Origin of the sequence: Glutamicibacter sp. 363 (assembly GCF_052379505.1) — a bacterium.
Classification (GTDB): Bacteria; Actinomycetota; Actinomycetes; order Actinomycetales; family Micrococcaceae; genus Glutamicibacter.
In genome coordinates, this window is record NZ_JBQSYR010000010.1 from 1 (window position 1) to 56,315 (window position 56,315).

The 56,315-nt window shown below is 61.9% G+C and carries 54 protein-coding genes and 2 tRNA genes (1 of these 56 running past the window's edge); 34 read left to right on the plus strand and 22 right to left on the minus strand.

The window, feature by feature from the left end; all coding sequences use genetic code 11:
- The 3 genes from ACT3UA_RS07455 to ACT3UA_RS07465 all read right to left on the minus strand — a co-directional run.
- On the minus strand, window positions 1-490 hold a 490-nt coding region (locus ACT3UA_RS07455; protein WP_444615818.1), incomplete at its 3' end, for a hypothetical protein.
- A gap of 856 nt (window positions 491-1,346) precedes the next feature.
- On the minus strand, window positions 1,347-3,062 hold the full coding sequence (locus ACT3UA_RS07460) for an AMP-binding protein (RefSeq protein WP_444615820.1): 1,716 nt from the start codon (window positions 3,060-3,062) through the stop codon (window positions 1,347-1,349).
- A 219-nt stretch (window positions 3,063-3,281) separates the two neighbouring features.
- Window positions 3,282-4,331: a thermonuclease family protein gene (locus ACT3UA_RS07465; RefSeq protein WP_444615822.1), complete on the minus strand. Its 1,050-nt coding sequence runs from the start codon at window positions 4,329-4,331 to the stop codon at window positions 3,282-3,284.
- 236 nt (window positions 4,332-4,567) lie between these two features.
- On the opposite strand from ACT3UA_RS07465, the gene ACT3UA_RS07470 reads away from it, so the two are divergent.
- The 3 genes from ACT3UA_RS07470 to ACT3UA_RS07480 all read left to right on the plus strand — a co-directional run bounded on the left by ACT3UA_RS07470 (window position 4,568) and on the right by ACT3UA_RS07480 (window position 7,121).
- Window positions 4,568-5,437, plus strand: coding sequence for a VOC family protein (locus tag ACT3UA_RS07470; RefSeq protein WP_444615824.1), 870 nt, complete (start codon window positions 4,568-4,570; stop codon window positions 5,435-5,437).
- A gap of 129 nt (window positions 5,438-5,566) precedes the next feature.
- The gene (locus ACT3UA_RS07475; RefSeq protein ID WP_444615826.1) at window positions 5,567-6,826 is read left to right on the plus strand and encodes a hypothetical protein; all 1,260 of its coding nucleotides are present in this window, start codon (window positions 5,567-5,569) and stop codon (window positions 6,824-6,826) included.
- A 46-nt stretch (window positions 6,827-6,872) separates the two neighbouring features.
- A complete protein-coding gene (locus ACT3UA_RS07480; protein WP_444615828.1) occupies window positions 6,873-7,121 on the plus strand; it encodes a hypothetical protein in 249 nt (82 codons plus the stop codon).
- 9 nt (window positions 7,122-7,130) lie between these two features.
- On the opposite strand, the gene ACT3UA_RS07485 is transcribed toward ACT3UA_RS07480, so the two are convergent.
- Together ACT3UA_RS07485 and ACT3UA_RS07490 are read right to left on the minus strand one after the other, a co-directional pair.
- A complete protein-coding gene (locus ACT3UA_RS07485; protein ID WP_444615830.1) occupies window positions 7,131-7,922 on the minus strand; it encodes an acyltransferase in 792 nt (263 codons plus the stop codon).
- 100 nt (window positions 7,923-8,022) lie between these two features.
- The gene (locus tag ACT3UA_RS07490; protein ID WP_444615832.1) at window positions 8,023-8,412 is read right to left on the minus strand and encodes a MerR family transcriptional regulator; all 390 of its coding nucleotides are present in this window, start codon (window positions 8,410-8,412) and stop codon (window positions 8,023-8,025) included.
- Between the two features lie 190 nt (window positions 8,413-8,602).
- Here ACT3UA_RS07490 and ACT3UA_RS07495 point away from each other — a divergent pair, with 190 nt between their 5' ends.
- The 13 genes from ACT3UA_RS07495 to ACT3UA_RS07555 all read left to right on the plus strand — a co-directional run bounded on the left by ACT3UA_RS07495 (window position 8,603) and on the right by ACT3UA_RS07555 (window position 20,829).
- Window positions 8,603-10,126: a SulP family inorganic anion transporter gene (locus ACT3UA_RS07495; RefSeq protein ID WP_096287856.1), complete on the plus strand. Its 1,524-nt coding sequence runs from the start codon at window positions 8,603-8,605 to the stop codon at window positions 10,124-10,126.
- 70 nt (window positions 10,127-10,196) lie between these two features.
- Complete coding sequence (locus ACT3UA_RS07500; RefSeq protein ID WP_096287854.1) at window positions 10,197-11,816, plus strand: HNH endonuclease signature motif containing protein; 1,620 nt, start codon at window positions 10,197-10,199, stop codon at window positions 11,814-11,816.
- A 225-nt stretch (window positions 11,817-12,041) separates the two neighbouring features.
- Window positions 12,042-12,452 carry a 30S ribosomal protein S16 gene (rpsP, locus tag ACT3UA_RS07505; RefSeq protein ID WP_096287852.1) on the plus strand — a complete coding sequence of 137 codons (411 nt, stop codon included), beginning with the start codon at window positions 12,042-12,044 and terminating at the stop codon, window positions 12,450-12,452.
- Window positions 12,453-12,454: 2 nt separating this feature from the next.
- On the plus strand, window positions 12,455-12,694 hold the full coding sequence (locus ACT3UA_RS07510; protein ID WP_096287850.1) for an RNA-binding protein: 240 nt from the start codon (window positions 12,455-12,457) through the stop codon (window positions 12,692-12,694).
- Window positions 12,695-12,849: 155 nt separating this feature from the next.
- Window positions 12,850-13,380: a ribosome maturation factor RimM gene (gene rimM, locus ACT3UA_RS07515; RefSeq protein WP_096287848.1), complete on the plus strand. Its 531-nt coding sequence runs from the start codon at window positions 12,850-12,852 to the stop codon at window positions 13,378-13,380.
- Window positions 13,381-13,385: 5 nt separating this feature from the next.
- Window positions 13,386-14,195 carry a tRNA (guanosine(37)-N1)-methyltransferase TrmD gene (gene trmD / locus ACT3UA_RS07520; protein ID WP_096287886.1) on the plus strand — a complete coding sequence of 270 codons (810 nt, stop codon included), beginning with the start codon at window positions 13,386-13,388 and terminating at the stop codon, window positions 14,193-14,195.
- A 235-nt stretch (window positions 14,196-14,430) separates the two neighbouring features.
- Entirely contained in the window at window positions 14,431-14,790 is a 360-nt protein-coding gene (gene rplS, locus ACT3UA_RS07525) for a 50S ribosomal protein L19 (protein WP_096287846.1), read from the plus strand.
- Between the two features lie 13 nt (window positions 14,791-14,803).
- Window positions 14,804-15,451: a signal peptidase I gene (gene lepB, locus ACT3UA_RS07530; RefSeq protein WP_096287844.1), complete on the plus strand. Its 648-nt coding sequence runs from the start codon at window positions 14,804-14,806 to the stop codon at window positions 15,449-15,451.
- Window positions 15,452-15,851: 400 nt separating this feature from the next.
- A complete protein-coding gene (locus tag ACT3UA_RS07535; protein WP_444615837.1) occupies window positions 15,852-18,194 on the plus strand; it encodes an LPXTG cell wall anchor domain-containing protein in 2,343 nt (780 codons plus the stop codon).
- Between the two features lie 169 nt (window positions 18,195-18,363).
- Window positions 18,364-18,912 carry a hypothetical protein gene (locus ACT3UA_RS07540; RefSeq protein ID WP_444615839.1) on the plus strand — a complete coding sequence of 183 codons (549 nt, stop codon included), beginning with the start codon at window positions 18,364-18,366 and terminating at the stop codon, window positions 18,910-18,912.
- 157 nt (window positions 18,913-19,069) lie between these two features.
- Window positions 19,070-19,774 (plus strand): signal peptidase I, encoded by a 705-nt coding sequence (lepB, locus tag ACT3UA_RS07545; RefSeq protein WP_255248458.1) that lies wholly within the window; start codon window positions 19,070-19,072, stop codon window positions 19,772-19,774.
- Window positions 19,775-19,784: 10 nt separating this feature from the next.
- The gene (locus ACT3UA_RS07550) at window positions 19,785-20,492 is read left to right on the plus strand and encodes a ribonuclease HII (protein WP_444615841.1); all 708 of its coding nucleotides are present in this window, start codon (window positions 19,785-19,787) and stop codon (window positions 20,490-20,492) included.
- 16 nt (window positions 20,493-20,508) lie between these two features.
- Window positions 20,509-20,829 carry a DUF2469 domain-containing protein gene (locus ACT3UA_RS07555; RefSeq protein WP_096287037.1) on the plus strand — a complete coding sequence of 107 codons (321 nt, stop codon included), beginning with the start codon at window positions 20,509-20,511 and terminating at the stop codon, window positions 20,827-20,829.
- A 77-nt stretch (window positions 20,830-20,906) separates the two neighbouring features.
- Here ACT3UA_RS07555 and ACT3UA_RS07560 read toward each other — a convergent pair whose 3' ends face one another.
- The 3 genes from ACT3UA_RS07560 to ACT3UA_RS07570 form a co-directional block, all read right to left on the minus strand.
- Window positions 20,907-21,791, minus strand: coding sequence for a glycine betaine ABC transporter substrate-binding protein (locus ACT3UA_RS07560; RefSeq protein ID WP_444615843.1), 885 nt, complete (start codon window positions 21,789-21,791; stop codon window positions 20,907-20,909).
- 64 nt (window positions 21,792-21,855) lie between these two features.
- Complete coding sequence (locus ACT3UA_RS07565; RefSeq protein WP_096287035.1) at window positions 21,856-22,752, minus strand: ABC transporter permease; 897 nt, start codon at window positions 22,750-22,752, stop codon at window positions 21,856-21,858.
- On the minus strand, window positions 22,752-24,020 hold the full coding sequence (locus ACT3UA_RS07570; RefSeq protein WP_105552020.1) for a quaternary amine ABC transporter ATP-binding protein: 1,269 nt from the start codon (window positions 24,018-24,020) through the stop codon (window positions 22,752-22,754). The genes ACT3UA_RS07565 and ACT3UA_RS07570 overlap by 1 nt, the downstream gene beginning before the upstream one ends.
- Window positions 24,021-25,050: 1,030 nt before the next feature.
- Here ACT3UA_RS07570 and ACT3UA_RS07575 point away from each other — a divergent pair.
- The 5 genes from ACT3UA_RS07575 (at window position 25,051) to ACT3UA_RS07595 (ending at window position 29,866) form a co-directional block, all read left to right on the plus strand.
- Window positions 25,051-25,413 (plus strand): YraN family protein, encoded by a 363-nt coding sequence (locus tag ACT3UA_RS07575; protein ID WP_105552021.1) that lies wholly within the window; start codon window positions 25,051-25,053, stop codon window positions 25,411-25,413.
- Window positions 25,410-26,951, plus strand: a complete 1,542-nt coding sequence (locus ACT3UA_RS07580; RefSeq protein WP_105552022.1) for a YifB family Mg chelatase-like AAA ATPase — start codon at window positions 25,410-25,412, stop codon at window positions 26,949-26,951. Before ACT3UA_RS07575 ends, ACT3UA_RS07580 begins: the two co-directional genes overlap by 4 nt.
- 10 nt (window positions 26,952-26,961) lie before the next feature.
- Window positions 26,962-28,212, plus strand: coding sequence for a DNA-processing protein DprA (gene dprA, locus ACT3UA_RS07585; RefSeq protein WP_444615847.1), 1,251 nt, complete (start codon window positions 26,962-26,964; stop codon window positions 28,210-28,212).
- Window positions 28,213-28,217: 5 nt separating this feature from the next.
- Window positions 28,218-29,219, plus strand: a complete 1,002-nt coding sequence (locus ACT3UA_RS07590) for a tyrosine recombinase XerC (RefSeq protein ID WP_444615849.1) — start codon at window positions 28,218-28,220, stop codon at window positions 29,217-29,219.
- A gap of 143 nt (window positions 29,220-29,362) precedes the next feature.
- Complete coding sequence (locus ACT3UA_RS07595) at window positions 29,363-29,866, plus strand: DUF3145 domain-containing protein (RefSeq protein WP_096287023.1); 504 nt, start codon at window positions 29,363-29,365, stop codon at window positions 29,864-29,866.
- Window positions 29,867-29,995: 129 nt separating this feature from the next.
- Here ACT3UA_RS07595 and ACT3UA_RS07600 read toward each other — a convergent pair whose 3' ends face one another.
- From ACT3UA_RS07600 to aceE, 7 genes are all read right to left on the minus strand, one after another.
- Entirely contained in the window at window positions 29,996-30,571 is a 576-nt protein-coding gene (locus ACT3UA_RS07600; protein ID WP_096287021.1) for a dihydrofolate reductase family protein, read from the minus strand.
- Window positions 30,572-30,726: 155 nt separating this feature from the next.
- Window positions 30,727-31,968, minus strand: a complete 1,242-nt coding sequence (locus tag ACT3UA_RS07605; protein WP_096287061.1) for a beta-ketoacyl-[acyl-carrier-protein] synthase family protein — start codon at window positions 31,966-31,968, stop codon at window positions 30,727-30,729.
- A 117-nt stretch (window positions 31,969-32,085) separates the two neighbouring features.
- Window positions 32,086-32,331: an acyl carrier protein gene (locus tag ACT3UA_RS07610; RefSeq protein WP_096287019.1), complete on the minus strand. Its 246-nt coding sequence runs from the start codon at window positions 32,329-32,331 to the stop codon at window positions 32,086-32,088.
- Window positions 32,332-32,466: 135 nt separating this feature from the next.
- Complete coding sequence (locus ACT3UA_RS07615; protein WP_096287017.1) at window positions 32,467-33,528, minus strand: beta-ketoacyl-ACP synthase III; 1,062 nt, start codon at window positions 33,526-33,528, stop codon at window positions 32,467-32,469.
- A 23-nt stretch (window positions 33,529-33,551) separates the two neighbouring features.
- Complete coding sequence (locus ACT3UA_RS07620; RefSeq protein ID WP_096287015.1) at window positions 33,552-34,475, minus strand: ACP S-malonyltransferase; 924 nt, start codon at window positions 34,473-34,475, stop codon at window positions 33,552-33,554.
- Between the two features lie 175 nt (window positions 34,476-34,650).
- A complete protein-coding gene (locus ACT3UA_RS07625; RefSeq protein ID WP_444615853.1) occupies window positions 34,651-35,859 on the minus strand; it encodes a PucR family transcriptional regulator in 1,209 nt (402 codons plus the stop codon).
- Between the two features lie 144 nt (window positions 35,860-36,003).
- Entirely contained in the window at window positions 36,004-38,748 is a 2,745-nt protein-coding gene (aceE, locus tag ACT3UA_RS07630; protein WP_444615855.1) for a pyruvate dehydrogenase (acetyl-transferring), homodimeric type, read from the minus strand.
- Between the two features lie 404 nt (window positions 38,749-39,152).
- Here aceE and ACT3UA_RS07635 point away from each other — a divergent pair, with 404 nt between their 5' ends.
- The 5 genes from ACT3UA_RS07635 to ACT3UA_RS07655 all read left to right on the plus strand — a co-directional run bounded on the left by ACT3UA_RS07635 (window position 39,153) and on the right by ACT3UA_RS07655 (window position 42,036).
- Window positions 39,153-39,527, plus strand: coding sequence for a DUF3052 domain-containing protein (locus ACT3UA_RS07635; protein ID WP_096287059.1), 375 nt, complete (start codon window positions 39,153-39,155; stop codon window positions 39,525-39,527).
- Complete coding sequence (locus tag ACT3UA_RS07640) at window positions 39,527-39,979, plus strand: redoxin domain-containing protein (RefSeq protein WP_444615857.1); 453 nt, start codon at window positions 39,527-39,529, stop codon at window positions 39,977-39,979. The genes ACT3UA_RS07635 and ACT3UA_RS07640 overlap by 1 nt, the downstream gene beginning before the upstream one ends.
- Before the next feature lie 97 nt (window positions 39,980-40,076).
- A tRNA-Val gene (locus ACT3UA_RS07645) sits at window positions 40,077-40,152 on the plus strand.
- 667 nt (window positions 40,153-40,819) lie between these two features.
- Window positions 40,820-41,809 carry an LLM class flavin-dependent oxidoreductase gene (locus ACT3UA_RS07650; RefSeq protein ID WP_096287007.1) on the plus strand — a complete coding sequence of 330 codons (990 nt, stop codon included), beginning with the start codon at window positions 40,820-40,822 and terminating at the stop codon, window positions 41,807-41,809.
- A 151-nt stretch (window positions 41,810-41,960) separates the two neighbouring features.
- A tRNA-Val gene (locus ACT3UA_RS07655) sits at window positions 41,961-42,036 on the plus strand.
- 510 nt (window positions 42,037-42,546) lie between these two features.
- Here the strand turns inward: ACT3UA_RS07655 and ACT3UA_RS07660 are convergent.
- Window positions 42,547-44,160 carry a helix-turn-helix transcriptional regulator gene (locus tag ACT3UA_RS07660; RefSeq protein ID WP_444615860.1) on the minus strand — a complete coding sequence of 538 codons (1,614 nt, stop codon included), beginning with the start codon at window positions 44,158-44,160 and terminating at the stop codon, window positions 42,547-42,549.
- A 40-nt stretch (window positions 44,161-44,200) separates the two neighbouring features.
- Window positions 44,201-45,430, minus strand: a complete 1,230-nt coding sequence (locus ACT3UA_RS07665; RefSeq protein ID WP_444615862.1) for an NAD(P)-binding domain-containing protein — start codon at window positions 45,428-45,430, stop codon at window positions 44,201-44,203.
- Window positions 45,431-45,571: 141 nt separating this feature from the next.
- Here ACT3UA_RS07665 and ACT3UA_RS07670 point away from each other — a divergent pair, with 141 nt between their 5' ends.
- Entirely contained in the window at window positions 45,572-46,183 is a 612-nt protein-coding gene (locus tag ACT3UA_RS07670) for a class I SAM-dependent methyltransferase (protein WP_096287003.1), read from the plus strand.
- A 7-nt stretch (window positions 46,184-46,190) separates the two neighbouring features.
- Here the strand turns inward: ACT3UA_RS07670 and ACT3UA_RS07675 are convergent, their stop codons facing one another.
- Window positions 46,191-47,315, minus strand: a complete 1,125-nt coding sequence (locus tag ACT3UA_RS07675) for a methyltransferase (protein WP_444615864.1) — start codon at window positions 47,313-47,315, stop codon at window positions 46,191-46,193.
- 472 nt (window positions 47,316-47,787) lie between these two features.
- On the opposite strand from ACT3UA_RS07675, the gene ACT3UA_RS07680 reads away from it, so the two are divergent.
- From ACT3UA_RS07680 to ACT3UA_RS07690, 3 genes are all read left to right on the plus strand, one after another.
- On the plus strand, window positions 47,788-48,450 hold the full coding sequence (locus ACT3UA_RS07680) for a hypothetical protein (RefSeq protein ID WP_444615866.1): 663 nt from the start codon (window positions 47,788-47,790) through the stop codon (window positions 48,448-48,450).
- Window positions 48,437-48,733: a transcriptional regulator gene (locus ACT3UA_RS07685; RefSeq protein WP_096287053.1), complete on the plus strand. Its 297-nt coding sequence runs from the start codon at window positions 48,437-48,439 to the stop codon at window positions 48,731-48,733. The genes ACT3UA_RS07680 and ACT3UA_RS07685 overlap by 14 nt, the downstream gene beginning before the upstream one ends.
- Before the next feature lie 103 nt (window positions 48,734-48,836).
- The gene (locus ACT3UA_RS07690; protein ID WP_096286999.1) at window positions 48,837-49,031 is read left to right on the plus strand and encodes a CsbD family protein; all 195 of its coding nucleotides are present in this window, start codon (window positions 48,837-48,839) and stop codon (window positions 49,029-49,031) included.
- A gap of 84 nt (window positions 49,032-49,115) precedes the next feature.
- Here the strand turns inward: ACT3UA_RS07690 and ACT3UA_RS07695 are convergent, their stop codons facing one another.
- A complete protein-coding gene (locus ACT3UA_RS07695) occupies window positions 49,116-50,339 on the minus strand; it encodes a glycosyltransferase (RefSeq protein WP_444615868.1) in 1,224 nt (407 codons plus the stop codon).
- Between the two features lie 106 nt (window positions 50,340-50,445).
- On the opposite strand from ACT3UA_RS07695, the gene ACT3UA_RS07700 reads away from it, so the two are divergent.
- The 3 genes from ACT3UA_RS07700 to ACT3UA_RS07710 all read left to right on the plus strand — a co-directional run bounded on the left by ACT3UA_RS07700 (window position 50,446) and on the right by ACT3UA_RS07710 (window position 53,685).
- Window positions 50,446-51,120: a TetR/AcrR family transcriptional regulator gene (locus tag ACT3UA_RS07700; RefSeq protein WP_444615870.1), complete on the plus strand. Its 675-nt coding sequence runs from the start codon at window positions 50,446-50,448 to the stop codon at window positions 51,118-51,120.
- A 121-nt stretch (window positions 51,121-51,241) separates the two neighbouring features.
- Complete coding sequence (gene argE / locus ACT3UA_RS07705) at window positions 51,242-52,411, plus strand: acetylornithine deacetylase (RefSeq protein ID WP_176484199.1); 1,170 nt, start codon at window positions 51,242-51,244, stop codon at window positions 52,409-52,411.
- Complete coding sequence (locus ACT3UA_RS07710; RefSeq protein WP_096286993.1) at window positions 52,408-53,685, plus strand: MFS transporter; 1,278 nt, start codon at window positions 52,408-52,410, stop codon at window positions 53,683-53,685. The genes argE and ACT3UA_RS07710 overlap by 4 nt, the downstream gene beginning before the upstream one ends.
- A 77-nt stretch (window positions 53,686-53,762) precedes the next feature.
- Here the strand turns inward: ACT3UA_RS07710 and trhA are convergent, their stop codons facing one another.
- From trhA to ACT3UA_RS07725, 3 genes are all read right to left on the minus strand, one after another.
- Entirely contained in the window at window positions 53,763-54,455 is a 693-nt protein-coding gene (gene trhA / locus ACT3UA_RS07715; RefSeq protein ID WP_444615873.1) for a PAQR family membrane homeostasis protein TrhA, read from the minus strand.
- A 364-nt stretch (window positions 54,456-54,819) separates the two neighbouring features.
- Window positions 54,820-55,101 (minus strand): hypothetical protein, encoded by a 282-nt coding sequence (locus tag ACT3UA_RS07720; RefSeq protein WP_444615875.1) that lies wholly within the window; start codon window positions 55,099-55,101, stop codon window positions 54,820-54,822.
- Window positions 55,102-55,416: 315 nt separating this feature from the next.
- On the minus strand, window positions 55,417-55,677 hold the full coding sequence (locus ACT3UA_RS07725) for a GlsB/YeaQ/YmgE family stress response membrane protein (protein WP_096286986.1): 261 nt from the start codon (window positions 55,675-55,677) through the stop codon (window positions 55,417-55,419).
- Window positions 55,678-55,996: 319 nt separating this feature from the next.
- Between ACT3UA_RS07725 and ACT3UA_RS07730 the strand changes: the two genes are divergently transcribed.
- Window positions 55,997-56,315: the 5' portion of a gluconokinase gene (locus ACT3UA_RS07730; RefSeq protein ID WP_217990385.1), read on the plus strand. Its footprint extends 197 nt past the window's final position; only the first 319 of its 516 coding nucleotides appear in the window; its start codon is at window positions 55,997-55,999; the stop codon falls past the right edge of the window.

Below are 56,315 nucleotides of genomic sequence, written 5' to 3' on the forward strand. Positions count from 1 at the left end.
GGATTTCACTGCCGTAGTAAACGTAGCCAAGAGCGATACCTCCCGCTGGAATGCTCGAAGGATTGAATCCTTGACTGCTTCCAGAACCGATAATCTTACCTGTTTTGTCCTTCGCGACGCCAGTTGCTTCTACAGACGTAATGGTGTCGCTGGTGTTGTTGCGAACTGCAATAACTATCGTCGTATTTCCGTATTTTGGTTTCACTGGACCGGTCGCAACTACGTCAACTTTGTCAGCCGTTCCGGATCCAAATTTCGGCTTGGCCGTGCCAGCCAGCCAGCCTGCTTTAATTGCGTCGTTCGTTGTCCCAGGCGTGACGGGAGCCACTGGTTCAGATTCTGCTACGACTTCATTTGTCGAATTACTCCCTCCGCCAGTCTGAGCTGAACCCTGTGAAGCGCAACCGCCCAATGTGATTGCTAGCGCAATTCCGACCGTGAAAACAAATGGCTTTTTCATTCTTCCCCTAAAAGATTCAGTATCGATCATTATTAGACCATGGATATGAGTTTCTTTCATAAAACAAGCTACCTACAGAAGTCGCATAAATGAGATGTTTCGATTTTTGGAGCGATGGCTAATGGAAAAGTAGGACTTCAGTGTCCACTCCGAATAAGTGCGATACCTATATTGTTCCTAGATCGCTGAAGCGTTCGTCCAGAGGGTGCTGGATGACAATATGACCTGTACCTTACGGTTGCCTCCCAAATCGTCTTGTCAGACGGTGAGACTTGACCAGAATTCAAGGACCATCAGAACACCGACGGGGAGCGCGTGGGATATGTGGGCCACATGTTCGTGTTTCGGCCGGGTATTGAAGGGCGCCGCTTCCTCGAAATCCACCACGCTAGCCACAGAGCTGGTGGGGTCCTCCATATCCAAGTGTGGGCCGTTGTGTTGATGGGCCCTGAGCCTGGCAATGTGTTGGATATTGTGGATGGGCTCTGCGGTGCTGCGCCCATGAGATCCATTCAAAGTTTGGACGGGTCGTCGAAGCATGCTGCGGACAACGGAAATTGTTGACCTTCGGTTTGGAGAACCAGTCGATGAGGCAGAATGAATGCCTCTTATTCATCCTTGAACCGACCTGATTCTAAGGGTGATTTACGCGATCAAGGAGCACGTGTGAGTTATTCAGAATCAGAGGTTTCCATAAGTTTCAATTCCGGCGGCTCTGGCTAGCGGCGTTGGTAAAATTCGAAATTCACTGATCCAGAATCGATGCCCTACCGGAATGGGGTGGTGATCGCCCTCATTGAGGCAGTGAAATTGAAGGCACGAATGACTAGTGCAACTCGTGTCGATGGGCTCCACCGACACGAGTTCTCAGGTCGTTTTTGTAGGACTAATTTGTCTTTTTCCGAAGATTCGGAAAATCGATATCCCGGTACTCGAAACCTGGGCCGGAACCGGTGCGGTGCCGGTCCTCCTCGGCCCGGCGCAGCTCGACCCGGCGGATCTTGCCCGAGATCGTCTTGGGCAGGTCGGCGAATTCAATCCGGCGGATGCGCTTATAGGCCGCCAGATGCTCGCGGCAGAAGCCCAGAATGCTCTCCGCCAGTTCCGCGGAGGGCTCATAGCCCGCCGCCGGGACGATATACGCCTTGGGCACCGTCAAGCGCAGGTCATCGGGCGCCGGAACCACCGCCGCCTCGCCGACGCCGGGGTGCTCGATCAGCACCGATTCCAGCTCGAAGGGGCTGAGCTTGTAGTCACTGGACTTGAACACGTCATCGGCGCGGCCCACATAGGTGAGCACCCCGTGTTCATCGCGTTCGGCGATGTCTCCGGTGTGGTAAACCCCGTCCCGGAACACCTCGGCGGTCTTCGCCGCGTCCTCGAAATAACCCTTCATCAGCCCCAGGGGCCGCGGCGCGGTCACCAGGCAGATCTCGCCGAGATCGCCTTCCGTGCCGGTAGCCGGATCGCGGAGCACCACCTCGTATCCGGGCATCGGACGGCCCATAGCGCCGATGGTGATGCGCTCTCCGGGCGGGTTGGCGATCTGCACGGTGGTCTCGGTTTGCCCGAAGCCGTCGCGGATCACCTGCCCCCAGGCGCGCTGCACCTGATCGATGACCTCGGCGTTCAGCGGTTCCCCGGCGGAGACCAGCTTGGTCGGGGGAGTGTGAAGCAGCGACAGGTCCGCCTGGATCAGCAGCCGCCACACCGTGGGCGGCGCGCAGAAGCTGGTGACCTGCTCCTTGGCCATCTGGCCCATCAGCGCCGCGGCGTCGAATCGTTCATAGTTGTAGATGAAGACCGTGGCCTCGGCGATCCACGGGGTGAACAGGTTTGACCAGGCGTGTTTTGCCCAGCCCGGGGAGGCCACATTCAGATGCACATCTCCTGGCTCCAAGCCGATCCAGAACATCGTGCTCAGGTGCCCCACCGGGTAGGAGGTGTGGCTGTGCTCCACGAGTTTTGCCTTGGAGGTCGTTCCCGAGGTGAAGTAGCGCAGCAGGGTCTCATCGGCTCGGGTCGGCTCGCTCAATTCGAACTCGGCCTTGGCGGTGAGCGAGTCCTCGTAGCTGAGAATCCCGCCGGCCGGTGCGCCGCCGATCTGGATCAGCCGGTAGTCTCCGCGCACCGTCTCGAACTTGTGCATTTCCGATTCATTGGTGATCATCCAGGACACGTGGCCGCGTTCGATCCGGTCTTCGAGGTCTGCCGGGGTCAGCTGGGTGGTGCAGGGGACGAGCACCGCTCCGAGCTTGATGCCGGCCAGCATCGTTTCCCACAGCTCAACCTGGTTGCCGAGCATCACGGCGATCGAGTCCGAGCGCTGCACGCCCTGGTCGCTGAGCCAGCGCGCGAGCTGGGTGGAGCGATCCGAGAGCTGCCGCCAGCTGCGCCGGGTCGAGCTGCCGTCGAGTTCGGTGATGATCAGCGCCGGCTCCTCGCCTCGCTGCGGATCCGCGGCGAGGTGGTCGAACCAGTCGGTGCCGAAATTGAAGTGGGTGAACTCGGGCCAGCTGAAGGATTCCCTGGCCTTCGAGTAATCCTTGCGGAGCTCCAAGAGCTGGTTGCGGGCGGCGCGGAATTCCTCGCTGACGTTCATAGATGTCCTCCAACTTCCGTGTGGCTTCAAAAGGTGACCTGCGTTACGTGCCAATCTACTTGGATGTCAAAGCATTTCAAAGCACCCGCGCGCTGCCTTTTGAACTAGCGGCAGCCGAGTGGCGGGACCAAGGGTAGTGGAGATGGCAAACCCCTCGGGGCCACCGCGTGAAGCGGGGGATCCGAGGGGTTGGGCGAAGCTAGGCCACCATAGCGGGCTCTAGGGGCACGGCTTCCATGACTTGCCACCGGGTGCGTAGCAGCGCGGTCCGGTGTAATTGCTGGGGCCCTGCTGGCGCGGCTGCTGAACTTTGGGCGCGGCCGGTTTCGGTTTCTGCTGCTGGAGGCGACGTTGCTCGGCGGCCTTTTGTTCGGCGGCTTGTTGCTGTCGCTCTATGGCTGCTTTTTCTTCCGCTGCCTTCTTTTTCTTGGCTGCTTCCTCTTTTTTCTTCTTTTCGGCTTCCTTTCGCTCTTCCTCGGCCTTGATCAGCGCGGTCTTGTGATCTTGGTGCGCTTGTTCGATGCCGTTTGCGCGAAGGATTGACGTATCGAGATTCGCCACGTTCTTGGCAAAGTGCGTGGCCAGAAGCGCATAGGCGACGGGATGCGTGTTCGGGGTGAGCTTGTTCAGTGCGCTCTTGGCTCCATGTCCGAGTGCTATGGCCGCGGCGGCCTCTCCGGCCAGGCTTTCGGCTTCGTTGATGGAGTCCGCCGGAGCGTCGCCCAACTGGTCCAAGGCTTGGCTGGCATCTTCCAGCTGCGCTGGGATGGTGCATTCGACGCTTGGGTCGAAGAGCCCGGCGGTCTTGGCCGACGCTTCGCTCTCTGCCCGAAGCACTTCATCATAGAAGCGGACGTTGGGTTCATATTTGACCGCGATGCCTAGTCCCGCGGCCGCGATCTCGGCATTTACCAGGCTGTCATCTTTGTAGACACCGGCCAGGGTGCGTCCGTACCTGTCGGTGCGTTCGATGTCGTACTCGAGCTTCACCTTGTCCCCCGGGGCGAGCAGCGATTTGAGGTAGTCGGAGGCTTCGGGGCCCATGCATTCGACGGACTTATCCGGGTCCACCGTCTCTGGGGTGTCGATGTTCAGGAGCCGCACGCGGGTTTCCTCGTCGGCAATGCGCATATCCACAGTGTCGCCGTCGATCACCCGTACGACGGTGCCGCGCGAGTCACTATTCAAGGTACCGGCGTATACCGCTCCGCCGGTGACCAGGGCGGCCGTCACGCCGATCGAGATCCAGGCGGTTCTTTTCTTGCTCATTGATGACTTCCTTCGTGAAGCTGCGAGTGAGGCGGGGTGATGAGCTCCCTTCGCTCATTCAAGAAGAGAAGCATTGTCGCGTCAACTTAATTCCGATTGTGAACCGCGGGCGGCGAGCCCGTGGTTGGTAAGGGAGAACGCCTGCACGCAGACAGCAGAACACTTGAAGCTTCAACTAAATTGGAGTAGGGTAGGGATCAAGAACAGTCGACCGGTACCCAGAAAGGCCTCTCACCATGACGATCCTCCCAGCAGACAAGCTCTCCGCAGACCTCCAGATGAATGCCGTCCAGCTCAAGGTGGGGGACATGAAGGCCATGAGCGGCTACTACCAGCAGGCCCTCGGACTTCAGGTGCTGGGCGAATCCGCCCAGGGCACGCGCCTTGGCCGCGGCGCGCAGACCCTGGTGAACCTGCAGAGTGCTCCGGAGCTCCAGCTGCCGGCCGCCGGGGAGGCCGGCCTCTTCCACACCGCGCTGCTCTTCGAGACCCAAGCGGATCTCGCCGCCACGGTGCTCTCCGCCGCGCAATTCGACCAGAGCCGCTTCGTGGGCAGCTCGGACCACCTGGTCTCCGAGGCCTTCTACTTCACCGATCCGGAAGGCAATGGCATCGAGCTCTACTGGGACCGCCCGCGCGAGGCATGGTCGTGGTCCGATGGTCAGGTGGCCATGGACACCGTGCACCTGGACCCGAACGTATTCCTCAACTCGCACCTGAGCGAGCAGGCCATCGCCGCGCAGCGCACCGCGGAGGCGGAAATCGGCCACGTGCACCTGCAGGTCGGAGATGTGGCCACCGCCCGGGCGTTCTACGTCAATACCCTGGGCTTCGATGAGACCACTTCCCTGGGCAACCAGGCCCTCTTCGTCTCCGCCGGCGGCTACCACCACCACATGGCGATGAACGTGTGGAATTCGCGCGGCGCCGGACCGCGCAAGGACACCCTCGGATTGGGAGAGGTGCTGATCAACGTCCCGACCGAAGAAGAGGTCGGCAAGCTCGCCGAACGCTTGAGCTTCGCAAAGGTGGAAAACCACCACACCGGCGCCGAACTGCGCTTCATGGATCCCTGGAATAACCAGCTGCGCGTGGCGGTCGGCTAGCTACTTCGCCGCCGGATCGGCGGAGTTTTGGCCGCGCGTATTGCCCCGGCCGTTTTCGCCTTGCGCATATCCAGATTCGCTGCGCGGTGGTAATCTCCAGTCATCGGATGCGGAGAGGGGTGACCGGCGATGGCCTCGAATGAGGGTGACAGGCTTCGGAGCATGGTTATCGCCTCGCCCAAGTGGGTGCACCGCAGAATCCAGACCAGTGACCACACAACACCTGGCCGGGTACTGCTGAAGAATTCCCTGGATTTGACCCCGCCGGCTTCGGCACGAATAGCAGGCAGCAGTTCCCGGGTGGTCATTCCCATCGCGATCCTCGATAAGAAGGTGTTAACCGGATTCTGGGTCAGGGACAGCTCGGGAGCTCCGCTGGCCGTGATTAATCAGGAACGGTCAACCCGACTGGTGGCGGACATGCTGGTCAGCGTCGTTGAGCAGGCAGGAATCGAATTCACGTCCAATGCTGCCGAACGCCGGGCGCAGCTAAAATTTGTCAATAATTCCGAAGCCATTGCTCCGGTTCCACCGACCGCATTGCTTGAGGCCTATCCGCAGTTGCAGGCGGCCAATCCCACGATCCGGTTCATCAACGACTTCATCCATTTGCTCGCGAACTCATGGGTTGTGCTCGTGGAAGTCCCCGAGGGCGCCTTGGGGCAGCGAACCATTCTCAGCTATGGGTACGATCTGCCCATGAACCCGGTTCCGCCGCCAAGGATTCTCCAAGACAACGACGTCTACAGTTTCGACGTGTCCGATCCCGGTTTTTCGCGAAGCCTGCATCATGAGGTACTGGTCCCGCCAGAGCTTGCGATTTTCGAAACCAGCCTCGAGCACGGCAGCGTGAACGGACGCGTGGTCAGAAGCATTGCCACTGCAACCATCCTGGGTCCGATATCCCATATCCAGAACCTGATTTTCATTCCGCGTTTCGCCAAAGCCGGAGTGGAATTCCGAATCCGGCCCGCTCCGACGGGGATCCGCGCGTTCACCCGGTGGGCCTTGCTCCTAGCCTGGGTATTCATCCTCGCCAGCTTCGCGATTTGGCTGGGTCCGACCGATTACTACCTGAGCCGGAATTGGTCGGGCTCAATTTCCTCCTCGGTGATACTCGTTGCGCCGGCGCTTTTCATGTCCTGGATGGCACGGGCGCCCGAGCCGGGGGTTGTGGCCAGGGCCCTATACCGGCTCCGCCTGATCAATATTCTCCTGGCCCTGTCGATGCTGACCATGGCCGGAGCCCTATCCGTCCAGTGGTCGCCGCGGATGTGGACCCTGCTCTGGCTGATTGCCTACGCATTTGGCGCCTTCGCGCTGGGGTTCTGGTTGGCCGAGCGGGCCGTGCGCAAGCCGAGGAAATTTTCTCCCCGCGGCCATGGTTGAACTAGGCCAAAGCTCGTATGCTGAAGATAGCCGAAAGGAGATCACCATGAGCCCTCTGCCCAGCATGGACCCGGAAACCGGACTGCCGCAGAGCATCAACCAGTTGGCGATCTCCTACGCCGAATCCACTCTCGACAATCACGCGGCGCATCTCGTTGACAGCTACCGGAAGATGCCCATCGAAGGCGTATACAAGGATCTGGGCAGCGTCGCGGAGTACGTGGAGCTTATGGAAAAGCTGGGAGGGCTCTCGGCGGGCGAAAGCTCCGAGGCCCAGGGCTGGACCGTCGAATAGCGCAAGGGGCTAGGCGCCGGTGATCCGGCCGATTTTCGCCGCGGCGCGCCGGATGAGGTTTTTCGGCAACTGGCGTTGCACCTGCGGCATGGCGATCGCCGCGTGTTCCTGCGCTTCGACGGTGTTGTTCCAGTACGCCTGGCTCTTGGTGACCGTGGAGGCATCGGGCTTATAGGGCGGGGTGTGGAAGGAGAGGTGCGGGCGCTCCCAGGCGATATTCCTGCGCAGCACCCGCGCCGGGGTGCCGGCGGCGATGACGTTGTTCGGGATCTTGCCGGTGACCAGGCTGCGGTAGCCGATCACCGAGCCGTCCCCGATGCTGGCCCCGGCCAGCAAGGCGGCCTGCGCGCCGATCCAGACATGGCTGCCGACCGTGATGTCCTTGGCCGGGTTGATCCGCTTGCCGGTTTTCACGTCGAAAATCGGGTGCCCGTCATCGGCGCGGAACTGGTTTCCGCTGGCGATCATCACATCATCGCCGAAGCGCACGGTCACCCCCTCCACCGCGCTGACCAAGGCCTTGGCGGTGGTGGTCAGGTCCCGGCCGATCTGCACCGTGGCATCCTGCCCGATGCGGATGTTCAGCTGCCAGCCCTTCTTCTTGCTGGGGCCGATGAGCAGCGTCCCGTTGTCGCAGTCGAACACCAGGTCCAGCCGGCCGATCTTGGCCTCCGGGTCGACCAGCACGCGGTTGTTCTTCCCGCGGATCTTGATCGTTATGTTCTTCTCGAAGACGGTGGGGGACTCGATCCGGTTCCCCAGCTCATCCTCGTAGCTGCTGAGCGCGGTAAGTTCAATCACGCTGATGACTCTAGGCGGTCAAGCCGGCCGGCGGGCCGGATCCCGGCCGATTCGCAGGGCACTGCCAGCTGCTTCATCCTGGGCGTGCAGGCGGTGCGCGCTAGCGGCCGCGCAGGTCCTCGAGGAAGGAGTCGGCGCGTTCGAGGTTCAGCGCGAGCTTATTGCGCTTCTCGGTGGCCCGCTGCAGGTAGTCCGCGAGCAGGGCGCGGGCGGGCGCATTCTGCGGATCGCCGGCCAGGGTATCCACGGTGTCCAGCAGCGAGCCCATCTCCTCCAGGGTGAAGCCCAGCGGCTTCATCGAGCGGATGACCAGCATGCGCGCCAGATCGGCGGCGGTGTAGATCCGGAAGCCGCCCTCGCTGCGTGTGGTCGCCGGCAGCAGGCCCACCTCGTCATAGTGGCGGATGGTGCGCTGGGAGAGGCCCGTGGCCTCGGCGATGTCCCCGATGTGCATTCTCGACGCGGCCTCGGTCCCGGTTGGCTTGTCCATGTGGTTCTCCTTTGTCCCTCGGATTTAAACTCTACCCTTACGTTAAGGTAGGTTTTAAATCGGTTGCTGCGCCGCCGGGGCCATTCCCACCCCCGGCCAGGTTTAGCCCGGCGCAATGGCGCGCACACCCCACTGATTCTATGCAACGCGGCGCCCCCGCGCTCGCCCCATCCTTTGAACGGAGCCATCAATGGCCACGAAAACCACGGCAGAACACCCGGTTCCCACGCCGGAAGAGCGCCAATCGGTGCTGCGCACGCTCAAATCCCCGCGGCTGCTGAAAACCGAGCTGCTCGCCGGGCTGGTCGTCGCCCTGGCCCTGATCCCCGAGGCCATCGCCTTTTCCATCATCGCCGGGGTGGACCCGCGCCTCGGGCTCTTCGCCTCCTTCACCATGGCGGTGTCCATCGCCTTCCTCGGCGGGCGCCCGGCGATGATCTCCGCGGCCACCGGCGCCATCGCGCTGGTCATCGCGCCGCTGGTGGCCAGCCACGGCATCGACTACTTCATCGCCGCGGTCATCCTGGCCGGCATCTTCCAGGTGCTGCTCGCGCTGCTCGGCGTGGCCAAGCTGATGCGCTTCATCCCGCGCCAGGTGATGGTCGGCTTCGTCAACGCCCTGGGCATCCTGATCTTCCTCTCCCAGGTCCCCGAGCTGCTCGGCGTGCCCTGGCTGGTGTACCCGCTGGTGGCTCTGGGGCTGCTCATCGTCTTCGGGCTGCCCAGGCTGACCACCGCCGTGCCGGCCCCGCTGGTGGCCATCGTGGTGCTGACGCTGATCACCGTGCTCGCCTCGCTGGCCGTTCCCACCGTGGGGGACAAGGGCCAGCTGCCAGAATCCCTGCCGGCGCTGTTCTTCCCGGATGTGCCGCTGAACTTCGAAACCCTGCAGGTGCTCTTCCCCTACGCGCTGGCCATGGCCTTCGTGGGTCTGCTGGAGTCCTTGATGACCGCCAAGCTGGTGGACGATGTCACCGACACCCGCTCGAATAAGACCCGTGAATCCTGGGGGCAGGGCGCGGCGAATATCATCACCGGCTTCTTCGGCGGCATGGGCGGCTGCGCGATGATCGGGCAGACCATGATCAACGTGAAGGCCTCCGGGGCGCGCACCCGCATCTCCACCTTCCTGGCCGGGGTGTTCCTGCTGATCCTGGTCGTGGTCCTGGGCGATATCGTGGCGCTGATCCCGATGGCCGCGCTGGTCGCGGTGATGATCTTTGTATCCGTGGCCACCTTCGACTGGCACAGCATCAAGCCCGCCACCCTGCGCATGATGCCCAAGAGCGAAACCACCGTCATGCTGGCCACCGTCGTGGTCACCGTCGCCACGCACAACCTGGCCATCGGCGTGGGGGTCGGGGTGCTCACCGCGATGGTGCTCTTCGCCAACCGGGTGGCCCACCTGGTCACCGTCGAACGCCGCCTGGAGGAGCACTTCGGGGTGCAGATCGCCAAGTACGAGGTCAACGGCGAGCTCTTCTTCGCCTCCTCCAACGATCTCTACACCCAGTTCGACTACGCCGAGGATCCGGACCGCGTGGTCATCGACATGTACAACTCGCACCTGTGGGACGCCTCCACCATCGCCTCGCTGGATGCCATTACGGAGAAGTACGAGAACTACGGCAAAACCGTTCAGATCGAGGGTCTGAATGCCGCCAGCCTGAAGATGCGCGAACGCCTGGGCGGAAAGCTCGGCGGCGGGCACTAGCCCGGCCGAAGTTCTCCACAGCCCGTCGGTGCCGGCCGCGCACGCCCGGAAACGGCGTGATGATGGCTGCATGAGTATTTCCCAGCTAGCGGCCGGACTGACCGGACTGCGTGAATTCGTGACCGGGAGCATCCCGCAAGGCGCCATCGCCGTGCTCCTTGAGGTCATGGAGCTGTGCCTGGAGGTACTGCAGAAGCTTTCGGCGCGGCTGCGCGACTCAACGGACCCGCGGGTGGCCGCCGCCCACGCGCTGTGCATCGAAAACATCTTCCGCTACGCCGTGCGCGAGCAACTTCGCTCGGCGGCCCACTGCGAGGGAACCGGCGCGCATCTGCTCGCCGAAGAAGAGCTGAGCGCGGTGCGTGACCAGCGGGCAGATTATTCCCGCCCGGCACGCCAGGAATCCGGTCGCACCCTCTACCGGAATGCCGCCGAGTTCACCGCCGGCTGGCTCGGGCTGGAATTCCACGAGGCGGACCGGCGGGTGCGCGACGCCCACCTGCTGGTGGCCCGGCGCAATATGGACGGCAGCGCACTCTCGCCGCGCTTCGCAGAACTCGCAACGCTGCATTCGGCGCATGAAAGCCTCGACCCACGACGTGTCGCGAAAACCGCCCGCAGCCTGGAGCAGCTGGAACCGGCAGATACCAGCTTCCAGGGCGCACCACTGGACCCGGTGGCAACGCACCACGACGGCCGGCCGATGCAGGCGCACGCGGTCAAGCTGCTCACCGAAGAAGACCTGGCCACCGGGGACAAGAAATTCTCGGACCTGCTGGCCGGCTACCGCAAATCCCACGAACCGGCCGCCGAGCCCGAATGCGGGTTCTTCAGCCGCGGCACCCGCAACGGGGTGGATACCTACCTGGTGCGCGTCAAGGGAGCCCAAGCCGAGCAATTCCGCTCATTTGTCGGACAGGCGGACAACCCGCGCACGCGAAGCGGCAAGGCGGCGCGCGCCGCCAAGCAACCGGCGCCGGCCCCCGAGTCGCTGTTCGACAGCGACCGGCCCGCCCCCGCGTGGGCGCAGATCCCGGATGAGCAAGAATCCTGCGCACCGGACACCGACGGAAATCTCGCTCCCGGCCCGGAGGCGCCAGCAGAGCCCGCGGATCATGCAGCCGAAGCGGATCAAGCCACGGTGGCCCAGCGCCGCCTGAACGCGCTGCTCGCCGCCTTGACCCACTCGGCACCGGGCGCCAAGACCGTTACCCCGCAGATCCTGGTGAACATGCAGGCGCAGAACCTCGAAGATCTGGCCCAGGCCAAGGGGCTGACCGCACACGGTGTGGAACTTGAGCCCGGCGAGCTTCGCCAGCTCCTCTGCGATGCCCACATCATCCCGATCGTCTTCGGCGGCAAGGGCCAGGTGCTCGATGTGGGCAGATCCCAACGGCTCTTCCCGGAGCCGATCAAGCGAGCGGCCTTCGCCCGGGACCGCGGGTGCATCGTGCCCGGATGCACGGCCCCGCATGAAATGCTCGAATACCATCATTGCAACTGGTGGGAACGCGGCGGAAAGACCTGCGTGGAAAACTGCGCGGTGCTCTGCCGGCAGCACCATACGGCAATCCATCGAAGATTGCTGAGAATTGTCATGGTCGATGGCCTGCCGCACATCCTGCTGCCCAAATATCTGGACCCGGCGCAAATACCGCGGCGCAATAACTACTTCTCCGCCGTCGCCTGACGCGAGCCTGCCCGGAGCCCGGGAGATACCGGCTCAGTAGCGCATCCCACAAAGATTGAGTTGGTATCGCTTGTGAGTCTCTGGCATGATTGGAAGGTACTCGATTTATTGTGGACCCTCTCTCCGTGATAGATCCTGTCCTTTTTTAGAGTTGAACTAGTACGGCCTGCCCCACAGGCGCGAAACGTTTGGCTCGCCCATGTTGAGAAACAGGAGACCACTAAAGTGGCCGTAAAGATTCGTCTGAAGCGCTTCGGTAAGATGCGCGCACCTTTCTACCGCGTTGTTGTTATGGACTCGCGCGCCAAGCGCGATGGCCGTGCCATCGAGGAGATCGGCAAGTACCACCCAACCGAGAACCCATCGGTTATCGAGATCGATTCGGATCGTGCACAGTACTGGCTGTCCGTTGGCGCTCAGCCAACCGAGCAGGTACACGCACTGCTGAAGATCACCGGTGACTGGCAGAAGTTCAAGGGCATCGAAGGCCAGGAAGGCACCTACCAGGTTGCCGAGCCTAAGCCAGCATTCGTTGCTCCTGATAAGGGTTCGGTGATCCTCAAGGAGGCCATCACCAAGAAGGCTGAGAAGCCAGCTGCCGAGCCGGCAGAAGCTGAAGCCACCGAGGCGGAGTAATCATGCTCGCCGATGCGCTGGACCATTTGGTTCGCGGGGTAGTCGAGGAACCGGAAGACGTCAGGGTTGCCCTGAAGTCCCACCGCCGCGGCGACCTGCTCGAAGTGCGGGTGCACCCGGATGATCTCGGTCGTGTGATCGGTCGCCAGGGACGTACCGCACGGGCACTGCGTACCGTGATGGCAGCGTTGGCTAAGGAGCCGATTCGTGTTGATGTAATCGACACCGATCGTAGCCGCTAGCCAAGCAACTTTGAGGTCAGGCGCAAGCTGATCTCACCACAGAAGGAGTTTCCGCTCAACAGGGCGGAAACTCCTTCTCGTGTTTCACCCGCCAGCTTTTGGCACCACAGCGCGTGGCACCGTCCCGTGAATCCAAGGAGAATGATCACCAGATTATGCGATTGCAGGTAGCACGTATCGGCAAGCCCCACGGAATCCGTGGCGAAGTGACCGTTCAGGTCCTCACCGACGTCCCAGATGAGCGTTTCGCACCCGGAGAGGTGCTCCACGTCATCGACGGTCCGGTCAAAACCTTGACCGTCAGCAAGTCGCGCTGGAACAAAACCATTCTTTTGGTCGCCTTCGAAGAAATCAAGGACCGCAACACCGCAGAAACCCTGCGCCAGGCCCGCCTCGAAATCGAGGTCACCGGCGAGGAAGAAAGCGAATCGGACGAATGGTACGAGCATGAGCTACTCGATCTGAAGGTGATGCACGAAGGCACGCAGGTCGGTGTGATCACCGCGCTGCGCACCAACCCGGCACAAGACCTCTTGGTCTTCGAGGACAACAATGGCGAGGAGATCTACCTGCCGTTCGTGGACGAATTTGTCCCCGACGTTGATCTGGAAGCCGGCACGCTGACCATTACCCCGCCATCCGGGCTGCTGCAGCTGAACCAGGACGATTCCGAGGAAGAAAAGTAAGCATGATGCGCATCGACGTAGTCTCCATCTTCCCGGAGTACCTAGCACCGCTGGATCTATCGCTGATTGGCCGCGCCCGCGAGGGCGGCATCCTCAACTTGAACGTCACCAACCTGCGTGATTTCACCACCGACCGCCACCACAAGGTCGACGACACGCCATTTGGCGGCGGCGCCGGCATGGTGATGATGCCTGAGCCCTGGGGCCAGGCGCTGGACACCGTGCGTGCCTCGGCCCCGGCGGATCGCAAGCCAATCTTGATCGTTCCTTCCCCGGCCGGAGCAGTATTCGACCAGCAGATGGCCTATGACCTCGCAGAAGAAGAGCACTTGGTCTTCGCTTGCGGCCGCTACGAAGGAATCGACGAGCGCGTCATCGAATACGCGCACGAGAACTTCACCGTCATTCCCGTCAGCATCGGGGACTACGTGCTCAATGGGGGAGAAGTAGCGGTGATGGTCATGGTTGAGGCCATTGCCCGACTCATCCCGGGAGTGATCGGCAACCCGGAATCCCTGGTTGAAGAATCCCACTCGGATGTGCTGCTCGAATACCCGGTATACACCAAGCCTGCCGCTTGGCGCGGCCGCGAGGTGCCGGAGGTATTACTCGGCGGCAACCACGCGCGAGTGGCGCGCTTCCGCCGCGACGAACAGATTCGCCGCACCGCCACCCGCCGCCCGGATCTCATTCAACTGCTCGATGCGAGCAAGCTGAACCGCAAGGACCGCGACGCGCTCTGGCACTCCGGATTCGCCGTCGTCGACGGTGAAATCATCGCAAAATCGGAGCTGGACTGGGCTAAAGAGTCCTAGATCACCATCGAGCCGGGTGCGCGTGCTCGCGCCCCTAGGCAGAATATGGCAAAATTGTTTCTTGGTGTGTTTTTGTCCTACTCCTGCCACAGGGGGATGAGGGACACGGGAAAACCGCCGCATCGGCAGCGACAGGCTGCCGGTGGTAACACGTTTCGGAGAGATCGCCTTATCGGTCGATGGGCTCCGCTACGAGGATTCGGTGACCTGTGGCATTGATCCTAGAGGATGCACAATGCATATTCTTGACTCAGTAGATGCAGCTTCGCTGCGCTCCGACGTTCCAGCCTTCGCTCCGGGTGACACCCTGAAGGTTCACGTCAACATCATCGAAGGTAAGAACTCGCGTGTTCAGGTTTTCCAGGGCTACGTCCTTGGTCGCCACGGCTCCGGCCTGGGCGAGACCTTCACCGTGCGTAAGGTTTCCTTCGGTACCGGTGTTGAGCGTACCTTCCCAGTCCACTCCCCAATCATCGACAAGATTGAGGTAGTGACCAAGGGCGACGTGCGTCGTGCAAAGCTTTACTACATGCGCGATCGTCACGGCAAGGCTGCACGTATCCGCGAGAAGCGCGACTTCAGCGGCAAGAAGTAATCTCTGTTCTCTGATGAACGAGATTGCTAGCCCTGAGCGAGCAATCACGAAGCGCCGGACCTGGTTTTGGGTCTGGCGCTTCGTTGTTCTCGCCGTTATCTGTGGACTTATCACCACCCTATTCATCCGCGCACTGGTGCTGGATGTCTACCGCATCGAGTCCATCTCGATGCAGAGCACGCTTAATCCCGGGCAAAGTGTCATGGTCGACCGTCGCGCCTATGCCGACGCCGATCCACAACGCGGGGATGTGATCGTCTTCGACGGCCGCGGCTCATTTCTTCCATATGCCCGCGCATCGTTCGCCGATGACCTGCTCGGCGCGCTGCGCCTCAGTGGAACCGAAAATACCTATATTAAACGCGTGATTGCCGTCGGCGGTGACTCGGTAGACTGCTGCGGTTCGGATGGGAAACTCAGCATCAACGGTGCGCCGACAGACGAGCCCTATATATATGCAGGAAATGCGGCCAGCGAACAAGATTTCTCGGGGGTCGTCCCCGAGGGCCGGCTGTGGGTCATGGGCGATCACCGGTCAAGGTCTGAAGATTCCAGAGCCCTGCTCGGATCCAGTGGCGGCGGGATGATCAGTATCGACCGGGTCGTCGGCAAGGCCACGCAGATTGTTTGGCCGCTGGATCAGCGCACCGGCATCGAGTAATAAGCCCGCAACATCCCTGAGTTGGCGAAAAACTTTAAAAACTTTTCACTCAGCGCGAATATCCCCAAATGATAAATGCTTGAAAATACAAGATTTTCTGGTGTGGCTGAGAATTCATTGCGAATTCTCAGGTCGCACTTAGCTGACTAGCGATAAGTAACCGAACTGCAATCTTAAACTATTTCCCTGGTTCGGCATCGATTCGAGACAAGATCCTTCGGTGATGGAATGACAGGGGTAAATGTTCGCGTGAATATCTCCGTTCGTTGGACTCGCTCCTTGAAACTCCCTCTGTAAAACCGATATTGTTTCAATTTGGTAACAACACACTGCTCTGAAGTGCGCCCAGACCGGGTCGCGACCTTCAAGCGATCGCACCACTTAACTGGGAGAAGCATTAATGCCAAAACCAAAGAACATGACTGCGCAGCGCGGCATCGTCGCTGCCGCGGCCACCGCACTGGTGGTTGGCGGTAGCTTCATTGCTCCCGCAGTCGCAGCCGATAAGGCTGAAAGCACTCCGGCCCCTTCGCAGAGCCCGAGCGTTACGCCATCGGCCTCGGATGTTGCAGTTGACACCAAGGGCTTGGACGAAGCAATCGAGCGCGACTTGAACAAGTCGCCAGAGAAGTACCTTGAAGATGCAAAGGCAAACGACACCGTTGCCGAGGTCACCAAGAAACTTGAAGCTGAAGGCGTAAAGGCCAAGGCAAACGTCAAAGACGGCAAGGCCGAGGTTGAAGTTGGCGCCAAGGATGCCAAGAAAGCCAAGGAAATTGTTGTCGCAAGCTCAGCTCCTAAGGCTGTCAGCCTGAAGATCAACGCTGAGGTCGGCAAGATCTCCAACGTGAATGACGTCTACGACGAACTTCGCGACAATGTTGCACCAGCCGAAATGACTCGACTGACCGCCATCATGAATACCGGTACCGGTAAGCCATTCGAAATCGTTGCAAGTGGCCCAGCCAGCATCGAGAAGAAAGCTAAGCCAAAGGCCACCGCCACCAAGGCAGCAGAAGAAGAATTGCTGACCTTGGAAGAGTTCGCCGAAGAAGCAACCAACGTCAAGCTCGTGGAGGGCAGCGAGGTAAAGCCTGGCGCCCTGACCGACATCTACGGTGGCATGGGCTATGGCGCAGCGCGCACCGGCGACAATGTCGAGGGCCTTTGCTCAATAGGCTTCAACGCTTGGAACCCAGAGGGAGCCGATGCAGTCCTGACTGCAGGGCACTGCACCGAAGATGGCGCATTCAAGAACACCTTCGTCGTTGAGCACACGGCACCAAATGAAGTAGAAGGCATCAGCGCTGCGCTCGGTACCTTTGGGTTTAGCCAGTTCGGTGGACCGGACAACTATGGCGTGCCGATCACCCCGGACCTGACGCAGGATGATCTGAACGACGCGGAACCAGGTACCGATATCGCCGTCATTGACGACATCAACCCTGAACTGACGCTGCACAATGAAGTAACGCAGTGGCCAGCTGGCGAGGATGAGCGTTCGAAGGTCATCCAGGTAACCGGCGTTTCGAAGGCTGCCGTCGGTTCCGAGGCTTGCTCGGTGGGTCGCACCACCGGTTGGAGCTGCTCGACCATTCTCGGCGAAGGTATGTTCTTCGTCGGAGGCTACGATGATGACATTCGTGCCGTTTGGGGCTACACCGCCGAGAACCCTAACCAGGGGATTCTGGACCAGGGCGACTCCGGTGGAGCAGTGCTCGTTGGAAACAAGGCTGTTGGCATCAACTCTGCGAACTCCGGCGGCGAAGACGGCATCGAAGACAATGCCGACGATCTCGCTTTCTACACCTCGCTCGCTGACGTCAAGGCAAAGAACTACACCGGTGGTTACACCGTCAAGTTCGCTGTGAACACCCCGGCTCAGAGCTCGCCAGCAGCTGGCGCTGAGGTCAAGCCAGGAGCAACCATCACCGGTAAGGTTGAAGGCCCTTCGGCCGGCACCCAGGTTCGTATCGTTGTCGACGGCAAGCTGTACAAGCTTGCTGATGTCAAGGCAGACGGAACCTTCTCCTTCGTCGCACCTGCAGAAGAAGGCGAGTTCAGCTTCCGCATGACCGCAGTGAACGGCTTCAACAAGTCGGGCAATGCAACTGGTTCGGTACTCGTTGCGGCGCCGGAGCCAACTCCGACTCCGACGCCGACCCCAACTCCTACCGAGGAGCCAACGGCTACTCCAACTGAGGAGCCAACCGCGACTCCTACCGAGGAACCTACCGAGTCGGCTACTCCTACCGAGGAGCCAACGGCTACTCCAACTGAGGAACCTACCGAGTCTGCTACTCCAACTGAGGAGCCAACGGCTACTCCAACTGAGGAACCTACCGAGTCTGCTACTCCAACTGAGGAGCCAACGGCTACTCCTACCGAGGAGCCAACCGAGTCGGCTACTCCTACCGAGGAGCCAACCGAGTCGGCTACTCCTACCGAGGAGCCAACCGAGTCGGCTACTCCCACCGAGGAGCCAACTGAATCGGCTACTCCAACCGAGTCGGCAACTCCAACGGAGAAGCCAACCGAATCGGCAACTCCAACCGAGGACGATTCCGAAGAGCCTACCGAGGCTCCAAAGGATGACCAGACTCCAACCAAGTCGCCTGAGCAGAAGGACCCGCTGGCCGATACCGGTTCCAGCACCGTTCCGCTGATCGCCGCTGGTGGAGCCCTGGCTCTCGTAGGCGCAATGTTCCTGCTGTTCCGCCGCGGAAACCGTCGCCACAGCTAAGGGATAATCCCTAAACGGTTGTAGCTTCGGCCGCGACCCGAAAGTGCCCCGCTACCGGCAACGGTAGCGGGGCACTTTCACTTGGCACACATGTGCCTCACCGAATACTTTGCAGAAGCCCAGTTATCATCTTCCTAGGTGATCCTAATGACCTTGAGGCGGTAGTACCATGTTCTTCAAATCCCCATCAGCTCGTCGTTCACTTGCACTGGCATCCACCGCAGTCGTCGCAGGGCTCATGCTCTCCGGTTGCGGGCAGGCGTCCACCAGCGGCGAGGGAACTACTGAACCTACCGGCAGCGAGAATGTTGTGGACCAAAACGCACTGCTAGAAACCAATGACGCATTGTCCGCCACCTTGGGGGAGGACTATGTGCAGGGCTGGATCGAAGACGGCAAGCTCAACGTGTCGACCACCGACGAAAGCCAGATGAAGGCCATCGAGGAAGCCGGTGCGCAGCCGCACCTGGTGGATTACTCCGCCGACGACCTTCGCCAGGCCATCAAGGACGTGATGAAGTGGCAGGCAGGGCTGGAATCCCCGCTGAATGTTTCGATCCACGGCTACACCCTGAACCCGAAAATCGGTGGACTGACCCTGTCGGTGGATTCCAGCCACCTGGAGGAAATCAAGACCCTGCTGGAAACGGAGAAGCCACTGGGCGGCGTCCCGGTCGAATTCCAGAAGAGCGGCGGCATCGCCACCCGAGCCAACTAGCCGGTAGTGGAAAAGGTCGGCCAAGCACATCTGATGCTTGGCCGGCCTTGCACGTTAAGCCGTGATTTTTACGCGCTGAGCTGGCCTCCGGCGCAATGACCTGCGCGCCAAGTAAGATGAGAAGTATTGCATGACAGTGAAAGGTAAGAAACCGAACGTGAGCGCCGAATCCGCAGAAGTACCCCCAGCGCGGGGCCCGTTGTACCGGCTTTGGCGATTTGTACGAGAAGTGCTGATCATTCTCGTCATCGCTATTGCGCTCTCCTTGCTCATCAAGACGTTCTTCTTCCGTGCGTACTACATCCCCTCGGGGTCGATGGAGAATACGCTGCAGATCAACGACCGCATCTTCGCCAACCTGATGACTCCCGGCCCGTTCGACCTCGAACGCGGCGACGTGGTGGTCTTCCGCGACGACCTGCAGTGGCTGCCGCCCCTGGAAAACGACCCGACCGCCTTGGAAAACGCACTGTCCTGGGTTGGCATCCTGCCGGCCGCCGACGAGCAGTACTTGGTCAAACGCATCATCGGCATGCCGGGGGACACCGTCGAGTGCTGCAGCTCCGATGGCAAGCTCACCATCAACGGCGAACCCATCGACGAATCGTACATCTTCGCGGGCGACGCACCGAGCGACATCAAGTTCCAGGTGACGGTTCCGGAGGGAAAGGTCTGGGTCATGGGTGATCACCGCGGCGCCAGCGCCGACTCGCGCTTCCACGTCGATGTCCAGGGCGGCTTCGTGGACCTGGAGTCCGTCCAGGGCCGCGCCTCGGTCATCTCCTGGCCGCTGAACCGACTCGGCGGGATCGACACCCACGAAGAAGTCTTCGCCAACGTCCCTGACGCAGGCAGCAACTAGGCCCCGGCCCATGGCCACGACTAAGGCACAGCCCACGACCCTGGAGCACGAGCGGGCCCTGGCGGCCGAGCACGACGTGCGCTTCATCGGCGCGGTGGATGAGGTGGGCCGCGGCGCCTTGGCCGGCCCCATCACGGTGGGCGTCAGCGTCATCGACATGCAGCAGGTGACCGAATTCCCCGAACTGCGCGATTCGAAGCTGCTCACCCCCGCGCGCCGCGAAGAACTTGTGACCCCGGTGCGCGAATGGGCGCTCGGCTACGGCGTGGGGCATGCCAGCGCCGCGGAGATCGATCAGCTCGGGGTCACCGGGGCGCTGCGCCTAGCCGGCACCCGCGCCGTCGCACAGAGCGCCGTGGCCCCCGAGGCGATCCTCTTGGACGGCAGCTACGACTGGCTCACCGCGCCGGAGCAGGATCTTTTCGACCTGCTGGACGATGAGCGCGAACCGGTGGGGCTGCACATTCCGGTGCGCACGATCATCAAGGGAGACATGACCTGCCAGGCGATCGCCGGCGCCTCGATCCTGGCGAAAGTGGAGCGCGACGGGATCATGGTCCAGGCCGCCACCGAGTATCCGGCCTTCGGCTGGGAAATCAACAAGGGCTATGCCACCGCCACGCATCGGGCGGCAATCGAAAAACTTGGCCCCTGCAACCTGCACCGGAAAAGTTGGAACTTGACTTCCAAGCCCGAAAAGGCCCAAGGTAAAACCTAGAGACAAAGGACGAACCATGGCTGCCGAAGACCTCGAAAACTACGAATCAGACCTCGAATTACAGCTGTACCGCGAGTACAAGGCCGTGGTGGGGCTGTTTAACTATGTGGTGGAAACCGAACGCCGCTTTTATCTGGCGAATCAGGTCGATGTGAAGACCCTGACCGATTCCGGCGAGGTGTACTTCGAGCTGAACCTCACCGACGCCTGGGTCTGGGATATCTACCGCCAGGGCCGCTTCGTGAAGACCGTGAAGGTGCTGACCTTCAAGGATGTGAACGTCGAGGAGCTGAACCGCGACGAACTGCAGATCCCCAAAGAAGGACTGCAGGGCTAAACGCACCGAACGCACGAAGGCTCCCAACCAGCAACTGGTTGGGAGCCTTTGTGCGCTGAACGGCTAACGCTAAATGGTTAGCTGGTCATGCCGTCGACGAACTCGCGGTTCTCTTCCATCCACTGCTTGACCAGCGGCTGGTAGTCGTCGGTGTCGTTCTCGACGAACAGCAGGTTCTCCAGATCGTAGAGGGTCTCCAGATCCATCTTGAAGTCGCCCATCCACTTGGCTACCTCGGCGTGGTCGTCGGCGAAGCCGGTGCGGCTGAAGGTGTGAATGCCTTCGGCGTCACCCAGGGAGCCCTTCGGGTCTTCCAGGTTCTTCACCGGGAATGCGGCGTTCGCCCAGTGCGGCTCCCAGAGGGTGACCACGATGTTCTCGCCGTTATTTGTCGCGGTCTCCAGCTCGGTGAGCATCGCGGCGGTGGAGCTGGTCAGGAATTCCATATCGTCCAGACCGTACTCCGGGATGGCCGCCTCATTCATGGCCTCGGTCAATCCGGCACCGGGTTCGATGCCCACGATGCGGTTGTTGAACTCGTCCGCGTTCGCCGCCAACTCATCCAGTGAATCGATCGGCGCGTCCTCGTTGACGGCTACGGTCAGCCGCGACTCGGTGTTCCATGCGCCCAGATCCTCGATCTCGTCGCCGTAGTCTTCCAGGTAGGAGGCGTGCGTGACCGGCAGCCACACGTCGGTGGTCAGGTCGTAGTCGCCCGAGGACAGTCCCTCAAAGAGGGGAGCGACGTCGGAGTTGGTCAGCTCGACCTCGTAGCCCTTTTCCTCCAGCACCGCCTTCCACAGCTCGCTGCTGGCGATGCCTTCATCCCAGCCGTTGAAGACCGCGATATTCAGCTTCTTGTCTTCTCCGGCGGCTTCGTTTCCGCCATCGTTGCCGCAGGCGGTCAACGCCAGGGCGCTGGCGGCGAGAACCGCTCCAACTTTGAAGTAATTGCGTTTCATGATCGTGTTTCCTTTCGGTGTGGCGGTCAATTCCGCCGGATTCATTGGTGATTCAGCACGGGGTTCAGGCCGCGAGTTCTTGTTCCTTCGCCTTGGCTGCGGCCTTGCGGCGCTTGGCGAACCAGGTGAAGAGCCCGGACTGCCGTCCGAAGGCATTGGTCAACCGATCCAGGATCATCGCGAGGATCACCACGCCCAGTCCTGCCTCGACGCCCAGTGCGGTATCCAGCCGGCCCAGCGAGGCGATCACGTCGCCGCCTAGGCCGCCGGCACCGACCATGCCGGCGATCACGACCATGGACAGCGAAAGCATGATGACCTGGTTGACGCCGGCCATGATGGTCGGCAGGGCTAGTGGAAGTTGGATCTGGCGCAGGATGCGCCCGGGGGAGGAGCCGAAGGCCTGGCCGGCCTCGACCACTTCCCGATCCACCGAGCGGATGCCCAGTTCGGTGAAGCGCACGCCGGGGGCCAACGCGAAGGCGATCGTGGCCACGATGCCCGGGGCCACGCCGACGCGGAAGAGCATCAGCGCCGGAATCAAGTAGACGAAGGCCGGCATGGTCTGCAGGAAGTCCAAAAATGGCCGGACGATCTGCGAGAAGGTCTGCGACTTGGCCGCCCAAATCCCCAGCGGCAGCGAGATCAACAGCGCCCAGAAGGTTGCCACGAGTACTAGAGCCAGAGTGATCATGGCGTTATCCCATTGGTCCATGCCCACGATCAAGACCAGCCCGAGCGCCGCGCCGAGCATGAACTGCCAGCCGCGGGCGAAGAGCGCAATGAGTGCCACCAACGCGATGATGATCGAGAAGTGCGGAGTGCCCAGCACGTAATAGACCCCGTCATACATCTCCACGAAGATCGCGCGCAGAAAATCGAAGAACGGGCCCAGATTGTCTACGACCCAGTTGACGCCCTTTTCGGCGGTATCTCCAACCGGAATAATGAAGTCGTTCATTAGTTTTCCTCCCCGGCGCCCTGCAGGGCCGCGCTGACAACATTGCCCGGCAGCGGTTGATCCAGCACCGTCATTTCTTCGGTCGGTGGGGCAGTGGAAGCCAGGGCCGCCAGCAGCGTCACCCGCGGGATCACTCCCAGCAAGCGGTTCTCGCTATCGGTGACGGTCACCGGCAAGGGGGACTCCACCGAGGGAACGAACAGGTCGATCAGCTGCGTGTCGCGGTTCACCGATTCCAGCGGCTGGATCTTCGAGGCGATGGAAGTCTCGCCCTGGCGGACCAGCTTCAGCGCGTCGCGGTCGGTGATCATCCCCAGCACCTTGCGGTCCCGGTCGGTGACGATCGCCGCGGAGAGGAACATCTCGTGCATGGTGCGCAGGGCGTTGCGCGGCCCGGCCGTCTCCTGGATGACCGCCCTAGTCGGCTCGAGCACCGAGGAGGCGGTCAGCACACGGGCGCGGTCCACATCCTGCACGAACTGGGCCACGTAGTCGTTGGCCGGATCCATCAGGATTTCCTCCGGGGTGCCCACCTGGACGATCTGCCCGTCGCGCATCACCGCGATCCGGTCCCCGAGGAACATCGCCTCATTCAAATCGTGGGTGATGAACACGATCGTCTTACCGAGCTTGGCTTGCAGCTGAACCAGCTGTTCTTGCATCTCGCGGCGGATCAGCGGGTCAAGGGCGGAGAACGCCTCGTCCATAAGCAGCAGTTCGGTGTCTGCCGCCAGCGCCCGGGCGATGCCCACGCGCTGCTGCATGCCACCGGATAGTTCGCTGGGCATCTTGTCGCCCCAGCCGGTCAAGCCGACCAGATCCAAGGTTTTCGCGGCGGTGGACAGCCGCTGGGCCCGGCCCACGCCCTGCTGCTCGAGCGGGTAGGCCACATTGGCCAATACGGAACGGTGCGGCAGCAAGGCGAAGTGCTGGAAAACCATAGAGACACGTTTTCGCCGCACCTCGCGCAGCTTCGCGGCCGACATCCCGGTGATCTTGTCTTCCCCGACGGTGATCTGCCCCGAGGTAGCGTCCCACAAGCCGTTCAGCGTGCGGATCAGCGTGGATTTGCCCGAGCCGGAGAGGCCCATGACGACAAAAATTTCGCCTTCTTTAACTTCAAAGGAGGCATCGATAACGGCTGCGGTGTTCGATGCAGGCAGATCTTGCCGCTTCGTACCGGCTTTGAGCTTCTTCACCGCTTCCTGCGGTTTGCGACCGAAGACCTTATACAAGTTCTCGACCTTGACGGCGATGTTGCTGGTCATTGTCTCCACTGCCCGTCTACCTGTGAAGGCACGGGCCGATTGGGGACCACAAGCCGCGGTCGCAGCAGTCGAATCCTCGAACTAAAGATCGCTGGCACTCGCTTCTTGCTTGCACGGCCCGAAGTAAACCTCCAGCTCGTGCAGGGTCCTTGATTCTTTTATTCTTGGTCGACACAAACTGCATGTCGAGACCGGATATCCACACTAACAAATTGCCGGAGAATTGTTCTCTGGCTAAGTGCAAAATCCTCCAATATCATGCTCCTAAAACCTCAACTTATCGCGGATTCTAGGCGCTGAATCGCAAGTTACCCAATTGTTATAGACGGTGGGTCAAAATCCTGGTCAGCGATCCGATCTCCGGCTGACCCATAGAGCCGCTTGAATCCGGACAGTGCGGTTCAATCGGCGCCCGCACGCAAGCAGAATTCCGGCTTCGCGGGTCCGGTGCGCAATGTGCCGAGTTAATGGAAATCTTGCCAAGTTGAATATTCATGAAGATTATTTCCGGGAACGAAGTTTCTTGGTCGCCGTATTTCAAACGCCCAATTCTTCGTAGACGAACGACCGAAATTGAAGACGGGGATTTATCAAATATCAGCAAGAGCAACGCTGAGTAGGCCTGTTTTATAGATAGTTATGCATGCGTAAAACTCCGTGGGCAAATTCAGAATCCATGGAGAATCCAAAGGGATGCGAGTTTCAAGAATTCGCTGGTTGGTCGTTATTCCATGAAAGTTGCGCACCATCATGATTTCGATTCACCAAGTTGCGAGGACTCCAGAAGTGGCGAATAGTCCGATGCTCCGAGTGCCGCGGCCCCTTTGGCTCGCTGTCGCGCCCGCAATCAGGGATTGCCGTCGGTGGGAAACGGATCCAACCAGCAGATCGGTTCGGCGGGGAGGTCCTCCGATGACTGGATTTTCCTGAATCCACGGTTTCTCCACAACTGGTAGCCAGGCAACACGCGTTGAACCCGTGCGCCCGCATGATGAATGACAAGTCATGAGTCCTATATGAAAGTTTCGTCATGAAAAACAAACACCAAGTTCTCGGTGCGCAAGGCGAACAAGCCGCCGCCGACTACCTCACCGCACAGGGTTATACGATCCTCGATCGCAATTGGCGCTGCAAATCCGGGGAGCTCGATCTGGTGGCGGCAGACGCCGACGGGTTTGTGCTGGCAGTCGAAGTGAAAACCCGAAGCTCGATACGCTATGGCACCGGCTTCGAGGCGATTACTCCGACGAAATATCGTCGCCTGCAACGATTGCTGATCCAATGGAGCCAAGCCCGCCAACGCTACATCGGCATCTTGCGGATCGACATCGTGGAGGTCTACCCCAAGGCCGCGGGGTTCAGCTGCGAACATCACCAGCAGGTGCGGGCATGAGCGTGGCACGCACCTGTGCGGTCGCGCTGCACGGGGTGCAAGCCGCGCTGATCGATGTGGAGGCGGACCTTGGCAACGGCATTCCTGGATTCCTGATTCTGGGCCTGCCGGATGCCTCCCTGAACGAGGCCCGCGAACGAATCAAAGCCGCCGCCCGAAACAGCGGGATTCCCCTGGCCAACCGGAAGCTCACGGTGAATCTCAGCCCGGCGACGCTGCCGAAATTCGGCTCGGGCTTCGACTTGGCGATCGTCATCGCGGCCTTGGCCGCGGACAACCAGCTGTCCGTGCCAGCACGGACGATCTTCTTAGCCGAGCTGGCCCTGGACGGTACCTTGCGGCCGGTGGCCGGGGTGCTGCCCACCGTACGGTTTGCGCTCGGCGCTGGCTACACTCATGTGGTGGTGAGTGCCGCTAACGCCCAGGAGGCAGCGCTCGTCCCCGGTATGCGGGTTACCGGGGCGGAGCATCTCGGAGAAGTGCTGGAATTTTGCGGGGCACCGGTGGAAAGCATTCGCACCTACCTTCGGCATCGGCGCCAACCCACCGAACAAGTGCCCGCGGCCGATGAGCCACCCCAAGATCTATGCCTGGTCAACGGCCAGCTCGAAGCCAAGCTGGCCTTGGAAATCGCAGCCGCGGGCGGTCACCATCTGATCATGGTGGGACCGGCCGGAGCGGGCAAGACGATGCTGGCGCGCTGCCTGCCGGGCATCCTCCCGCCGCTCGATGACCCCGACTCGCTCGAAGCGACGGCGATCCATTCGATTACCCGCGGCGGGCAAGGCGGCATCAAGCAACTTCAACGAACGCCTCCCTTCGTCGCGCCACACCATACCGCCTCGGCGTCGGCCTTGCTCGGCGGCGGAAGCAGAGCCATTCGCCCCGGTGCGATCACCCGGGCCCATGCCGGAATATTGTTCCTCGACGAAGCCACCGAATTTCAAGCCGGTGTGCTCGATGCGCTGCGCCAACCGGTCGAGGAAGGGCGGATCAACCTCGCCCGAGCCAGCGGACATCAACAATTGCCTGCGCGTTTCCAACTGATCTTGGCCGCCAACCCGTGTCCTTGCGGACGCAACTTTGGAACCGGCACCGCGTGCACCTGCACCCCCAACGCCCGGAGGCGCTACTTCTCCAAGCTTTCCGGACCCCTGCTGGACCGCATCGACCTCCAGGTTCGCATGAACGCGGTCACCGGCCAGCAGCTGCTCGGGCGGGATGCCGTTGAAGCCAGCGCACAGGTCCGCGAACGAGTTCTGCAGGCCCGCGCGCGGGCCACCGAAAGACTCAAGCCTTGGGGGCTGAATTGCAACGCACGCCTATCGGCCAAGGTCTTGCGCCGAGAACTTCACTACCCGCAGGCCACGCGGCGGGCGCTGGAACTCATCTCGGAGCAGGCGGATCTTTCGGCCCGCGGCATGGACCGCATGCTGCGTGTCGCGTGGACCATAGCCGACCAGCAAGAACACCAAGAGCCGACGGTGGACGATCTGGACGCCGCACTGCATTTTCGGCAAAACCTCGAGCCCCGATAGGAGATCGGTCATGCATTGTTCCTACACTCCCGAGCAGTTGTGCCTCGCAGAACTCAACACGCTAATTGAGCCAAACGACTACGCCTGCAATGGACTGCTGCAACTGATGAGCCCGGCCGAACTCGTGCGGCTCATTCGCCGCGAAGACCATGTACCTGGCGGGCTGGCAGTTGCCTTGGCCGAGGTGCTGGGGCAGGGTGCATCGGGAAGCCGGACGCTGAGCTTGCCGGTGGCGCTCACCCGCTGGCGCAAACGCCTGGGCTTCAGCAACCCGTTGGACGCACTTGACCGCATCTCTGCGCTCAACGGCGGATTACTCACGCCGACCGATGCAGCCTGGCCGGCCCAGCTCGATGAGCTCGGCCTGGGCAAGCCCCTGTGCCTATGGTGGCGCACCAGGCGTCCGCAGCTACTGGCCGTGCAGGAGGCGCAGCGCTGCATTTCGATTGTCGGCTCACGAGACTCCAGCGACTATGGACACCAGATCACCTACGAGCTGGCACGCAAATTGGCCCTGCGCGGATTTACCATTGTCTCGGGTGGCGCCTACGGAATCGACGCCAGCGCCCACCGAGCGGCGCTCTCGGCCGCGGATCTGGAGGCGCCAAGCTATCCGACGATCACGATTCTGGCCGGGGGAGCGGATAAGCCCTATCCGGCGGGAAACGAGACGTTGCTCGGGCAGATCATCGACACCGGGTTGCTGCTCTCCGAGGTGCCTCCGGGGACCGCGCCCACTCGCTTCAGATTCCTCAATCGCAACAGATTAATCGCCGCGATCAGTAGGCTTACGCTAGTTACGGAGGCTCGGCACCGGTCCGGGGCGCTGAACACCGCCAGTCACGCGGTGGACCTGGGGCGGGATGTCGCCGCGGTTCCGGGCAGTGTCTATTCACCAAATTCGGCCGGCACCCACCGACTGCTCGCCGCCGGTACCGCAGCCCTGGTGACCAGCGCGGCAGATGTGCTGGAGCTGATCGGTGTTCCATCCGAGCCACCTCGGCCGGTGCCAGAAACCGTGGATGTCCAGGACGCGCGGCCGACCGACGGGCTGAGCAAGCCGCAATCAATGATCTACGACGTGATGAATTTTGTGCAGGGAAACGTGCCGGATGAAATTTCGGCCCTGAGTGGCATTCCGATTCTGGACACCCTGCGTGCTCTGAGCGCCTTGGAACGGCTCGGAAAGGTCGAGTCCAATGGGGCGCGCTGGCGGTTGGTGCGCCGCGGATCCGTTTCGGCGAAGAACGCGGTAAATTGAAGGAGATGAAGCCCGAACTTTCCAGCCCCGCACCTCTACAGATCCCGGCGGCCATTGCCGAGCCGATCGCCGACTATCTGGATTATCTTCGCCTGGAACGCGGCCGGAGCGAGAATACCTTGCGTGCTTATGGCGTTGACCTTCGCCTCGTCGCTGGCCATCTGGCCGGAAATTGCAAGGTCCGGCAGTTGGACGAGGTGAGCGTGGAGATGCTCCGCGAATGGTTGGCTCAGCTGCACGAGGCCCAAATTTCCCGCACCACCATCGCCCGGCGTATCTCGTCGGTGAAAAATTTTTTTGCCTGGGCGCTCAAACACCAAATTGTCGCCAAGGATCCGGCGCTTCGGTTGGTGGCCCCAAAGAAGGAGCAGCGCCTGCCGCATGTGCTGCAGTCCGGGCAGATCGACCGGTTGCTCTCCCGGCCAGCGCCGGAGCCGCCCGCAGAATCTTCGGACATCCCGAAGACCAAGGCCGACAGGCAGGCGGAACAAAAACGCCAGGCGATCGCAGCCCGAGATCGGGTGATCGCGGATTTGCTCTACGCCTCGGGGCTGCGCATCAGCGAGCTGGTGTCCCTGGACATTGCAGACATTGATTTTGAACGGCGCACCTTGCGGGTGACAGGTAAGGGCAATAAGGAACGCGTGGTGCCCTTCGGCAAGCCTGCAGAGCGCGTCATCGAACCTTGGCTGAAAAACCACCGCCGCGTCTTGGCACTGCCCGAAGCCGAAGGCGCATTGCTGGTCGGAGCCCGCGGGGCTAGGCTCAATGTGCGCCAGGCCCGCCAGGTAATCGCGCAGGCTCTTGAATCGTTGGGGGACACCTCGGCGAGCGGACCGCACGCGTTGCGGCACACCGTGGCAACGCATTTGCTCGACGGCGGAGCAGATCTGCGTGCCGTGCAAGAGTTCTTGGGGCACTCATCATTGGCAACCACGCAGCTATATACCCACGTATCGGTGGAGCGCCTGCGGCAGAGTTACCGGCAAGCGCACCCGCGTGCCTGATGATTTGGGTGAAATCTAGGAGAAGTTCCCGGTACAGCTGGCGAAAGCGCGACAGTTCGGGCAAAATGGTACTTGTCGGTAGGAATTGCACTTCGACGAAGTTGACGTAGGGGAAGACGATCAACATCGTAACGGAGGATGGCATGTCTGCACCGATGACCAGAGGCGTGATCTTTATTCACTCGGCCTCTGCCGCGTTATGCCCACATCTGGAGTGGGCCATAGAGGCGGTGCTGGGTGGACCGGTCAAGATGGACTGGACCGACCAGCACGTAGCGCCTGGACTTCGTCGCGCCGAAATTAGCTGGACCGGCCCACAGGGTACCGGGGCCACGCTCGCCTCTTCCATGCGTGGTTGGCAGCATCTGCGATTCGAAATCACCGAAGAACCAAGTGAAGGCTGCGATGGCAGCCGCTGGTCTTTCACCCCGGATCTGGGGATCTTCCACGCAACCGTCGACGTCTCGGGCAACATTATGGTCGGCGAAGAGCGCATCCGTTGGGCCTACGAAAAGGGCGACGGGAACGCGGCCGTCTTCTTCCAGGAGATGTCCATTGCCCTCGGTGAAGCCTGGGACGAAGAACTTGAACCTTTCCGCCACGCAGGTGAAGATATCCCTGTTCGATGGCTCAACCAGGTGGTATAACAACTGGTTAATAAGTCTCCGGGAGACTGTCTGCGTCTTCCCGAGTAAATCCCCGGTGGTGCGGGGTGTTACCGCAATACAAACGGGATCCCGATGTGAATCGGGATCCCGTTTGCCGGCGGTGGTTCGTTAGCGCACCACGTCGTACACGTTCTTCTGGATGCCATTGGAATACACGGCCGAATCGATGAGCTCCAATTTCTGCGCCGGCAGCGAGGCCTCACTGAACAGCCGCTTGCCCGCGCCGAGCAGCACCGGGAAGACCAGCAGGTGGTACCGGTCGACCAGCTGATGCTCCTGGAGGGAATGGAGCAACGTCGCGGACCCGTGCACAATCAGCGGTCCACCATCCCCGGCACGAAGCCGCGCGACCTCGGCGGCAGACCGCAAGATCTGCGTCTGGCCCCAGTTGTCCACTAAATCATGATCGTGCAGTGTCGTAGACACCACGTATTTGGGCATCGCGTTGTACTTCGGGAAATCCTCGGTCAAATCCGGCCAGACGGCGCTGAAGGATTGGTAACTGACCCGGCCCAGCAGCATGGCTTCGGCTTCATCTTGTTCGGCTCCCTTCACCTCATAGGCCGCGGGGTCGAAATCGACGCTGGACATGGTCCACCCGGTGTTCCGGTACCCCGGTTCGCCGCCCGGGGCCTCCATGACTCCGTCCGCCGAAACAAACGCTGTTGCGATGAGCTTGCGCATGGCAGTTCCCTTCTCCCTAGGTTGCCGATACCGCCGAGCCTAACAACGCTGGGGGTGGCGAACAATAGTTCTGCCCCGCCAACCGATGGTTAAAACACCGGTGGCGGGGTGCCTCTAGAGAACTAGAGGCGCCCCGCCACCGAATCAAGCGGTAACTAGACGCTGCGGATTGCCACCACGGCGTTGTGCCCGCCGAAGCCGAAGGAGTTATTCAGCGCCACAATGCTGCCCTCTGCCGGAAGCATTGCCGGCTGGCCGGTGACGACCTTCAACGGGATCTCCGGATCCTGGTTGTCCAGGTTGATCGTGACCGGAGCCTTGCGGTTGTAGATCGCCAAGGTGGTCAGCACCGATTCGACGGCGCCGGAGGCGCCGAGCAGGTGGCCCATCTGCGACTTGGTGGCCGAGACCCAGACATCATCCAGGTGATCGCCCAGCGCGGCCTTCAGCGCGGTGTACTCCGGCTTGTCGCCCACCGGGGTGGAGGTCGCATGCGCGTTGACGTGGACGACGTCCTCGGGCTGGATGAGGCCATCGAACATGGCCGCCTTCAGCGCACGAGTCGCACCCAGACCCTGCGGATCCGGCGCGGTGATGTGGTGCGCGTCGGAGGTGACCGAGGTACCGGCCAGTTCGGCGTAGATGCGTGCGCCACGTGCCAGTGCATGCTCTTCGGCCTCCAGCACCAGTGCTCCGGCGCCTTCGCCCATGACAAAGCCATTGCGGTCGATGTCGTAGGGGCGCGAGGCGCCCTGCGGGTTGTCGTTGCTGCGCGAAAGCGCCTGCATCGAGGAGAACGCGGCGATCGGCATCGGGTGGATCGCGGCTTCCGCACCGCCGACCATGACGATATCGGCCTTGCCCGAGCGGATCAGCTCCAGCCCCACGTGCATGGCCTCGGTGCCCGAAGCGCAGGCGGAGACCGGAGTGTGCGCGCCGGCTTCGGCGCCCAAATCCAGCGACACGGCCGCTGCCGGGCCGTTTGGCATGAGCATCGGCACGGTCATCGGCAGCACACGGCGTGGGCCTTTTTCGCGCAGGGTGTCCCAGGCGTCCAGCAGGGTCCAGACCCCGCCGATGCCGGTGGCGAAGGCGACGGCCAGCTTATTGCGGTCGAATTCTTCGATCCCCGAGTCCTTCCACGCTTCGCGCGAGGCAACCACGGCGAACTGGGTGGAAGGGTCCATGCGCTTGGCTTCCACGCGGGAAAGCACATCGGTGGCCGGGACCGAGGCGCGCGCTGCGAAGGTGACGGGCAGGTTGTATTCCTCCACCCAGGAATCGGTCAGGGTGGCGGCGCCGGAGACGCCCTTGAGGGCGTTCTCCCAAAGGGTGGGGACGTCCCCACCGATGGGGGTTGTGGCTCCGAGACCGGTGATCACTACTTTGCGCGCCATCATCAAACTCTCTACTGGGCGGTGTAAAAATATTGGGGGCCGGCTTCACGTACCGGCCCGTGCGTGCGGCTTTCCCGCACGACGGATTGCCGCACCGCTACGGGTGGGCGGTAATGCTTAGGCCTGTGCGGCGGCGATGAAGCTCACTGCGTCGCCAACGGTCTTCAGGTTCTTGACTTCCTCGTCCGGGATCTTGACCTCGAACTTGTCCTCTGCCTCAACGACGATGGTCATCATCGAGATCGAGTCGATGTCCAGGTCTTCGGTGAAGGACTTGTCCAGCTGCACGTCGGCAACGTCCAGGCCGGTCTCGGCGTTCACGATTTCGGCGAGGCCCGCCAGGATTTCTTCGTTGCTAGCCATCAGGTGGCTCCTTTTCTCGTAGTGCCGGAATATTCCGGTCATTGTGTGTGGCGCAGTTCCCCGTGCGGGGCACTGTCCGGCTTAGTGAAAATTTTACTGGTTCCCACCAGGCGGTGTTCGCCTTCGGGTTAAAGCTTAGGGCAGGAGTACTACCTGAGCGCCGAAGACAAGCCCGGCGCCGAAACCAATCTGCAAGGCGAGCTTGCCCGAAACCTCAGGGTGCTCGCGGCGCATGCGGTCCATGGCCATCGGAATCGAGGCCGCGGAGGTATTGCCGTTTTCGGCGATATCGCGGGCCACCACCACCGATTCGGGAAGTTTCAGCTGCTTGACCATCTCGTCGATGATGCGCATATTCGCCTGATGCGGGATGAACGCGGCCAGATCCTCGGCTTCGATCCCGGCCTCGTGCAAGGCCTTGCGGGCCATCTTCGCCATTTCCCACACCGCCCAGCGGAAGACCGTCTGGCCGTCCTGGCGCAGCGTCGGCCACGGGTTGGCGTGTTCCTCCAGCGGTTCGTCCACGGCGCTTTCCAGCAGCTCGTTTTCGCTGCCGAGCACCGATTCGCGCAATGCCAGCTGCGAGTGGGTCATGCTGATCGCATTCCACTTCGAACCGTCCGAACCCCACACCGACGGGGAGATCCCCGGAACCTCGGAGGCGCCGATCACCACGGCGCCTGCGCCGTCGCCGAGCAGGAATGAGATGGTGCGTTCGGAATTGTCGATGTAATCCGAGAGCTTCTCCACGCCGACCACCAGCACGTGCTGGGCCAGCCCGGCACGCACCAGCGCGTCGGCCTGAGCCACCGCGTAGCAGTAGCCGGCGCAGGCGGCAGAAATGTCATAGGCCGGGGCCGGGGTGGCGCCCAAGCGTTCGGTCAGCGCGGAGGCGGCCGACGGGGTGGCATGCGGGAAGGTGACCGTGGCGACGATGACCGTATCCAGCTGCTCGGCGGTAATTCCGGCGTCTTCCAAAGCGCGGCGGGAGGCGGCTTCGGCCATATCCAGCACCGAGGTGTTCGCATCCGCGCGGTGGCGGGTGATGATGCCGGTGCGCTGGCGGATCCACTCGTCCGAGGAGTCGATCCATTGGCAGATGTCGTCGTTGGTCACCACGACATCCGGGCGGAAGGATCCGGTGCCCAGGATGCGGCTGTAGGCGTTGGTGGCCGGAGTTTTCAGTTGCACGCTCATGATTGCGGAAAGCTGCCCGTCTGCTAGTTGGCGGTGTGCTCGGCGACGAAGTCGCGGGCCGCGCCCAGGTCTTCGGGAGTTTTCAGCGCGAGGGTTTTCACGCCCTTCAGTCCGCGGCGGGCGAGGCCCACCAGGGTGCCTGCGGGGGAGAGCTCCAGCAGGCCGGTGACGCCCTGGGCTGCGAGGGTCTCCATGCACAGGTCCCAGCGGACCGGGCGGGAGACCTGGGCTACCAGCGAGCCGAGGTTCGCCTCGCCGCTGGCCACCGGGGCACCGTCGAAGTTCGAGAGCAGTAGCTGTGCCGGGGCCTGCGGGGTCAGCGTTTTGGACAGTTCTTCGAGCACGCCCACAGCGGGGGCCATATGACTGGTGTGGAATGCGCCGGCGACCTTCAAGGGGATCACGCGGGCCTTCGCCGGCGGGTTGGCCACCAGCGTTTCCAGCTGCTCCAGGGTGCCGGCGGCGACTGTCTGTCCGCCGCCATTGGCGTTGGCCGGGGTCAAGCCCAGTTCGTCAAGCTTGGCGAGCACCTCTTCGGGGTCTCCGCCGAGCACCGCTGCCATGCCGGTAGGGGTGGCGGCCGCGGCTTCGGCCATCGCATTGGCGCGGGTGCGGACGAAGCTCATCGCATCGTTTTCGCCCAGCGCACCGGCCAGGGCCGAGGCGGTGATTTCGCCGACCGAGTGTCCGGCGAGGACGGCGCCGGCGGGCAGCTGCGCACCGAACAGTGCGCGCGCGGTCACCAGTCCGGCGGCGACGATCAGCGGTTGGGCGACGGCGGTGTCCTTGATGGTCTCTTCATCCGAGACGGTGCCGTGGGCGATGAGATCGCGTCCGGTGATCTCGCTCAGGGCCGACAGATGGTCGCGAACGCCATCCACTTCGAGCCAGTCGGTGAGGAAACCTGGGGTCTGGGAGCCCTGTCCGGGGCAAACGATTGCTAGCACTCTTACAGCTTTCCAAATAGTTGCGGCTCCACGCGCGGTATTTCGGTACCAAGCTCGTGGTGGCTCTTTGTAGGAACTCTACAAAAGCTTATCGTACGCCGAGCATGAAAACCCATGTAATGCGCTTGTGTTGCGCCGGTTGAACTGTGCGGTCTCCATAAAAACCGGGGTGCGGCTAGTTCGCCTCGGCGAGCCGGCCGACCACCAGCGCGGTTTGCAGCACAAATGCGTCGCGGGGCACCAGCGGATCCCAGCCGGTCACCTCGGAGACGCGCTTGAGCCGATAGCGCACGGTGTTCGCGTGCACGAACAGCGCCCGGGCGGTCCCCTCCAGGGAGTGCCCCAGGGAAAGATAGCTGGAGAGCGTTTCGAGCAGGCCGTTGCCGGCATGGAGCAGGGGCAGGTAGACGCGCTCGATCAGCGCGGTCCGCGCCATCGGGTCGCCGTTGAAGACGCGCTCGGGCCACAGGTCATCGGCGCCCACCGGCGCGGGCGCCTGCGGCCAGGCCTTGGCCGCGGCATAGCCGGCCACCGCGGCACTGGCGGCGGTGTGCATATCCTTCACCGTGGCGGCCACCGGAGAGTAGACGAGCGGGCCCGGTCCGAAGAACCTGGCGAAGCGCGAGAGGTCGGCTTCCTCGAATTTGGTATCCGAGAGCATCAGGATCGCCCGCTCGCCGAGCACCCCCACCAGCGAGTCGCTGGAATAGCGCAGCGCCATCCGGCGCAGCGCGGCGACGAAGGTCACCGAGTTCGAGCCCGGGGTGGTGCCCACCATGATGCGGATGTTCTTCTGCGACTTCCAGCCGATGGCCGCGATGCGCGAGGACAGCGAATCCTGGGATTCTCCGTGCAGCACCGCGTCCACCACGTGGGCTTCGAGGCGCGAGTCCCAGGCGCCGCGGGTTTCGGCGGCCCGGGCGTAGACGTCGGCGGCGGCGAAGGCGACCTCACGCGAGTAGCGCAGCACCGCCTCGCGCAGCTGGGCCTGTTCGTTCTCCGCGGCGATATCGGGCACCTGGGATTCGACGACCTCCACGATGGTGCGCAGCAGCGCCAGCGCTTTCTGCAGCGAGATGGAGCGGGTCAGCTCGGTGGGGGCGGCGCCGAAGACGTCGTTCATCACCCAGGCCGGGGTGGATTCGGGTTCCTCGTACCAGGAGACGAAGGTGGAGATGCCCTTCTGCGCGACCAGCCCGAGCGCGGCGCGTTCGTCCGGCTCCAGCGAGCGGTACCAGGGCAGGGATTGGTCCAGGTATTTCAGCGCCGTGGTGGAAAGCACCCCGAGGTGGCTCTTGAGCCGGCGGATGGTTTCCGGGGTGGGCTTGGGCAAACGCACGGCGCGCGAGCGCACGCTGGATGTGGGTTCGACCTGAGGACTCATAATTCACAGCATACGGAAGTTTTCCGGTACTCGCTCGTAGGTTTGCCCCGCCGCGAAGCGAATATGAGGTTAATAACCGCAAGGGCACGAAGGCAGTTGAACTGCCTTCGTGCCCTTGCCGCCTCGGCTTGGCCTAGCTCGAGGCTAGGAGTCGCCGCCCGCGTTGCCGGAGGTTCCGGCGTTCGGGTTGTTCAGGTCGTACTTGGCGTGCGCCTTCACCGCGGTGTCCGCCGGGATCTCGCCGCGTTCTGCCAGCGAGGCCAGGGTCTTGACCACCAGGGTGTGCGAGTCGATCTTGAAGAAACGACGCGCCGCGGCACGGGTGTCGGAGAAGCCGAAGCCGTCCGCGCCCAGGGTGTGGAATTCACCCGGGACGTAGGGGCGGATCTGCTCCGGCACCGCACGCATGTAGTCGGTGGTGGCGATGACCGGACCGGTGGTGGACTCAAGCTTCGAGGTCACAAACGGCACCGGGCGAGTGGAGGATGGATCGGTGAGCACCTTGTCGTCGGCGATCTGGCCGTCGCGCGCCAACTCGTTCCAGGAGGTCACCGACCAGACATCGGCGGAGACACCCCACTCATCGGCGAGGATCTGCTGGGCTTCCACGGCCCAGGCAAGTGCCACGCCGGAGGCCAGCAGCTGGGCGCGCGGCCCGTCGGTGGTCGCTTCCTTCAGCAGGTAGATGCCCTTGACGATGCCCTCGACGTCCACATTCTCCGGCTCGGCAGGCTGGGAGATCGGCTCGTTGTACACGGTGAGGTAGTACATCACGTTTGGATCTTCGTGCTTCCCGCCGTACATCCGGTCCAGGCCCGAGCGCATGATGTGCCCGATCTCGTAGCCGAAGGCCGGATCGTAGGTGACCACTGCCGGGTTGGTTGCGGCAAGCAGCGGCGAGTGGCCGTCGGCGTGCTGCAGGCCCTCGCCGGTCAGCGTGGTGCGCCCTGCGGTGGCGCCGATGATGAAGCCACGGGTCATCTGGTCCGCGGCCGCCCAGAAGGCGTCACCGGTGCGCTGGAAACCGAACATCGAGTAGAACACGTAGATCGGGATCAGCGGCGCGTCGTGCGTGGAGTAGCTGGTGCCCGCGGCGGTGAAGGCCGCGACTGCGCCGGCCTCGTTGATGCCCGGGTGGATCAGCTGTCCGGCAGGGGATTCCTTGTAAGCCAGCACCAGATCGCGGTCCACGGACAGGTAGTTCTGCCCGGCCGGGTTGTAGATCTTGGCGGTGGGGAAGAAGGAGTCCATGCCGAAGGTGCGCGACTCATCGGGCACGATCGGCACGATGCGGTGGCCGAAGTCCTTATCGCGCATCAGGTCCTTGAGCAGGCGCACGAAGGCCATGGTGGTGGCCGCCTGTTGCTTGCCCGAACCGCGCTTGGCGAAGGCGTAGGACTTGTCCCCGGGCAGGGAGATCGGCGTGCTGGTCTCCTTGCGGCGGGTTGGCACCGCGCCGCCGAGTTCCGCACGGCGTTCCATCATGTATTTGTACTCCGCGGAGTCAACACCTGGGTGGTAGTACGGCGGCAGGTACGGATCGGCTTCGAGCTGCTCGTCGGTGATCGGGATGCGCAGGTGATCGCGGAAGCCCTTGAGGTCTTCCAGGGTCAGCTTCTTCATCTGGTGGGTCGCGTTGCGCGCCTCGAAGTGCGTGCCCAGGCCGTAGCCCTTCACGGTCTTGGCCAGGATGACCGTTGGCTTGCCCTTGAACTCGGTGGCTGCCTTATAGGCCGCGTAGACCTTGTGGTAGTCGTGGCCGCCGCGCTTGAGGTTCCAGATCTCGTCGTCGGTGTACTCGGAGACCAGTTCCTTGGTCTCCGGACGCTGGCCGAAGAAGTGCTCGCGCACGAATGCGCCGGACTCCGCCTTGTAGGTCTGGTAGTCGCCATCCGGGGTCTGGTTCATGACGTCGACCAGTGCACCGTCCGGATCGGCTTCGAGCAGGGCATCCCACTCGCGGCCCCAGACGACCTTGATGACGTTCCAGCCGGCACCGCGGAAGAAGGCCTCGAGTTCCTGCATGATCTTGCCGTTGCCGCGCACCGGGCCGTCGAGGCGCTGCAGATTGCAGTTGACCACGAAGGTGAGGTTATCCAGCTTTTCATTGGCTGCCAGCTGGAGGAATCCGCGCGACTCCGGCTCGTCCATTTCGCCGTCGCCCAAGTAGGCCCAGACGTGCTGGTCGGAGGTGTCCTTGATGCCGCGGTTGTGGATGTAGCGGTTCAGCTGCGCCTGGTAGATGGCGTTTGCCGGGCCCAGACCCATCGACACGGTTGGGAACTGCCAGAAGTCCGGCATCGAGCGCGGGTGCGGGTAGGAAGGCAGCGCGTGGCCTTCCTTGGACTTCTCCTGGCGGAAGCCGTCCATGTCCTCTTCGCCCAGTCGTCCTTCGAGGAAGGCGCGGGCATACATGCCCGGGGAGGCGTGGCCCTGGAAGAAGACCTGGTCTCCGCCGCCGGCGTGGTCCTTGCCGCGGAAGAAGTGGTTGAAGCCGACCTCGTAGAGGGTGGCCGCACCGGCATAGGTGGAGATGTGTCCGCCGACGCCGATGTCAGGGTGCTGGCCGCGGTGCACCATGATCGCTGCGTTCCAGCGCATGAATGCGCGGAAGCGGCGTTCTACGGACTCGTCGCCCGGGAATTCTGGTTCCTGGTCCACCGGAATGGTGTTCACGTAGTCGGTGGTGGTCACGTGTGGGACACCGACGGATTTCGCGCCGGCACGCTGCAGCAGCGAGCGGATGATGAACTGGGCACGTTCGGTGCCCTGCGCCTCGACGAGCGAGTCGAATGAGTCCAACCATTCCTGAGTTTCCTCGGGATCCCGATCGGATAGCTGGTAAGTCAAACCACTACGGATCTGGGAGATGTGTTCCTCTACAGCCACGGAAGCTCCTTGATTGAATTGCGGCTCCGTCGATCTGGTCTAAGTTTTGGACCGTTCAACGGGTTGGGACTTTGAGACAGGCACACTTGAGTGACGTGAGCATCTCGTTTCAACCCATACTCTAGTTCTTATGGGGAAGTGAAAAGTACACGTTTTTGACCCAAAAACGGCTTATATCTGACTTATTGAGTGACATGTGCAACTCAGTACAGGAGCTATGCGGGCAATGGTCGTGTAAGAATGATGTTAGTCACAATGCATCGAGGTAGAATTACCGGCGTGTTACGTCGTTAGCGCTTGAATGGGACGGCAAAAGAGTGTTTTGTTGTTAGTAACGCTTTGTAGCAGCAGGAGGAAATGAAGTGAGCGACGCCGTATCGGCAAACCTGGAACCCGCTAAGATTATGGGTTTCAAAGATGAAGACCTTATTCAGGAACTGGGCTATGACGAAGACGTGGACTTCGATCTTCGCGATGCTATCGAGGACCTGACCGGTTCAGAATTGCTCACCGAAGACGACCACGACGTAGTCGATTCAGTCATTTTCTGGTGGCGCGACGGCGATGGTGACTTAGTCGACGCCCTAATGGATTCATTGGATTGCCTTGATGAAGGTGGCATTGTTTGGCTGCTAACCCCTAAGCAGGGTCGGGCCGGACATGTGTCCCCAACCCAGATTCAACAGGATGCTCCCACCGCGGGGCTTCATGTAACTACAACCGAGGGTGTCTCCGAGGATTGGTCCGCCATCCGCCTGGCACCACGCAAGAAGAACTAATGATCGAAACAGGTTCACGCCTGTTCGATTTCTCGCTGGAAAATCAGTACGGCGAAACGATCACCAGCACCCAGCTCGCTTCGGGCCGGGTGCTGGTGGTTTTTTATCCGTGGGCATTTTCCCGCGTCTGTGGATCCGAACTGGCAGAAATCCAAGAACACCACCAAACGTTCCTCGATCGGCAGGTGCGAGTGGTGGCAATCTCGGTGGATCACAAGTTCACGCTGCGCTCCTACGCCGAATCCCTGGGCATCGAATTCGACCTGCTCGCCGACTTCTGGCCCCATGGGGCGGTTGCCCGGCTGGCTGGAGCCTTTGACGAAGAAAAGGGCGTGGCAACACGCCTGACTCTCTATCTGGTGGACGGCGTCGTGCAGGATGTGATGACCAGCTCGATGACCGAACCGCGCCGTCTGGAAAGCTACTTCGAGGCGGTCAAGAGGTCGCGGTGACGTTGCTCGCCGGCTTCCCTCGATTTGCACGGTGAGGAAAATGCCGGTAAATTTATCTCTCGTTGGCTTGGATAAACGCAAGGCAGCATAGAGATTTGGGCCTTTAGCTCAGCTGGTAGAGCGTCACGTTTACACCGTGAATGTCATCGGTTCGATCCCGGTAGGGCCCACCAAAATTTCATAGTTCAAAACGGCATTTAACCGATTTTGAAAACACGATTCAGCGGCTCGCCCCTCAGGGTGGGTCGCTGTTTTCATGCAGCAAGATCGTAGAGCATATGTTGGCAGTGTTAGTCCTGGTGCTCATGTGTTTTGGGTGACTTCTGTACACCCTTTTGGCACTTAACCCTTGATTGCCTGCAGTAGATCATCGAGAGGTTCGGCAGAAGTGATGACGAGGCCCAAGATCCCTCGACTGCCAATCCAAAGAACCATCTAGACGTTGTCGATTAATTCCTCAGCGATGTGCGTCATCAGGGTTCGAAAGTAGACACGGCGTTCCACAAAGACATCAACACCCGACCAAGTTGTTGATCAGAATCGACTTGTAGGGTCCTGCGGTGTCGTGGCGCAACCCAAAGTAATGCATATCGTTTGAATGGCACGGGGTTCACCGGAGAGTGTTGATTTCATAGAACGAGGATCTTCAGCGGACGGCTGTTCTCCGTGGACGGTACGGATGCCGGGGAAAGGCGATCGTGATCGGTGTCCTGCTGCCGAAAGCGCCTGTGAGCCGGAGGGTATTGGAATAGGAATGCGCTCAGCGTGGTTACTGCTTAAAGCGACGAAATTCCGTTTTGCGAAGAAGATACTGCAAAAATTCTAACTTTAGGAAACGATTTGCCTGTTCCGTTGAGCATTCTTGATCTTGCCTCCATCTCTGACGGCTCCACAGCTCGCGAGGGGATCGCCGCTTCGATGAAGACCGCCCGGCTGGCAGATGAACTTGGGTACCATCGGCTGTGGTTTGCCGAACATCACAACACCTCAAGTCTTGCCTCGAGCGCCACGGCGTTGCTCATCTCGCAGGCGGCCTCGGTCACCGAGAGGATTCGAGTGGGCTCTGGTGGCGTGATGCTGCCCAACCACTCTCCGCTGATGGTCGCTGAGCAGTATGGAACCTTGGCTAACATGCACGGTGATCGGATCGATCTGGGTCTTGGCCGCGCACCAGGAACAGACGGTATGACCGCGCAGGCGCTCAGTCGTTCCTCGGCTGATCCGCAAGAGTTTGCGCGGAGCATTTATGACCTGCAGGGCTGGTTCGGGGAAACCGGCACGGCCCACAGCATGCCGATCGTCTCTGCGGTGTCAGCCGGCATGAACGTGCCGATTTGGGTGCTTGGCTCCACGGTTAATGGTGCCTCTATTGCCGGTCAGTTGGGTCTGCCATTTTCGATCGCCTCGCACTTCGCTCCGGAACAAGTTGACCACGCGCTGAAAGTCTACCGAGAGGCATTCAATCCGCAGTCGGTGACGGCTCAGATTGAAAAGCCCTACGTGATGGCTGGCATCAACGTGATGGTCGCGGACACCGATGAGGAAGCGGCGCGAGAATTCACGGTGATAGAGCAGATGTTCCAAGATATTCAGCACGGACAATCGCGCAAGCTGCAGCCTCCGGTGGACCCAGCGACGCTGGCAAGCCACGGCGCCATGAGAAACCCGATGCTGAAGATCAAGGCGGTGGGCGCTGCCTCGACGGTGAAAGCTGAGCTGGATGCGTTTGTGCAGCGAACCGGTGCGGATGAACTCATTACGACGACCTACGCCTTCGATCCAGCTGTGCGTGATCGTTCCCTGCAGCTCCTTGCGCAGGCCTGGTTTTAACGCTTCCAGTCGTGGCGCAATCTGGGTGAGCTTGGACCGAGCCGTGATGCGGGAGACGCACGTCACTGCCTGTTGATTTGCGCGGATAGGGAATCGCAAGTAAAGTTATTCTCTGTTGGCGCGAAGGAGATTCTTCGTTCAGCAATGGTCAGGGCCTTTAGCTCAGCTGGTAGAGCGTCACGTTTACACCGTGAATGTCATCGGTTCGATCCCGGTAGGGCCCACCAAGCGAAACCCGCTTCATCTAGTCTAATCAGGCTGGATGAAGCGGGTTTTCTCGTATTTGATTGCGAAACGGGACGATCCGGCCTGACCAGACTGCCATAGCCACGGCATGCGAATGCCCAGACTGGTCGAATAAGGGCCCGACAACGAAAACCATTGGGCCTGTATGGTGCATTGAGCCCGGCGGAAAGAAGCCGACTTACGGGAGACTGGCGATTGCTCGGGCCATAGTTGCGCTGCATCTGGCTGCCCAGAAGGTGGGGCGGTAGTGCACGCACATTTACTTCGCCCGAAAATTTGGCCAGTTGAGGCTTTGCCGATTAGCCATGCGATTTATCCACGAGGCAAGTCCCAGTTGGGCAGGCACAGAGCGCACGGGTGCGCCCGGGCTATCTCCATAGATTAAAACGAGGGAGCTCGATATGAGGCCGCATTGCTCGCCATGCCCGGAGCATCCAAGTACGGGCCCGGGCCCACGCGAGGCACCGGCCCGGAGGCGTACCTGAGCGATTTCAAGCCAGAGCGTGTTCGTAGGCCCAGGCCGCGGCCGCGGTGCGCGATGGCACCTGGATCTTGGTGAAGATATTGCTCAGGTGCCGGGCGACCGTCTTTTCGCTCAGATAGAGTTCCTGGGCAATCTGCCGGTTGCTGTGCCCGGCGGACACCAACTGCAGCACTTGGACCTCGCGAGCGGTCAGCCCGCCCGGAGCGGGTTCGGCGTGGCCGACCGCCTGCAGCAGCGACTGGGCCGCGGCGCCTTGCGGAGTGGCGCCCAGCTGCTCGAAGGTGGCCGTGGCGGCCTGCATCTCCGCATGAAAGCTGCGGGTGTCGCCGACCGCGAGCAGGGAGCGGGCCAACAGGACCCGGGAGCGAGCGCAGAGATAGGGTGCGCGGATCTGCCCGAAGTCCTGCACCGCCTTGCGGGCATAGGGCAGAGCTCCGTGGGCATCGTCCTTGGAGAGCTCCAGATCGGCGTGGGCATAGGCGGCCGCGGCCAGGGTGATCAGGCAACCGGTGGCATCAGCCTGTCCGTCCAACTCGCTCAGCAACCGCTCCGCCGCGTCCCGGGCGCCCAGCCGCAGCTCGATCTCGATGCCGGCCGGCAAGAGCGCGAGGCGTTGGGCGGGCAGCTGGCGTTCACCCAGGCACCGGCGGATGGCGGCCAGGGCGGAGCCGGCCGAGCCATTGGCCAACCACAGCAGTGCTAGTCCCGGCTGCGGGTCGCAGCCATACTCCGCCGCAGCCTGGTAAGCCTCATCGGAGGCGCTGAAATCACCTTGGATGCGCAGCAGATCCCCGCGTTCGCGCTGCGCGACTCCTGCGGAATAGGGCTGGGAGCGGAGCTCGAAACGGTGGCAAGAGGTGGTGAACTCGTCGATGGCCGCACCCCAGGAACCGCGCAGGGCCAGGATCTGCCCGGTATGCAGCGAACATTCCCCGCCGAAAGCGGTAATCTGCGGACGCTCCGCCCGCCAGGCGGCCAGTGCCTCGGTCCATTGGGACACCCGGTCGATGGCGCCGATTTCCTGGCAGGCTTCGATGGCGGCGCACCAGACAAGCCCGGTGGGTATGGCCTCGCATTCCCCGGCCAAGACCAGGGCCATGGCCTCGTCGAGCATGTCGAAGCCGGCCGGCACCCGCCCGGCGTAGATGCTTGAGCGGCCGCTGGCAACCAGGGCCAGCGCCTGCAGGTCCGCGTTGTGGTGAATGCGTCCGAGCCGCAGGATTTCGGCGGCTTGTTGCCTCACGACGGCAAATCCGCCGCTCATCAGCGCCTGATGCAGCTGCAGCACGCCGTGGTAGCCTGCGGCCACCTCAAGCGCCGGCGGCAACGCGCCGGCGGCGGATCCATGCTCGGCCAGCAGGGAGCGCGAGCGAGCCAACCAGCCATTAAACAGCGCGGGCTGTCCGCTGGTGCCATAGACCATGGTGATCCTGAAGGCCGCCTGCAATGCCTGCGCCGGTTGATGCTGCTCGCCGAACTTCACGAATGCCTGGTGCAGCAGGTCAAGACCGCGGGCGGATTCGCCGGTCAAATGGGCGTGCGTGCCTCGGGCCATCAGCTGCTCGGGCTGCAGATCCTGATGCTCCGGTTGGTGCGCTGGGTCAGATTCGGGATTATCCATGGGCGTAGCCTCACTTGCGAGGTTACGCCCATGGAATTTGCTATGCAATCATCCGCTCGGTGTCCGCGGCCTTGCGCGGGCTCGATGCGCGGGGGATGATCTGCCGTGCGACGTAGGCGGCATCGCGCCCCACCCCGAAGAGGTTCATCGAAGCCTCCGAGTGCTGGAAGGCCAGTCCGCAGAAGTACAGCCCCGGCACGTCCTGGGCGACGCCGCGGTATTCGCGCGGCCAGCCGGATTCATCGAGCACCGGCAATTTCAGCCAGGAGTAATCGTGGCGGAATCCGGTGGCCCAAATGACGTTGTCCACCTCCAGCACGGTGCCGTCGGCAAGCACCGGCTGGCCGTTGCGAACCCCGGTGACTCGCTGCTCGTGCCATTTCACGCCCCTGGCGGCCAGATCCGCGCGTTTCACCCGGAGCCGCGGCGCCCCGTGCTCCAGAACCTCTTGGCGCTTGCGCCGGCCGAAGGCGGTGCTGCGCGTTTCCAGGTAGGTGTGGGCGAACATCACCAGCGGAACGACCACGTGGATCAGCGGACTGCCCCAGGGCACTGGGACCTCACCGGTGTCGCGTCCGCACAGCATCGTCGGGTGCCGCTGGGCAACTTCCCACGCGATATCGCAGCCCGAATGCGAGGCGCCGACCACCAGCACCGGGCCGGGTTTGAGCTGTCCCGGGCGGCGGTATTCGCTGGAGTGCAATTGCAGGATCTGTTCGTCGAGCTCATCGGCCAGCTGCGGGATGGCCGGCAGCTGGCCGAAGGGGCTGGTGGCGATCACGACCTGCTGAGCGTGGATTTCTCCCGCAGCGGTTTGTGCCACGAAGCGTTGCCCGTACCCGGTGAGCGAGCTGACCCGCGCCCGGCAGAGCACCGGCAGCTCGAAGCTGGCCGCATAGTGCTCCAGGAAGTCGGCCAGTTCGTCCTTGCTGGCAAAGCCGCCCGGTTCGCCGGGGAACTTCATCCCGGGCAGATGATTGACCCGATTGGTGGTATACAAGCGCAGCGTATCGTACTGGTGGCGCCACTGGTCGCCGATCCTTTCCCCGGCTTCCAGCACAAGGCAGTCTCCGCCGCGTTCCTTGAGCTGCTGGGCCGCGGAGAGCCCGGCCTGGCCGGCGCCGATGACCAGTGTGTCGACGTTGCGCACCGGCTGGGTGGGTGTTGATTTTTCCTGCTTGTGGTTGGACATGACATCCTCCATGCGAGCCATGGAAATCAGCGAAGACTTCGCTGGTTTACGGTGCCGGGAAGCCCCCGAACCGATCATGGATTTCACCTTACGCAGCCAGCGGCCAGGTCCGCGTCGGGCGATTGATGCAACGTCGCACCGCGGACCCATGGGTAAAAATACCCATGGCCGCGGCATCGTGAATGGTGCTTGTGCACGCCGGCGTGGGAAACTGGAGGCATGAGTGCTCCCGAAGAAAACGTATGGCTCGCCGCGGTGCGCGCCAATCCCGACCATGCCCAGAACTATGCTCAGCGGTGGCGGAAAATTGTCGCCGAGGGCAACGATATTTTCGGTGAAGCCCGAACGATTGATGCCATGGCCGAGCGGGGGAGCCGGATACTCGATGCCGGCTGCGGTACCGGTCGCATCGGCGGCTGGCTTGCCGAGCGCGGACACCAAGTAGTCGGCGTCGATCTGGATGAGCACCTCATCTCGGTGGCCCGCGAGGACTACCCGGCAGCGCAGTGGCACGCCGGAAACCTTGCCACGTTCACGTTGGACGACGAGTCCGGCGCGGCCCAAGAATTCGACCTCATCGTCTGTGCCGGAAATGTGCTGACCTTCCTTGCCCAGACTGAGCGGCTGCCTGCGTTGCAACGGCTGCGCGGGCATTTGGCGTCGGAAGGCCGGCTCGTTGTCGGCTTCGGTTCCGGGCGGGGCTACGATTTCGCCGAGTTCGAAGCGGATGCCGCGCAGGCCGGACTCGAGCTGCAGCAGCGCTACTCCAGCTGGAATATGCATCGGGCGGCCGACGACTTCCTGGTCGCCGTGCTTGGACGCAGCGCATAGTTGTGTCTTAGCGTTTGGCTTGCAGCCGCCACAACGAGGTGACTTCCCGCGAGCGTGCCGCGTGCAGAACGTCCGAGTGGTCCTTGGCCCGGGCGTGGGTTGGTGAGGTGTCGAGCCGGTCGATGATCTCCAGGCCCGCATGATCGATGGCTTCCAGCAACAGCTCACGGGTGCGCAGGCCGAGCAGCTCGGCGAGGTCCGAGATGATCAACCAGCCCTCGCCATCCGCGGTCAGGTGTTCGGGCAATCCGCGCAGGAACTGCAGCAGCATTTTGCTTCCCGGATCGTAGACCGCCGCGTCCAGCGAGCTTGGCGCGCTCCCGGGCAACCACGGCGGATTGCAGATCACCAAGGGGGCCTTGCCCGCGGGGAACATGCTGGTCAGCTCGGCTCGCGCAGCGTCTTGGAGGCCCAAGCGCGCAAAATTATCGTTCGCGCAATCCACCGCGCGCTGATGGATGTCCGTGCCGAGCACGCTTTTCATCCCGCGGGCCACCAGCACGGCGGCCAGCACCCCGGTGCCGGTGCCGATGTCGAAGGCCAGCTCCTTGGTATTGAGCGGCGCCTTGGCCACCAGATCAACATACTCGTGGCGGGTGGGCAGGAAGGTGCCGTAGTGGGGGTGGATCTTCGCTCCCAGTGCGGGAACGTCAACCCCGTTGAGGAACCACTGGTAGGCGCCGAGCATGCCGGTCAGTTCCTGCAGGCTGACTACCGCGTGGCCCGTTGCAGGCTGCGCCTGCTGCGCGTAGCCGAATGCCACCGCGGAACCGACCAGCGGGGCCCGGGACAGCGGCAGCGTCGCGGTGCCGCCGGGGGTGTCGAAATTCAGCGGAACCAGGAGCAGGGACATCATCCGTGAGCGCTGGGCGCGGGATTGCCGGATGGCATAGAACTTCTCGGCGTCGGTCAGCGGCTTGCGGGAGGCCTTGCCGGTGCCGGCCTTGGCCAGGCGGCGGTCGATGGCCGCCAGTAGCTGCTTGGCATTGTGGAAGTCGCCGAGCCACAGCATTGCGGTGCCCCGGGCGGCATTTCGCATGGCCGCATCCGCGGTGAGGCGATCGTCGACGACAACAAGATCTTTGGGCGCCGAGCGCGCATTAGCCGACCACCAAGTGGCCGTGGTGCGCACACTCTGGTGTTCCCAGGAGATCAATTGATCGGCGGCAATGGGTGCGTGAGAGATAAGAATCCACCTCGTCGATTCGTGGTGCTCACCCGATTGGCAACCGCGCACGAGCAGAACTGCTGCGAAGTTCGATAGTTCCAATGATACCGAGGAAACCGGGCCGGCGTGCTCCGATCTCCGGCTTGCCGCCGTTGACGAAGATCACCGTGCGCGAAGCGGACCTGCGCCCAGAACGCGCTGGCTGTGCATATGTTCCGCTGCATTTTCACTAGGTCAAAACCGCCTCTGAGGGCCTGTGACCTGTGTGTTCCAGGGGGTTCGGGAAAACCTGGTTGGCCGGCGCCGGGCTTTGCGGAAATGGTCTCTTCACTATCGGGTGGGCGAGTGCTATCTTTAACTTTGTAATGCAAAGCGCTTTCCACCGCGAACTACTTTGTGGATTGCGCGAACGGCTCGGCGAGGGAGAGGTAACGCCATGGACAACAAGAATGGGCATGAGGTGGATCCGGCCCGGATCCTGCAGGGCATCGAGGTCGACGCGCGGCAAACACGCGAGGCCCTGAGCCCGGATCAGCGCTTGCTCTTTTCGCTCTGGGGGACCGGGTGGGTTATCGCCTTCCTGGCGATCTTCTTCACGTTCGCACCGCTCGGCGCACCGTTGCTGCCCAGGTTGCTCGGGGTCGGTATCGCGGTGACCGCCTTCGTGCTTGCCATCGTATTCTCGGCCGTTCACTCGGCCAAGCGCGCGGTGGGCACCAAGGGTCCTTCGATGGTCGAAGGCGCGATCTACGGAAATACCTTCACCCTAGGCATGATCTTCGCCGGACTGCTCGGGTGGCGCCTGCATGCCTCGGGGCTCGACGCCATGGGCTTGCTGGCCTTCTCGCTGGCGGCTCTGTGCCTGGTGGTCGGTGTGCTGGTGGTCGCCGGATCGCTGATCTGGAATGATCGGACCCAATTGATCTTCGGCGCGTGGATTCTTCTCGTCGGGCTCATCTCGCTGGCGGTGCCAGCCCCCTATAACCTCTTGGCCGGTGTGCTCGGCGGACTTGGGCTGATCGCCCTGGGGCTGCTGCATGGCGCTCGGCCCGCATTGGTTTCGGGCGAGGTGGTTCGCGGTGGGCATGCAAGAGCTTGACCCGGTGATCCATGCGCAGGCAAGACTGCGCACCATCACCGTGCTCGATGCCCTGCGCGCAGGCGACAGCATGTCCTTTCCCAAACTCCAGGGGCTGCTGGGAATGACCTCGGGGAACTTGGCGACGCACCTGCGCAAGCTGGAGGACAGCCAGTATGTGAGCGTGGAGAAGATCCTCGAGGGGCGATCGCCGGTCACCTACATTGCGCTCACGAGCAAGGGCCGCGCGGCCTTCGAAAACTACAAGCAGCAGCTTCGTGCACTGCTGGCAACAACGCCTTAGCGGAACTGTCAGCCAACGCCAAGGTTCCGGACAGTTCGCACTAGGCCTTGGCAGGTAGCGTCGGAAAAGTAAGTTGTTCGATCAATTGATAGGAGAACATCCAATGGGTTTGGGCGATAAGTTCAAAAACAAGGCGCAGGAAGCCTCCGGCAAGGTCAAAGAGTCCGTAGGCGACGCAACCAACAATGAGAACCTGCAAGCTGAAGGTGTCAAAGACCAGGCAGCTGCCAAGGCCAAGCAGGCTGGCGAAGCAGTGAAGGACGCCGCCAAGGATGTCCGCGACGATCTGAACAAGTAAACGATTTTTGGCCAACGGCACTCATCGATTATTCGATGGGTGCCGTTGGCGCGTCCGGGGTCCAATGCGATTGCGGCGGCGTTCCTAGCGAGCCGCTGCGGCCTCGCGAAGGGCCCTGGCCACCGGCAGCGAGCTGTCTTCTTCCTCGGCCAGCAGCCGAGCGATGCGCGAGGCGTTGGCGGCGTAGTGGTCCGTGGACAGCGTCTGATCTATGGCGGAAGCCAGCCGGTCGACGCTCAGATCCTTGTACTTCACCGGCTCCACGCCCGCGCCTAGCGCGTGTACCCGGGCGGCCCAGAAGGGCTGGTCGGTGAAAATTGGCACCGCGATCGTGGGGACTCCGGCGCGCAAGCCTGCGGCCGTCGTGCCTGCCCCGGCATGGTGGATCACCGCGGCCATCTGCGGGAACAGCCACTGGTGCGGGGCAGCTCCGATCCCGAGAATGCCCGGCTCGCTGATTTCTGGGGCACCCTGCAAGATCGCCCGCCGGCCGCTGCGACGCGCCACGTCGAGCATGAACTCCGGATCCAGCGCCTCGGTACTGCCGAAGCCGATGAAGATCGGAGCCGGGCCCTCGGCGAGGAAGTCGGCCAGCGCGGAAGGTGGCGTCCAAGCTTCATCGCTTGCCGGCCACCAATACCCGCAGTTGCTCAAGCCCGAGCGCCAGTCCGCGGGGCGCGGGACGATCGATGAGCTGAAGCCATGCAATACCGGGGCGTTGGCACGCCTGCGTTGGCGTTCGCCGGAGGCCCGGGTGCGTTTGGGCAGTCCGAGGGCGGCGCGGATCCGTGCCACCGGGGCGTCGTACGGTGCTTTGCCGGAGCCGATGAGGGAACCCAAGGCCTTGTTTCCCAGGGCGCCGAAGCTGCGTGCGGTGCCTAGGACCATCGGCGCATAGGCCGTACTGGGCTCGTTGGGCTGTAGATGAGCGCCGATCACCGGGATGCCGAAGGCTTCGGCGACATCATAGGCGTAGGGGGCGACCGAATTTGCGATGATCACATCCGCGCCCTGTTCGGCCGCTTCGAGCGTGCCGGTGGCCGCCGAGTCGAAATAGGTCCCGAGCTCGCGCATGTACCAGGACAATTGGCTGGCGCTCGGTTTGGCCCCCGGGGCGGCGGGGCTGACTAGCGCACTCATGTCACCGGGCAGCTCGTGATAGTTGCATCCGGCCGCGGTGATCAGCGGTGCATGCGCGGCGTTGGCGGCAATGGACACCGCAAAGCCGTGCTCCTGCAGTTTTTTGCCCAGCCCGGCCATCGGAGCCACGTCGCCCCGAGTGCCTGGGGTCACCATGAGTACACGCATTTTTCTGCCTCGATACTTAATTGCGATCAACGTTCGCAATTAAGTATATAGTCAAATGGAAGCAAGGGATTACAACAGCCAAGGCGCAATTGGGAGGAACACCGTAGTGAAGCAAAAGCAACCGGCCACCGTTGGGGCCTGCGCCCGGCGCAGCACCGGCCCGAAGCCCCAGCACTCGCGCGAAAAGATTGCCCAGGCGGCCGTGGAGCTGGCAGACCGGGAGGGGATCGGCGCGGTCTCCATCCGCGGGGTAGCCGCTGAAATAGGTTCGGGCGCGGCCTCGCTCTATCGCTATGTGGACTCCGTTGAGGAATTGGTGGATCTCATGATCGACCAGGTGACTTCAGGCTATGAGCTCAATGGCCCGGACGGTAGCGCCAGCGAGCAGCTGCTCGCCCTGGCCAGGCAGGGGCGGAACATCATGCACCGGCATCCGTGGGTGGCGCCGCTGCTGCTGGCCAAGCGCGCGCTGGGGCCGCACACGCTGGCGTATCTGGAGCGCGGACTGGCGGCGCTGCAATTCACCGCGCTCACCGGGGCCGCAAAACTTCAAACCATCGCCATGCTGACCGCCATCACCTCGGCCTTCGTGCAGAACGAACAAGGCGAACCGGCGGGCGACGGCGACGGGAAGGGCGCAGCAGCACTGATCTCCGCCCTGGGGACGGGCAAGTACCCGCTGCTGGCCGAGTCGCTCGCCCAAGGTCCGGCGAGCGTGGACCAGGACCAAGTCTTCGCCACACTCATCACCACTTACCTGCGCGGCGCAGGGCTGGACTGAGGCCACCTGGCGGGGCATCGGCCCGCTAGGTGTTGGCCATAGTCTGAAATCTTCTTTGCGGCGGTGACTTGGTGTGAAAGCATTGGCAGATCGTAGTTACCACGAAGACCGGGAGTTCATTATGGCTTCACCAGCCGAAGCGACCATGGCGCAGATCAACGAACTGATCAGCCTCGATACCACCAGCCGCGACAGCAACCTGCCACTGATCGACCTGGTGGTCGGCAAGCTCGACGCGGCCGGCATCAGCTCGCAGCTCATCCACAACGAAGATGGCAGCAAGGCGAACCTGCTGGCCACCATCCCGGCGGCCGACGGATCGCGTACCGGAGGCATCGTGCTGTCCGGACACACCGACGTGGTCCCGGTCGACGGGCAGGACTGGTCCAGCGAACCATTCAGCGCCCAGGTCCGCGACGGCAAGCTCTACGGCCGGGGCACCTGCGATATGAAGGGTTTCATCGGCGTCATCCTGGCCAAGCTTCCCGAGCTGACGGCCGCGAAGCTAGCCGAGCCGATCCACCTGGCCTTGTCCTATGACGAGGAGGTCGGCTGCGTGGGTGCGGTCAGCCTGGTGGAGGAGATCACCCGCCAGGAACTCGCCCCGCGCGGAGCGATCGTGGGGGAGCCGAGCAGCATGCGCGCCATTCGCGGGCACAAGTCCATGAACGTTTTCCGAGTGGCGTTCAACGGCGTCGCGGCGCACTCCTCGCTGCCAGGCGAGGGCCTGAATGCGATCTCCTACGCGCTGCGCTTCGCCAGCTTCGTCGAAGAGGTCTCCAAGGAACTGCGCACCGACGGCCCGTCGGATGCCGCCTTCATCGAGCCGACCACCACCATGAACGTGAACCGCATCGACGGGGGCATCGCGGTGAACACGATCCCTTCGCTATGCGTGGTGCACTTTGAATTCCGTTCGCTGGCGGTCGTGGATCGCGCAGCGCTGATTCAGCGTTTCCGCGACTACGCAAGCGAGCTCGAAGCGCAGATGCAACAGGTCAACTCGGCAGGTTCGGTGGAGTTCGAGCAGATTGCCGGCGCCCCGGGACTGGAAACCGTCCAGGACGCCGAGATCGTTGGCCTCAGCGCCGCCTGCGGTGCGATCGCCACCGACGAAAAGGTCACCTACGGTACCGAAGCCGGCCTGTTCTCCGCCGCCGGAATCCCCACCGTCGTCTGCGGCCCGGGCGACATCGCGCAGGCGCACGCCCCGGATGAGTTCATCGAACTGCAGCAGCTCGTTGACTGCGAGAACTTCATTCTGCGTCTGGCCGAAGAGCTGTCCGCATGAGCACCAGCGAACAGATAGCTACCCCGCAGCAGCTGGCCGTAGCCCGCAAGGCGGTTATTTCCTCCTCCATTGGCGCCGCCCTTGAGTGGTTCGACATCATTGTCTACGCCACCTTCGCCACCACCATCGCCAAGCTGTTCTACCCGGAGTCCAATGCGAGCTTCGCGCTGATCCTGACCTTTGCGACCTTCGCCATCTCCTACCTCATCCGGCCGCTGGGCGGCATGGTGCTCGGCAGCTATGCGGACCGCAAGGGCCGGAAAAAGGCGCTGACGCTCACCTTGATGCTGATGATGGTCGGAACGCTGATCATGGCGGTGGCTCCCACCTATGCGATGGTCGGGGTCTGGGGCGCGCTGATCATCCTGCTCTCACGCATGATCCAGGGCTTCTCCGCCGGCGGCGAGTTCGGCACCGCCACGGCATTCCTGATCGAAAGCGCGCCGCACAAGAAGGCGTTCTACTCCTCGTGGCAGGTCGCCGCGCAGGGCGTCTCGATGCTTTTGGCTTCCGGATTCGGCTACGTGCTGACCACCCAGTTATCCCAGGAGTCCTTGGAAAGCTGGGGCTGGCGTGTGCCGTTCTTCGTAGGCCTGCTCATCGGTCCGGTGGGACTGTATATTCGTGCGCGCCTGGAAGAGACCGAGGAGTTCATCACCACCAAGAAGGTCAAGTCCCCGCTGGGCGAGTTGTTCAGCCAGCACTACGGGCGGCTCCTGGCCGGATCGGCGGCCATCGGCGTGGCCACGATCTCGGTGTACATGATCTTGTACATGCCGACCTTCGCGGTGACGAATCTGAATATCCCAGCCGATGCCGCGTTCCTCGGCGGAGTTGTCGCCGGCACCATCACACTGATCAGCGTGCCATTGATCGGGCACCTCGCTGACCGGGTGGGTCCGGCAAAGGTCATGACCTGGGCTGCGGTCGGCGCGCTGGTGCTCGCCTGGCCGCTGTTCAAGCTGATGACAAGCAACCCGAGCATCCCGGTGATGATCCTGGTGATCGCCTTGCTTGGCGTGATCATGTCCTTCTACTTCGGACCGTTGCCAGCCTTGATTTCTTCGCTGTTCCCGGCAGCCATTCGCGGTTCGGGCATCTCGGTGACCTACAACGTCGGGGTGACCCTGCTCGGCGGAATCGCGCCGCTGGTGCTGACCTGGCTGCTCAGCGTGACCGGATCCTTGGACGCGCCGAGCCTGTACTACATGGCCATCGCCGTGGTTTCGTTGATCGGCCTGGCCTTCATTCGCTTGCGCTACAAGCTGCGCTAGCCCTCGGGCGCGGCCCCAAGCCAAACGGCTTCGATCTTCCCTTGTGGAAGATCGAAGCCGTTTTTCGTTGCGCGCCCCTAGCGGACTACCAGCAGCACCGCGGTCCAGTGGCAGAGGAAGGCCAAGACCGTGCAGGCATGGAATAGTTCATGGAATCCGAAGACCGTAGGGATCGGGTTCGGTCGCTTCATCGCGTAGAACACCGCACCCACGGTATAGAACAAGCCGCCAGCCAGAATGAGCAGCAGAACCGCAGGGCTCGCTGCCCAATAGGAGGGGATATCCATGACCGCACCCCAGCCGAGCAGGATATAGAGCGCTACGGAGAACCAGCGTGGTGCCGATGGCCAAAAGGTCTTCACCAGAACCCCGAGTACGGCGCCGGCCCAGATGATCGACAGCGTCAACGTGGCTTGCGGCCTCTCCAAGATCTGGATGGCAATCGGAGTATAGGTACCGGCGATCAGCAGGAAAATATTCGCGTGGTCGGCGCGCCGGAACCAGACCATGGTCTGCGGACTCCAATTGCCCCGGTGGTACATGGCCGATGTCGCGAACAGCGTGATCGAGGTGAGCACAAATACGGCGGTAGACCATTCCGCGGCCGCACCCTGAGCGAGAACCACCAAGAGCAAGCCCAAGATGATGACCAGCGGGGTGCTCCACGCATGAATGACTCCGCGCCATCTGGTCTTTTCGGTTCCTGGGGTCGGCTCCCGACGTTTCCTCGGTGGGGTCGACTCGTTGGCTTCGGAGAAGTTGCCTGTCATGCGGTTCCTTAGCTAGTCGAAGACGTGTGCCTAGTTGCTTGAAGTCTACGTGAGACCAGCAGCTTCGTTTTCCACACTATTGGGCATCAAATGCACCGATGACGTATCTGTGAACGAAAGGTATTCGTCGTTCAAGGCGCTCAATTTCGGTTCTGCCTCCGGCCCTCGTGCCGGAGCGCTCTCGGGGAATTGGCGGGTTAAGCTACCTATGTGGTTGAAGATTCCGTCAAAGCTTGCTGTGGCCGATCAGCAAGCCCGATCACCTCTCAACCATCGTCATTCACTCGCGCAAATGGGAGAGGCAAATGCTGCGCCGTCTTCTAGCCGTGCTCGCGATTGGCTCGGTAGCTTCGGTCGACATTAATCATGTGGCGGCACTGAAGAATGCGTGGATTTCCGGAGGCCAGAAACTGCCCCAGCCGTAGCGGCAGACGTTAGCCAACGAACCGTTGAAACTGATGGCTTCCTCGGCGTCGGCAAATCGCCAAAAAGGCGCAAGAACGCGGCCGAGTGGATGCCGAAAAATAAATCCTTCCGGTGCCAATATGTGGCCACCCAGATCAGCGTGAAGAAAAAATACGCCTTGCCGGTAACCAAGGCCGAAAAGAATGCCATGAAAAAGGTCCTGAGAAGTTGCCGGAGCCAAAGGCTGCCAAGGTAAAGCCGATCAAGCCAACCGGTAAAAAAGTCGCTGCCATGCCGCAGATTCCGGAGAACATCAAGATCAGATACGCGGCGGGCAGCATTCACCCGGGATCGAAATGCAAGCATGCGGACACGGGCAAGAAGGGTAAGTCGAGAGCCGGAAAGGTCTAGACCTGCAAGGCATCTAGGCCGGACGCGCGACTACGCTGGCGGGTTTAGCGGCGGATGGCAAGGCAAGGGGCCCGGAAATCGATTAATGTCGATTTCCGGGCCCCTTGAGACCTTAAGCCCGAGGAGTAGGCGCCTCGGGAGCTGATCAAGCCCGTTTCTTGGTGATGAAGCCCCAGATGACCAGGACAAGGAGCGCACCGCCGATAGCGAGCAACCAGCTTGAAAGCGAGAAGAACTCGTTGACACCTTTGCCGAAGATGGCGCTGCCAATCCATCCGCCAACGAGCGCGCCGATCACGCCGAGGACCAAGGTTGCGATCCAGCCGCCGCCTTGCTTGCCTGGCAAAATTGCTTTTGCGATAGCTCCGGCAATCAATCCCAGAACTATCCATCCAATAAATCCCATGGTTCTCTCCAATGGTCTAACTATCAGAAGTGGTCGGGTTTGACCTACTTGGTGGTGGCACTACCCGTCTTTGAGTAGGAGTTCCACGACCTTGGCAATTTTTTAAGAGAATTTTTGGAAAACTCTCAACCGCCGCATGAAGGTTTACGAGTATTCGCGGTGATCCGCGAGCTGACATGCATGGACTCTGTGGAGCTCGGATTCGAGGGATTTTTTCCTTGACACGCGAGGGTGGCGCTTCTAGTCTGTTTAAATCTGCTTTTATATCAAGCAAGGCCAATAAAAGCTGATATATGTTTCGCGCACGACGGAGTGAATAATGACATTGAACAACCTGCCCATCATCGTGATGGGCGTTTCAGGAAGCGGCAAATCCACCATTGGAGCCCTTCTCGCCGCTCACCTAGGGCAGGAATTCATCGATGGGGATGCGCTGCATCCGGAGGAAAATCGCGCCAAAATGGCCGCGGGAATTGCCCTCGAGGATGCAGACCGCACCCCATGGCTGCAGATCATCGGCAACACCTTGGCGTCGAGCCGTACGGCAGGCGCACCGGTGGTCATCGCTTGTTCTGCACTCAAGCGGGCTTATCGAGATCTGATTCGATCCCACGAACCGAGCACACTCTTTGTTCACC

Coding starts and splice junctions, on each gene's coding strand:
- ACT3UA_RS07460 (WP_444615820.1), bottom strand. CDS start 3,062: ATGAACGTCAGCGAGGAATTCCGCGCCGCCCGCAACCAGCTCTTGGAG.
- ACT3UA_RS07465 (WP_444615822.1), bottom strand. CDS start 4,331: ATGAGCAAGAAAAGAACCGCCTGGATCTCGATCGGCGTGACGGCCGCC.
- ACT3UA_RS07470 (WP_444615824.1), top strand. CDS start 4,568: ATGACGATCCTCCCAGCAGACAAGCTCTCCGCAGACCTCCAGATGAAT.
- ACT3UA_RS07475 (WP_444615826.1), top strand. CDS start 5,567: ATGGCCTCGAATGAGGGTGACAGGCTTCGGAGCATGGTTATCGCCTCG.
- ACT3UA_RS07480 (WP_444615828.1), top strand. CDS start 6,873: ATGAGCCCTCTGCCCAGCATGGACCCGGAAACCGGACTGCCGCAGAGC.
- ACT3UA_RS07490 (WP_444615832.1), bottom strand. CDS start 8,412: ATGGACAAGCCAACCGGGACCGAGGCCGCGTCGAGAATGCACATCGGG.
- ACT3UA_RS07495 (WP_096287856.1), top strand. CDS start 8,603: ATGGCCACGAAAACCACGGCAGAACACCCGGTTCCCACGCCGGAAGAG.
- ACT3UA_RS07500 (WP_096287854.1), top strand. CDS start 10,197: ATGAGTATTTCCCAGCTAGCGGCCGGACTGACCGGACTGCGTGAATTC.
- ACT3UA_RS07510 (WP_096287850.1), top strand. CDS start 12,455: ATGCTCGCCGATGCGCTGGACCATTTGGTTCGCGGGGTAGTCGAGGAA.
- rimM (WP_096287848.1), top strand. CDS start 12,850: ATGCGATTGCAGGTAGCACGTATCGGCAAGCCCCACGGAATCCGTGGC.
- trmD (WP_096287886.1), top strand. CDS start 13,386: ATGCGCATCGACGTAGTCTCCATCTTCCCGGAGTACCTAGCACCGCTG.
- rplS (WP_096287846.1), top strand. CDS start 14,431: ATGCATATTCTTGACTCAGTAGATGCAGCTTCGCTGCGCTCCGACGTT.
- lepB (WP_096287844.1), top strand. CDS start 14,804: ATGAACGAGATTGCTAGCCCTGAGCGAGCAATCACGAAGCGCCGGACC.
- ACT3UA_RS07535 (WP_444615837.1), top strand. CDS start 15,852: ATGCCAAAACCAAAGAACATGACTGCGCAGCGCGGCATCGTCGCTGCC.
- ACT3UA_RS07540 (WP_444615839.1), top strand. CDS start 18,364: ATGTTCTTCAAATCCCCATCAGCTCGTCGTTCACTTGCACTGGCATCC.
- ACT3UA_RS07550 (WP_444615841.1), top strand. CDS start 19,785: ATGGCCACGACTAAGGCACAGCCCACGACCCTGGAGCACGAGCGGGCC.
- ACT3UA_RS07555 (WP_096287037.1), top strand. CDS start 20,509: ATGGCTGCCGAAGACCTCGAAAACTACGAATCAGACCTCGAATTACAG.
- ACT3UA_RS07560 (WP_444615843.1), bottom strand. CDS start 21,791: ATGAAACGCAATTACTTCAAAGTTGGAGCGGTTCTCGCCGCCAGCGCC.
- ACT3UA_RS07565 (WP_096287035.1), bottom strand. CDS start 22,752: ATGAACGACTTCATTATTCCGGTTGGAGATACCGCCGAAAAGGGCGTC.
- ACT3UA_RS07570 (WP_105552020.1), bottom strand. CDS start 24,020: ATGACCAGCAACATCGCCGTCAAGGTCGAGAACTTGTATAAGGTCTTC.
- ACT3UA_RS07575 (WP_105552021.1), top strand. CDS start 25,051: ATGAAAAACAAACACCAAGTTCTCGGTGCGCAAGGCGAACAAGCCGCC.
- ACT3UA_RS07580 (WP_105552022.1), top strand. CDS start 25,410: ATGAGCGTGGCACGCACCTGTGCGGTCGCGCTGCACGGGGTGCAAGCC.
- dprA (WP_444615847.1), top strand. CDS start 26,962: ATGCATTGTTCCTACACTCCCGAGCAGTTGTGCCTCGCAGAACTCAAC.
- ACT3UA_RS07590 (WP_444615849.1), top strand. CDS start 28,218: ATGAAGCCCGAACTTTCCAGCCCCGCACCTCTACAGATCCCGGCGGCC.
- ACT3UA_RS07595 (WP_096287023.1), top strand. CDS start 29,363: ATGTCTGCACCGATGACCAGAGGCGTGATCTTTATTCACTCGGCCTCT.
- ACT3UA_RS07600 (WP_096287021.1), bottom strand. CDS start 30,571: ATGCGCAAGCTCATCGCAACAGCGTTTGTTTCGGCGGACGGAGTCATG.
- ACT3UA_RS07605 (WP_096287061.1), bottom strand. CDS start 31,968: ATGGCGCGCAAAGTAGTGATCACCGGTCTCGGAGCCACAACCCCCATC.
- ACT3UA_RS07610 (WP_096287019.1), bottom strand. CDS start 32,331: ATGGCTAGCAACGAAGAAATCCTGGCGGGCCTCGCCGAAATCGTGAAC.
- ACT3UA_RS07615 (WP_096287017.1), bottom strand. CDS start 33,528: ATGAGCGTGCAACTGAAAACTCCGGCCACCAACGCCTACAGCCGCATC.
- ACT3UA_RS07625 (WP_444615853.1), bottom strand. CDS start 35,859: ATGAGTCCTCAGGTCGAACCCACATCCAGCGTGCGCTCGCGCGCCGTG.
- ACT3UA_RS07635 (WP_096287059.1), top strand. CDS start 39,153: ATGGGTTTCAAAGATGAAGACCTTATTCAGGAACTGGGCTATGACGAA.
- ACT3UA_RS07640 (WP_444615857.1), top strand. CDS start 39,527: ATGATCGAAACAGGTTCACGCCTGTTCGATTTCTCGCTGGAAAATCAG.
- ACT3UA_RS07660 (WP_444615860.1), bottom strand. CDS start 44,160: ATGGATAATCCCGAATCTGACCCAGCGCACCAACCGGAGCATCAGGAT.
- ACT3UA_RS07665 (WP_444615862.1), bottom strand. CDS start 45,430: ATGATCGGTTCGGGGGCTTCCCGGCACCGTAAACCAGCGAAGTCTTCG.
- ACT3UA_RS07670 (WP_096287003.1), top strand. CDS start 45,572: ATGAGTGCTCCCGAAGAAAACGTATGGCTCGCCGCGGTGCGCGCCAAT.
- ACT3UA_RS07680 (WP_444615866.1), top strand. CDS start 47,788: ATGGACAACAAGAATGGGCATGAGGTGGATCCGGCCCGGATCCTGCAG.
- ACT3UA_RS07685 (WP_096287053.1), top strand. CDS start 48,437: ATGCAAGAGCTTGACCCGGTGATCCATGCGCAGGCAAGACTGCGCACC.
- ACT3UA_RS07690 (WP_096286999.1), top strand. CDS start 48,837: ATGGGTTTGGGCGATAAGTTCAAAAACAAGGCGCAGGAAGCCTCCGGC.
- ACT3UA_RS07695 (WP_444615868.1), bottom strand. CDS start 50,339: ATGCGTGTACTCATGGTGACCCCAGGCACTCGGGGCGACGTGGCTCCG.
- argE (WP_176484199.1), top strand. CDS start 51,242: ATGGCTTCACCAGCCGAAGCGACCATGGCGCAGATCAACGAACTGATC.
- ACT3UA_RS07710 (WP_096286993.1), top strand. CDS start 52,408: ATGAGCACCAGCGAACAGATAGCTACCCCGCAGCAGCTGGCCGTAGCC.
- trhA (WP_444615873.1), bottom strand. CDS start 54,455: ATGACAGGCAACTTCTCCGAAGCCAACGAGTCGACCCCACCGAGGAAA.
- ACT3UA_RS07725 (WP_096286986.1), bottom strand. CDS start 55,677: ATGGGATTTATTGGATGGATAGTTCTGGGATTGATTGCCGGAGCTATC.